Below are 57671 nucleotides of genomic sequence, written 5' to 3' on the forward strand. Positions count from 1 at the left end.
TGATGCGCCGACAAGGGATCCTAGAAACTGGAGAGTCGAGGGTTCGAACGATGGAGTAAATTGGAATGTACTGGATGAGCAAAGCAATCAAACGTTCAGCGCACGATTTCAAACGAAAGAGTACAAGATTGCGGACGATAAAGTGAAGGAATACGCATACTACCGCCTATTCATTCTAAATAACAACGGAGAGTCGACCAATACGCAATTAGCCGATTGGAAATTGTTCGATGTAGAACTGGATGATAATGATTCCTTAGCGTTAGCAGTTACAGCTCTTGAACTTGGTGATACAAGTGCATTAACGAAAGGGGTAGTACTTCCAACAACATTTATTAAAGGAACGACAGTTACATGGGCAAGCTCAAACCCATCTGTGATCAGTCATAAGGGGAAATTGGTGAAACGCCCGGAATTAGGTCAGCCTAATGCAAGTCTCACGATCACAGCAACTGTGCAGAAAGGGTCCTTGACGCAAACCAAACCATTTATCGTAAAAGTTTTGGCAATCAGTGAGGTCGACTCTCAATACGAGTCGGGGATCGATTTTGATTCCGGCTTTGAATCGGGCGATCCCGCACCGACCGACACGAACGGTCCGGACGATACGTACCGACTGTTATCTATGACGCAACATATCGGAGAATTTTGCTGTGCGATCGGAGGGATGGAATCCAAAAAGGGAACAGGCGCGCATAATGGAGCGGGTGCCTTACAGTTTTCCGGAAACGCCTTAAACGCTGATCAGTCTTACGCATACAACCAAATCTTCGATGCAGAGATTGCGGTTAAACCATCCACAACCCTCTCCTATTGGGTATTCCCGGAAAAGGAGTCCGATGTGATACCGTCGCTGGTGCGAACAACGAGCAAATATGTGGCGCTTGATGTTTTGTTTACCGACGGAACCTACCTGCACGATTTGGGTGCCAAGGATCAATATGGCGTTACGATCCATCCCAATGCCCAAGGCAAAGGCGGATTTGTTGTCGAAGATCAATGGAATTTGATTACAGCCAATATCGGTCAAGCAGCCAACGGAAAAATCATCGATAAAATTCTATTCGGATTTGACTCCAGCGGAACGGTTGCTGGATATTTCCGTGGCACCGTCGACGATATAACGATCAATCATGATTCCTCAATCGGGGAAAACAACACACAGGCTGTGAACACTGCGAAAGCTGCTTTAAGTTTAGGTGATACATCTGCTGTGCGTACTGATTTAAGCTTGCCTACTGCGGGCGAACAGCAAACTACCATCATTTGGGAGAGCTTGAATCCGCTCGTGTTGAGCGATGCAGGTCAACTTGCAGCAAGGCCGCTGCGAGGTGACCCAAGTGCAGAGGTGAAACTGACAGCGACTATCCGAAAAGGTGACTCGATTGCAATGAAGGAGTTTCTCGTTTATGTGCTTCCGATGAGCGATGCAGAATCGGTTGCCTGGGACCAAACGGCACTTCAACTGGGAGAAACAAGTGCAGTCGCGGATGATCTTGGTTTGATCGCGACGGGCAAATACAAATCGTCAATCACATGGGCAAGCTCGAAACCTACAGTGATTGACGAAACAGGTGATGTGACTCGCCCTAACGCTGGTATAGCGGATGCGGTGGTGACATTAACAGCTACGATCACCAGCGGGTCGGCCGTTGCGACCAAATCGTTTACGGTAACGGTAGTTGCACAAGGAGACAAGGGAGATGTGACTGCGGATCTAGTAGAGCTTGAGCTCCACAACATCACCACGGTGACAAAGAGTGTGTACTTGCCGGATAGCTCCCGATTTGGCTCGAAGATCACTTGGGAGAGTTCGAATCCCGCAGTATTTAGTGAAACAGGACTTGTCCATCGTCCTGGAGTTGGGCAGCCGGATGCAGAAGTCATGCTGACCGCTACTTTGACGAAAGGGATCGAATCCGCTGCACGGACCTTCACGATCATCGTGAAAGCGATGAGTGCAGATGAGGAGAAGGCGATTTTAGCTGCGGAAGCGCTTGTTCTAGGAAACACTAATGCCGTTGTAAGCAATTTAAATTTGCCTATCAGCGTGACAGGACTTCCGGACGTTGTCATCACGTGGGCGAGTTCAGACCCGGAAGTGATTGATTTCCATGGTAGGGTCGTGCAGCCATGCTTTGATCAACCCCATGTAACTGTAGCATTGACGGCGACGATCAGCAGCGGCGCTACAAGCATGACCAAGACCTTTATAGTGACGGTTCTTGCGCTTGGTGAAAGCGAAGAACCTGTAAGCGATAATGCGAATCTGAGTGGAATTAGGGTTAATGGGAATCCGATAGCTGGATTCGACAAAGATGTCGTTTCTTATACAGTTGTACTTCCGGAAGGTACGACTCAAGCTCCCGTTACTGCTGCGACGGTTGCGGATTCATCTGCAGATGTGAAGATTACACAGGCGGCAAACCTGCCGGGCAGCGCTGTGATTGTGGTAACCGCGGAGGATGGAGTCACGAAGAAGACATATAGCCTCGATTTCGCGGTAAACGGAGCACCAATATCGTACAAAGTGACTCTACAAGGCGCTGACCATGTCATGCGAGGTATACTGTTCGATCTTACGTACGATTTGAGAAGTGCGAACCCGAACATTTTTGCACAGGATTTGACCATTACGTATGACCCGGCAGCAGTGGAATTTATTTCGGCGAAGTCCCTCGTAGATGGATTCCAGGTTGTAGATAAGAAGGAGACATCCGGGCAAGTTCGGATTCTTGCAGCCAATATTGGAACAAACAGAGTGACCACCGCGAGCGGATTGCTGACTCTGCAATGGAAAGTCAAGCCCGTTACGGCAGCGGCGACTACTGCCATTACGCTGTCCAAAGTGGTCATCTCTGACGGTGATGGAGTGGAAACTGATGTGGAAGGCGCTTCACACCGTATACAAATAACCGTTGTTGACAAAGCTGCGCTCATTGCACTAATTGCCACGGCACAATCAACGCATGATGCAGCATTGGAAGGAAGCGGAAATGGCCAGTACCCGGTTGGTTCCAAGCTTACGTTCCAATCGGCGATCCATACAGCTAAAGGGGTAGCTGATCAGGTACAATCCACCCAAGTGCAAGTGGATCAGGCGGCAGCTGAATTGCTGGTAGCATTACAAACTTTCCGGACATCCATGATTACTCAGCTCCCGGGTGATTCTAACGGAGACAACAGATTCAGTATCGGCGATCTGGCTATCATGGCATCATACTATGGAAAAACATCCGAAGATCCAAACTGGCAATTGTACAAGAAAGCTGACCTGACTAACGATGGCATCATTGATATTGCCGATCTGGCGTTCTCAGCAAGATTGATTCTCAGTTTGTAGAATTGGAAAAGTGAATGAATCCTCTTTTGTCCCACTCATGAGGGGCTGTCCCATAAGGTATAAACCTGAGGGACTACCCTCTTCACTTAGTTTTCGATTACCCGGAAATTGTTCTGCAGAGGTATCTTTTGTATGCCATTTTTGTCTTAAATCCCACTTCTTTATCAACCAATTTTTTTCGATTTTTGATTGCAATACAGTCAAATTGGATATATAGTAGGGTAAAAATAAAACGCTTTCATTTCTGGGTAATACTCTTAAAGCGATTTAATAAAGGGTTTCTTTCTATATTAAAATATGCATGAAAAGTGTTCTATCTGAGACATTGAAAGTTCAAGTATAACTGCGGAGGGATATTCTTAAAAACAGTCCGTTTTTTTAATGATGATAATGATTTTTGCAGCTTGTGAGGATGATAGTGATTCAAAAGCAAAGACAACAATTAGTAATGCAACAACTACTTCTACTCCTGCATCCTCATGTGGGTGGATGCACAAGATCATTATAAAAAGGTGTATTTTCATGAGATTTTGAATCTTAACGACATTTTCTTCCTCAGGCTGTAATTTTTATTATTCAAAATTTATGTTTCATAATCAACCTGTTCATACAAAATAGGATGAACTCGTTATGGCTCCTACTCCGTCATGTCTGAAATACCCTATAGCCCTTCTCTTTAAAATGGAAGTACGTGAGTTCCATTTTGAAGAGATGGGTTCGTTTACTTTTACTAACAAGCAATACACTTCAACAATGTAATAAAAATATTATGAGTCAAATTATTTTCTCTGTCGTCCACTAAATCATGATTATTGTCATTTGCATCGTTGTTAGAGTGGCCAAGTTCATGTGCTTGTTTTTGCATATAGAGTGACCAATAATGAACAAGTTGAAGCCCATCAATCAATTCCACACCGACTTCTTTTGCATACTTTTGTGCGTTTGAAGTAAATCCACTTGTCGTAAGTACAATGCCACTTCTAGCATTCTGTTTGACAATTTGAGAATGGATAATAGCAATTGGATCAAAAGAGACATCCTCTTTATAGCATTTTACTTGAACAAGAAAGAGACCGTTACTCCGTTGATGTTCGATGTCTACCCATAATCGCCCGAACTTTGTGTAACATATGTTTTCCCTCCGTATATTCCCTGTAGAATATCGGCTACTAAATATTCGAATTCGTAAGGATTGTTCTTTATAAAGTTGCTAGTGAAGGTCTGTTTGTTTAATTCGTCTTCTTTTTTAAATCGATAATACAAACCCATTGCAATTGTTTTATACATTTGGTTATTCGTACTAAGTAATTTAGTGGAAAGTGGGCGGAGCTGCAAGCTATGCAAGGCATAAACTTGGATCGATTCAGATCATGAAAAAGCAGATTGGATACACCTCATCTGCTTTTTTAATAATATTCATTTCGGAATTGTTTTCGGCTTTCTAATACTTTTCTTCGGTATATGCCTGGGGTAACGCCAGTAAACTTCTTAAATAACTTATGAAAATAAGGTAAACTCTCATAACCGCAATTGTGGGCGATCGTATCAATACCTAAGTTGGTAGTTAAAAGCAGCTCCTTTGCAGTTGAAATTCGCTTGGCATTCACATAGTCAGTGATATTCATCCCGGTTAATTGTTTAAACGCTCTAGATAAATGAGCGGCTGATACTGAAGAGTGCTTAGCCAAATACGAAAGTCCAGCGATTTGGTCAGTGTGAAACTGATCTAAGTGTTGAAGTATGTTTAGTAACCAGGAGGGACAGACATCGGACGCGGCCAGTTGATGATGGGATTCTTTTAATATCAAACGATTTATGATGATCAAAAGGCTATTTAAATTCAGTTGAACAGCGTATCTAAAACCAGCTTCGTGTTGTTCCAATTCTTCATGCATTTGTTTGAGTTTTTCTTCAAACAGAGGGCGTATGGTTGCTGGGACAACAAGCTTATAGCTCTTATTTTTTCGGGCTCGGTCAAAAACTTGCATATTCGTAAACGAATCAGCTGATGAATAATGTCCGATCAGTTGCGGATCGAAAAAGATAGCAGTGGCCGTAATAGGAGATTCAGAATCTGGCAATGCCTGATGGATGGTATTGCCAGGAATGATGAAGAGGTCTCCTTCATTCATCTCATAGAGCATTTGATTTAAGAAAAACGTACCTTTTCCACTATAAACATAAACTAATTCAAAGCGATCATGAAGATGCTCTGGTAGTTCACGGTTCGGTGTCTTTTTGTCCTTAAATACAATGTCAAATGGCAAGAGGGGGTCGTTAATAAAGTTTTTTATTAGCGGTTTTTGCATTTTCCGAACCTCCCTAGATCATCTCACTTCATTAATTTGTCTTATTTATAGAATATCAAAATAGAGTATGTTTTTGCAAAGGTAAAGAATTAACAAATGCCGTAGTCCTGGTACAATAATAGGTATGCACACCGAAATCAAGGAGGCTATGCATGCTAAAAAATTGATGCCATTAAATTTTTGGAGTATGCAGCGGAAAGATGATGGATGGATTACACCGAAGTTGACGGAGGTACTGAGACTTTTTGCCTGCAAGCTCATCAACTGGACGGAGATATTGTTATCTATACAGAGCACTAATTTTGGAAGAAACTCAAATTATTCTATTATAGGCTGACGTAGTATTTGTGTTGTTCGGAAAATCTCATCAAAGGAGCCAGTCATCGATGGACGTCGTATACCAATTTGAAGAAGTAGCGAGACTTCCCTTACCCGGGGATAACTGCGCCGTTGCGATTCAGCAATTGAACTCCGGTACCACCATTCAGTATGAAGGCCAAATCCTCACCTTGGATTACACGGTTATGGAAGGCCATCGATTTGCGGTGAAAGCGATTGCTCCTGGTGAAGATCTGCTTTCGTGGCATTTGCCATTCGGCGTGGCGATTCAGCCGATTCAGCCCGGCCACTATGTGATCAACGAAACAGTACGGGAAGCGCTCAGTGTGCGCCAACTGACATTCGCGGTGCCGGCGGAGCCCAATTTCGCGGATCAAGTTTCTCCTTTTATCTTTGACGAGGAAAACTTCCGGCCGGCTCAGGCATCGCCAGCTTATACGGATACCCGAACTTTCATGGGATATCGCCGCCATAAAGATCGCGGGGTTGGCACTCGGAACTACATCGTACTGCTCGGCACCACCTCGCATACGGGGAGCTACGTGAATGAGCTTGCCACTCGTCTGCAAGGCGAATGGAAGAAAGATTCGAATATAGACGGGATCGTTCCCGTCGCTCACACGGAGGGCGGCACAGAAAAGCCGAATAATGTGGAATTACTGCTGCGGACGCTCGCAGGTTTCATGGTCAACCCGAACGTCGGAGCGGTATTGGTTGTCGATTATGGCAATGAATCGGTCACGAACAAGATGGTGGAGGCTTATGCACGTGAGCATAGCTATCCGATCGATGAAGTCCTGCATAAGTTCGTGTCGCTCACAGGCAGCTTCGAAGAGGAGCTGGTTAATGGTGAAGCTTTAGTACGCGAATGGCTGTGGGCGGTCAACACGATGCAGCGAACGCCTGAATCCATCCGCCACTTGCGAATCGGCTTGCAGTGCGGCGGTTCGGACGCATTTTCCGGGGTATCCGCGAATCCGCTGCTCGGTTGGGTTTCGGAACAATTGGTGCGTTACGGCGGTGCTGCTAGTCTAGCTGAAACGGATGAGTTGATTGGCGCGGAGCCCTATGTCCTCTCGAAAGTACGCAACGTTGAAACCGCGCGCAAATTTCTGGAACTTGTGAACCGATTTAAGGAGCGCACGTCTTGGCACGGTACCAGTGCGGAAGGTAACCCGTCAGGTGGCAACATGTATCGCGGCTTGTACAACATCTATCTCAAATCTATAGGCGCCGCTATGAAGAAAGACCCGACAACGCGGATCGATTATGCAACTGAGTACGGGGAGCTCATGAAGGATGGCGGTTACTATTTCATGGATAGCCCTGGCAATGACCTGGAGAGCATCGCCGGACAGGTAGCCGCAGGCTGCAACATGATTTTCTTTACAACGGGAAATGGTTCGATCACTAACTTTCCATATGTGCCTACGGTCAAAGTGGTCACGACAACTCGCCGCTTCCAATTGCTTTCGAACGATATGGATGTGAACGCGGGGCAGTATCTGGAAGGCAAGTCGATGGATGAGCTGGGCCAAGAGGTATTCGAGTTGGCGCTCCAAATTGCCTCTGGTCAGCGAAGCGTCGGCGAGAAGGCGGGCCATGCCCAAGTACAAATTTGGCGCAACTGGCAGCAGAACGATGCGAGTCAGCTGGAGATGCTGCTTCACACTCCTGTACCGACAGGAGCTCCGATAGACATTCAAGATGATGCGATAACGATGGCTAACCCGATCCAGTTTTCCTTTACTCGACATCGCAATCGGCAGTCTAGTGACAATATTGGCTTGATCGTGCCGACCAGTCTTTGTGCTGGACAGGTAGCGAGCATGATCACAAAGCGCCTGAACGAGCAAGGAGCGGGGCAGCCTGAGCTCTCGCGCTTCGTAACATTGGCGCACACGGAAGGCTGCGGCACCTCAGGGGGGCCAGCTGAATCGCTGTTTGCCCGCACGATGATCGGCTATATTACGCATCCGATGGTGGAGCATTGTTTGCTGCTGGAGCATGGCTGCGAGAAAACGCATAATGACTACATGCGCCATCAGATGGATGTGATGGGCGTCGATGCGAGCCGTCTTGGATATGCCAGCATTCAGCTCGACGGCGGAATTGCCAAGGTCAGCGAGAAGGTAGAGGCCTGGTTCGCCGATCGATTGATTGAGGCCGATACTGCGGAGAAGGTGACGGTCGGTTTGGAAGGGCTGCGCATCGGGATCGTAAGCGTTGGTGCCATTAACAAAGATGCCGGCGAGCAGCTGGGACTACTAACCAAGCTGATTGTCGGATCCGGAGGCTTGGTCGTCGTTCCCGATAACAGCGGATTGCTAACCGAGGATGCATTCAGTCAGCATCTATTTAGCGCGTATCAAGTGGGCCCGTCTATCGCCTATGGGGAACATGTCCGCCGAAACGGTTTCCACATTATGGATACTCCAACAAAGCATGGGGTGGAGACGATCACAGGACTCGCCGCCACAGGTGTGGAATTAATAATCGCGCTGATCGGTGATCGTCCAATGCAGACGCATCCTTTCGTCCCAATGCTGCAAGTGACGTCGGAACAGGCCGTGCTGCATAACCATAAGCAAGATATTGATTTGGAACTCGAGGGCAACCCGAGCTTATGGATGAATCATATTCTCGAGCGCAGCAAAGAAATCTTAGAACATACTTATGTACCGCGTCTCTATCAGCAAGGTAGTATCGATTTTCAAATGACACGGGGTTTTTTAGGCGTGTCGTTATAAGGCAGACAGTAACAGAAAGGGAGGAACACTCCATGACGAACGCATTATTATCCAAACGACCGTTTGGTCGTACCGGCCTCTTCATATCGCCGCTATGTATTGGAGCCGCTCCGCTCGGGGATATGCCGGAAACCTTTCAATATAGCACGTCGGAGGAACAAGCTTTGGTAACGCTGCGTACCGCTTTCGAAAGCCCGATCAACTTTATAGATACGGCTGCAGCATACGGCGAAGGTGAGAGTGAACGGCGGATTGGCAAGGCTATTCGAGCGAATGGTGGCCTTCCGGCTGGGTACGTGTTGGCTACCAAAGCCGACCGCGACTTCAAGACCGGCGACTTCAGCGGTGAACAGATCAAACGTTCCATCGAAGGAAGTCTCGAACGATTAGGACTTGATCGTCTGCAATACGTTTACATCCACGATCCTGAACATACCACTTTCGAAAATGTGATGGGAACCGGCGGACCTTTAGAAGTACTTCATAAGTTTCAAGAGCAAGGTATCATCGAACACATCGGCATATCCGGCGGACCGATCGATATGCTCATTCGTTATGTCGAAACGGGAGCTTTCAGCGCAGTAGAAACCCACAATCGATATACGCTGCTCAATCGAGCTGCCGAACCATTGCTTGATGTCGCGAGTCGCTTGGGCGTCGCCGTCATTAACGCTGCTCCTTATGGCAGCGGCATATTAGCTAAAGGTCCGGAAGCATACGCTCGGTATGCCTATAGCGATGCTTCGCCAATCGTAGTGGAACGTGCGCGTATGTTCGCCAAAGTTTGCCAGGAACACAATGTGCCACTAGCCGCCGCAGCACTTCAATTTTCGCTTCGCGACCCGCGGATCGCCAGCACGGTCGTCGGGATGAGTAAACCGGAACGGGTAGCCCAGACATTGGAGCTCGCGAATTACCCGATTGCCGCTGAACTATGGCCGGCGCTTGATGAATTTGGCTATGATACGGAAGATCCCGAAGGGAATTGATTTGCTTAGTGGGTAGGGGAAATCATGGTCATCTAGATCGATTCGTGACCGAGCTGCTCGGGTGATTCATTGAATTGGAACAATAATCTCGTCCCTAAGAGAATGTCTTTGGGGCGGGATTTATTAATTACTTCAAAAAGATGATTTATACTGGAATTCACTTAACTGGGATGCAGCGATAACCGGACTGTCCACAAAAAAAATGATGTAATTCGCACCATATGCCCCTTCTCAAGACAAGGGGGTTTGTGTTAAACTCAACATGTCTGACAACCTGATAAGTTAACGAAAGAAAGTGGGGCTTCTCATGAAGGTTTCCTTATTTATTACGTGTCTAAGTGATGCATTATATCCCAAGGTCGGCGAAGCGATTGCAAGACTACTCGGGCATTATGGAGTTCTGCTAGAATTACCGACTGTACAAACCTGCTGCGGTCAGCCTGCATACAACAGCGGCTACTGGGATGAGGCGCGAACAACAGCGAAGACGCTACTTACCGCATTTGAAGATAGCGATTTTGTGATTTCGCCTTCGGGCTCTTGCACGTTTATGATTCATCACTACGCGAATCTATTTAAGGATGAGCCGGAGTGGCTGGAGAAGGCCATACAGCTTCAGAGTAAGACCTATGAATTCACACAGTTCCTTGTAAGTGTTCTTAATATCACGGACTTGGGTGCTGTTTTCCCACATAAAGTGACGTACCACCCTTCCTGTCACGGAAGTAGACTGCTCGGCGTCAAATCAGAGCCGCTCGCCCTCTTGCAAAACGTCAAAGAAATGGAGCTAGTGCCGCTTCCTTTTGCTGAGGATTGCTGTGGATTTGGCGGAACCTTCGCAGTAAAGATGGCCGATATTTCCGGTGCGATGGTACAGGAGAAAGTAGATCATGTGAAGGAAACTGAGGCAGAGGTGCTGGTTGGGCTGGATTTGGCTTGCTTGATGAATATTGCGGGCAATTTGCGTTATCGGAATGAGCCGGTGAGGGTGATGCATCTAGCTGAGCTGCTATATGAAGGGGTGAAGCGAGCATGAGTCACACGACGGGGAAATCATCAACGGTTAAGGAACGGGCGGATATCGCGCTGAATGATGAGTTTCTGCGCAAAGCGGTTAAGTTTACGACGGAGCGCCTGCGCGACGGCAAGTTGAAGGCAGCTGCCGATCATGGGAACTGGGACGATTGGCGGGAACGCGGCAGACAGATTCGTTTGCATACGATCGCTCATTTGGATTATTACTTAACGACGTTTGCGAACAATGCGAGAGCGAATGGGGTTCATGTGCATTTTGCGGATACGGATGTTGAGGCGGTCAAAATTTCCTTGGAAATAGCAGCAGCCAAACAAGCCAAATCGGTCGTCAAATCCAAGTCGATGGTGACGGAGGAGCTGCATTTGAACAAAGCGCTGGCTTCCATCGGCGTCGAAGCAATAGAAACAGATCTAGGCGAGTACATCATTCAGTTAGCGGACGAAACACCATCCCATATTATCATTCCAGCTATACATAAAAATAGATATCAAATCGCTGAGCTATTATCGAAGGATGCTGGGGAGACGTTGGCCCCGGATACGACGATTCTGGCTGGCTATGTTCGCAAGAAATTAAGAGAGAAATTCCTGGAAGCGGATATTGGGATGACGGGCTGCAATTTTGCCATTGCGGAGAGCGGATCGATGGTCTTGTTCGAAAATGAAGGCAACGCCCGCATGGTCACAACGGTGCCCAAGACACAAATCACGCTCATGGGGATGGAGCGCATTATCCCTACGTGGGCTGACCTCGAGGTCATGGCGACACTACTTCCGCGCTCAGCAACGGGACAAAAACTGACCGTCTACATGTCAGGCATCACAGGTCCGAGAAGAGATTTGGACGCTGATGGGCCGGATGAGATGCACATCATCATCGTAGACAACGGGCGCTCGCAGCAGCTCGGAGACCCGGAGTTCCAAGAGTTGCTCAACTGTATCCGTTGCGGCGCATGTTTGAACGCGTGTCCGGTGTACCGCCATATCGGCGGTCATGCCTACGGCGGCACATACAGTGGCCCTATCGGAGCGGTGCTCACACCAGCACTTAAGAAAAACGTGGCGGAATGGGATGACATCGCCAATGCTTCAAGTCTTTGCGGAGCCTGCTATGAAGCATGCCCGGTGAAGATTCCACTGCATGACATGCTGGTGTCACTGCGCAGGCGCAAGGTGGAAGCGGGCCATGTTGACAAGATCGAGGCAGTGGGTATGAAGGGCTTTGCTGCGGTGATGGGCAATGCCAAGCGTCTCAACGCCGTACTCAAGCTGGGCAGAATCGGCCAAAAGCTGGTCGTCCGTGAAGGGGGCATTCGTCTGAAGGTCGGTCCGCTCAAAGGGTGGAACTCCTATCGCGTAACGCCGAGCCTTCCGAAGGCATCCTTCCGCGACGGCTGGAAAACACTCGAGCAAGAGATTCGTCATGGGCTTACGGAGGCTGATCCTGCTATCCAAGCAAGAATGGCGGACGCACTAGCCGCTCGGGGCAAAAAGGGAGGAAACCATCATGGCTAGACGAGACATTACGCCAGACTGGCAGGCGAAGTTAAATAAGCTGGATCAGCAATCCCTGGCTGAGCAAGAACGATTCATCCAAGGCATCGCCCAGAAACTGGGGCGTGCACGGGTAACAGAGAAGCCTACACATCCTTTCCAAGGGGCATCGGATAGCTGGAAAGCTTTTGACTGGTCACCCGAGGAGCGCATCGAGAACTTCACGGCCAACTTCCATGCCGCAGGCGGGCATGTTGTCAGAGTCCCTTCGATGGAGGCGGCGAAAGCAACCATCCAAGAACTCGTGGGCACGCTAAGTGTCAGACGTGTGATCCACCAGAATCAAGCGGAGTTACATGCGCTGGAACTAGCCGATGCTCTCCCAGAAGTCGACCTAGCGGTGTGGAATACCGATGAAGAAACCAACTGGAAGGCCAGCGCAGCGAATGCCGATCTGGGTATCGTCCTTGCTGACTATGCGGCGGCTTACACGGGATCGCTAACTGTGTTATCATCGAAAGAAAAAGGCCGTTCGGTCAGCCTGCTGCCAACGGCATTGATCGTCCTGCTGCCGATTGAACGCTTGAAAACGAGACTAGGCGAAATTCTCACCCCATTCGATCAGATAGCAAGGAAAGACCTGCCTGCCGGCATCCACTTCATCTCAGGGCCCAGCCGTTCGGCGGACATTGAGAATGATTTGACGATCGGTGTGCATGGTCCAGGGATTGTTCACGTGCTGCTTATCGGATAGAACCTGATAGAAGAGGTACCCCTATGGAAGTTACGAAGCTGCACAAACAGAATCACTATGATGAGATTGCCCAGCAGATCAAAGATATGATTGTACATGGCCAGTTGAAAATGGGCGATAAGCTGCCTTCCACGAAAGAGCTGTCCGAGCGTTTCGGCGTCGGTCGTTCCACGATGAGGGAGGCTCTCAGCGCCTTAAAGGCGATGGGTCTTATCGAGATTCGCCAAGGCGGCGCGTGTCGCGTGATTCGGCAAGCGCCTGCCGAGGTGTCACTGCCCGAGTGGACGTCACTTCGCATGAATCGGACGACGCTCCTCGAGCTCATGGAAGTGAGACAATCGTTGGAGATCTCGATCGCAGCCATTGCTGCGCGGAAGAGAACGCCCGAGGATCTCGCACAACTCCAGCTCATCATGCAGGATATGGAGAACTCGATTAACGATGATGCAGAGGGTGAACGAACCGATCTTGTCTTCCACGAGCTGCTTGTGCAAGCGACGCATAACGCAATCATGATGCAGACGTGCGATTCGATCCGCAACGCGATGGAAATGATGATTCGCGACATTCGTCGTGCGGAGCTGTATGCGAATCAGGAAGTGGCTGTTCAGCTTTTGAAGGAACATAAAGTTATCTATGAAGCGATTCACAGCGGAGATCCTGAGCTAGCCTCTCAAGCGATGCGAGTGCATTTGGAGCATGTGGAAAGTATTTTAATCAAATATATATAAAATGTGAAAAAAAAACGGCCATTCCCAAAGGAGATCGGTCGTTTTCGCATTTCCCAATTTGGCTAGCTTCCAGCAGCACGCAATCGGAGCACATAATTGCGTTCAAACTGATCGGCTGATAAAGGCCCAGCCAATAAGTAACCTTGTACCTGGTCACAGCCGTGACTTTTTAGAAAATCAAATTGTGCCTTTGTTTCAACGCCCTCCGCAATAATATCCAGCTTTAAGCTGCGTGCTATTTCAATTTTTTATTCTAATGAATTCTGCAACAAACCATCAATTTCGCAGCGCTGTTCACTTAATTCTAACAAATTCTGAAACAACAAAAACGGAGCGCTGCGGGTTTGCGGGCTCCGTTTTCTAATTAATTCTGGAATATCACTTTTTTTTTTTATAAATTATAAGTTCCTACTGAGAAGGTATCGCAGTGGCTCCGGCGGTTCTTTTTTAATATCCGTCGCTTGTTATATTTACAGTATTCGGTAAAAAGACGTTTGATGGTCTGGTAAAAATTGTATTTCATCACTTTGGAAAAAAATGAGCCGGATTATGAAGGTTAACCTCAATGACATATATTGCCCTTCTTGTCTACCGCCAGATCGATCCCGCTTTGGTATAAAATTTTCCAAATTGAACATCATAAACTAAAATGTACCAAAAGGAGTCGTTCCACATGGTTTCTTTGACGTTTATATTTGTATTCTTAAGCCTCATTACGGTTTTGGCTCTCTTCGACGCAATCATCTACCAGCAATCTTTGTTTCAATCTTACCTGGAATTGGCAAGCATTCACACGAGCTTCGGGGGGCCCATCCTGCTCCTGCAATTAGTTATGGCATTGGTCGTAAGTCTATTTATGGACATCAAAAAATTTCGATCGGTATACCGCAATGAATCCAAGTCGTGAGCAAATATCTCTATCACAACTATTTTTGCTGATGGTTACATTTGAAACAGGCAGCGCCATCATTTTCGGCATCGGCAGCGATGCTAAACAGGACGCATGGATTTCGATCTTACTGTCATCTGCAGTGGGAGTCGCTCTGCTGCTGATCTACTTCGGGTTTATGCTTCGGCTGCCAGAACGGAATTTCTTTCAAATCATGGAATTTGCCATGGGTAAGCCAATTGCGGCCGTATTTATTTACCTTTATGTTATATATTTCTTCTACATTTGCATACGGGTAGATCGTGACTTAATAGAGATCATGAAAACCACACTCTTGACCCAGACGCCAGTTGAGATCTTGCATCTTTTCTTTTATATCCTTTGTATGTACCTTACAAGCTCGGGGATTCAAATCATGGGTCGGATCGGAGAGTTATTTGCTCCGCTCTTGATGGGTTTTTTATTTCTGATCGGCATTCTTTTAATTGCCGACGGGGACGTCTCGTATAAAAGACTGTTGCCCGTTATGGGCGAAGGTATCGGACCGATTATTAAAGCTGCATTCCCGAGCGTGATTACTTTTCCGTTTGGTGAGTTGATCGCATTCACAATGTTCATTCCGTTCACCTCGCAGTTCTCGAAAGCTCGGCGCGTCGGTATGTTTGCTATCTTAGCTAGTTCTTTTGTTATCGTCTTCTCTTGTATTATCCAAATCGGCACGATTGGCATAGATGCAAGAACAAGGGCAACCTTCCCATTGCTTAGCGCCGCACGCATTTTAACCATAGGATATTTTATTGAACGTATTGATGCGCTAGCGACATTCATCGTGATGCTGGGCATCGTGATCAAAGTGTCCGTCTTCTTTTACGGCGGACTAAAGGGATTGGAACATTTGACGAACGTACGATATCAATTGTTTGTCATTCCAATTGGGTTGATCCTTTCGGTCTTGTCTGTTGTAGTTTCCCATAATTTTGCCGAACACGTTTTTGAAGGCATTAAACTCGTTCCCTATATCCTTCATATTCCGTTTCAAATCGCTTTTCCATGCGTATTATGCGGAATCGTAATATGGAGAACTAGAAAACGGGCAGCTGCAGGCAATAAATAGTAAGGTGGGACTTTCCGATGAATAATACAGATCAAGCAACGACGAGAAACTCGCTGCTTCCCGAAGGAATGAACAATGCTCCCTTATCGCCCATTTTGGAAACGAATCTGGATAATCTCAAAGCGGCGTTCGGCAATACCCTTGACATTCGCTTCGACCGGATGCTTGTGGATAGGCAAAGCGCCTTATTATGCTTTCTCGATAGTATGACAAACACGCAGGAAATCGACACCATCAGACAGCCTTTACTGTCTCCTGCCCATGCATCCCAAGATTTCAATGACTTGGAGCATTTCCGGATGCAGCTGTTTCCGGGATTTTCTTATCTCATCGTAACCGAACTTGAGAAAGCTTTATCAAGCCTATTGGACGGATATGCTTTATTATTCTTCGATCAAATTGATAAAGCTCTTGCTCTTTCAATTGTTAATCTCAAGTCCCGAAGCATCGAAGAGCCTACCACGCAAACCATCATCCGTGGTCCGAAAGATTCGTTCACGGAAAATATGCAAACAAATATTTCCCTTGTCCGGCGCCGGATCAAACATACCGCTCTTCGATTTGAATCCCTACAGCTAGGCAAAGATACGAATACCTCGGTTGTCATGGCATACATGCAAAATATTGCAAACGAGCACATCGTGGCGGAATTGCGCCTCCGTCTGCAGCGGCTGCAAATTGGCGCGTTGATGGATTCTTCTGTTCTCGAAGAATCGCTAAGCGACAATATGTATTCGCCTTTCCCCATGTTTCTTAACACAGAAAGACCTGATACTGCAGCCGGTAGCCTAATCCAAGGGAAGATAGTTGTCATCGTGGATGGAAGCCCGTTTGCGATTATAGCTCCAGCTGTGTTCAACGATTTCTTCCGAAGCCAGGAAGATTATTATCAATCCTACCTAATGTCAATGTTCATCCGTTTGATTCGTTTCATTTCGCTTTTTCTTGTTACGATATTGCCAGCGTTTTATTTGGCAGTCACGACCTATCATCAAGAACTGATACCGTCCTTGTTGTTAATCACGATTGTTTCACAACGGGAATTGGTTCCTTTCCCTACCGTCATCGAAGTACTGCTTATGGAAACCACCTTCGAAATTCTCAGGGAGGCTGGAATACGTATGCCGAGAGCTGTCGGCAATGCGGTGTCCATTGTCGGTACTTTGGTAATCGGACAGGCTGCAGTCGAAGCTGGTATCGTGTCGAGTGTTATGGTCATTATCGTTTCACTTACAGGAATTGCCAGTTTTGTCGTGCCTGTTTACTCCATGGCACTTACTCTTCGTTTGCTTCGTTTCATGTTAATCCTATTAAGTGCTGCATTGGGTTTATACGGTATCGGGTTCGGTTTAATTCTCATCATGATTCATTTAGTAAAGCTAAATTCGCTGGGAATTCCTTACTTAACACCATTAGCGCCTTCCTCTCGACGGGATATTATCGGGGTATGGATTCGTCTGCCTTATCCAAAAATGTTCCAAAGAAGCTTCTTCTTAAAAACAAAATCGCCGCTTTACAAAATGAACAAAAAAACAAAAGATTGAGGGGCCTCCAGCAATGAATACGATCAAACGATCTCTATTATCGGGAATAGCACTGCTAATCCTATTGTCAGGATGTGCCACAGTTGAAATGAACAATTTATTTGTTGTATTTGGGATGGCATTGGATAAAGGCGAGAACATGAAATGGAAGCTTTCCGTACAAATTATTAATCCGACGGAAATGGGCAAAAAAACAGGGGGAGGTTCTATTCCAGCTATCGTTTATAGTCAGGAAGGGAATTCGGTAGAGGAAATACGCCGCAAAATGAATGCAGGGCTTCCTCGAAAATTGATTTATTCGCATGTTCGAGTATTTGCACTGAACGAGGAAGTGGCCCGTGAGGGCAATCTGGATTTTTTGGATTTTCTGGAAAGAGATTGGGAACTGCGGGACGATTTCAACATGGTCTTAGTTACTCGCGGCACCGCTTTGGAAGTCATCTCTACTCTTATACCGGCAGGTATTTCACCCTCGACCAAATTGTTTCGGCAAAGCGACAATTTTAATAATGATTGGGGAGGAGCTTCGCAAGTCAAGATGAAAGACATGATCGAAGCGTTCACATCTGAAGGAAGGGACCCTGTCATCGACACGGTTACCGTCCAAGGGAATGCGAAAACAGGCTCGAAAGATGAGAATTTAAAATCCGTTATCATTCGTAATAATGTGATCTTGTCGGGACTAGGCGTGTTTAACAAACAGAAACTTGTCGGACTCCTCAATTTAGATGATACGCGCAACTACTTATGGACACAGAACATGATTAAAAACACTGTAGTGACGGTACCCTGTAAAGACAACGGGCATTTTGATGTCAGTGTTTATGATTCAGGAACAAAAATAAAGGCGTTTTACAGTGCCGGCACCCCTATCGTAACCGTTAAAGTATTCATCAACGGCATCGTTGAGGGGATTTCATGCAAAGCCGATTTATCCAAGCCTCAAACATTCAAAAAACTGGAACAATTGGCTGAGCTTAAATTAAAAGCATCCATAGAGAGTACCATGAAGAAGGTGCAGGTCGAATACGGATCTGATATTTTTGGATTCGGTGAAGATATGTACAGACAGGATACGGCCGCTTTCAAAAAAGTTCGTCAAAACTGGAACGAAGAGTTCAAGCGCGCAGTGCTTAAGGCCGACGTCTCCATCTATATAAGAAGAACCGGACTAAAGATGAAAAGCTACACGGATGAGATTAAGTAAAACTGAGTTCTCTCCGAAGTCAATAGGGATAGACCTCTACAGCTTTGTATTATACCCATTTAAAAAAGCCGCGAAAGCTTGATATTACGTGTTTTTTTTCGTTTATGCCCAAATTTTCCATTATTCTTTTATTTGGCTTTAGTAAACTGATAAAAGTGATGACTTGAAAGTTGCTAAAGTTAAGTGGAGTAAAACGCCGATGCCGTTTACTAAAATCGTGATGGGGGTAAGATGTAAATGAATCGAAAAGTCATGCGGATTTATCGTAACTTATTAAGTTTCATGCTGGGATGCTGATTTTTTTGTCAGGCATATCCTATATGGGCGCACCAATGGTTGCCCAAGCAGCGTCCAAACAATGGGTCGGTGTAGGCTTCGGCGATTTTTCGAGAGGTGTTGATTTTTTATACAAGTATAGCCATCGACAGCAGCGACACGCCCTATGTTATGGCGTACCTCTTATCTTAAGAGGACGCTTTTTTCATGCGCTGGGAAGAATCATGACGGTGAATTTGGAGATGGATCGAAGTTATTAATGAAATAAAATATTTAATACTAAAATTCGTTAGAAATGAATGTATATTTATGCAAGTGCAGTTAAAAGTCTAGAATATTTTTCTAACTAATTCTGCAACAAACCGCCAATTTTGCCGCGGTTTACTTCAAATTTTAATGAATTCTGGAACAACAAAAACGGAGCGCCACGGGTTTGCGGGCTCCGTTTTCTAATTAATTATGGAATATCACATTTTTTGTTTTTTTTGTTTTTTTATTATTTTCATAATTAACTTAACTGTAAATGTTTCGAAATTTATTGTAGTTTTTGTTTCAAAAAAACTGTGAACCAGATTCTAAGATTTTATATCGCCGCGCGGGTTTTCAACAATACAATTAATTTAATAATGTGCTAATACCTGAAGAAGAGCTTGATTTACAAAAGTTGAGTGTTTTATTGAGAGTAAGTAAAAGGAAACTTTAATCCATATAGACAAAGGTTATTATTTTGTAAATGTGGATTTGACTTTAGAGATTCAAAAGTAGAAATAACACTATCATCATTTTTAAATTATTTAAATGATAGGTTTAATAATACTAATTATTATCAACCGGGAACGAAAGGCTTGGCGCAATGGTATTCTGTAAGGCTAAGGCGATTCGCGAGTCATCGAAAATGACTGGGGGAAACCTCTTCTTTTTTCAGAATGAAGTTACGGAAGGGGATGCGAGACCTGTCCTTGGGGGAATTCTCTCAGGAAAAGAGTCAGTGGTTGGGGATTCCAGCTTAGAGGGGAAATTGACTTCCTTCTGAAGCTGTCTTACAGAGAATTGAGCGTGGGATTGGGCGTTTAGAGGGTTGAATATATGTAAATATCAAAAAACAGTATATCAATGCTAGATTACGATATAGGATGAATAAAATATAATGTTAAAATAAAGATTGCATGGAGGGGTCAGAAGATAATGGCTCTTTGAGGCTTTTTTTCTTAACATATTAACGGAGGTGCCCCGCGATATCTTGCTCGAACACTATGAGGAAGTACGGTGGAGAATAAATTGAAGTATGTACCGCTACAGGCTCTGTATGGAAGGAGTTAGCGGCAACTTTTTTGTGAAGAGGAGCGAATCATTTGAAGCTGAATTACACGAAACCTGCATCCTATTGGACAGAGGCGCTTCCGTTAGGAAACGGCCGTATCGGAGCGATGGTATTCGGAGGGATTGAGACCGAACGCTTGCAGCTGAATGAGGATACTCTATGGTCGGGGGAACCGAAGGACGGGACGAACCCGAACGCCCAGAAGGCGCTTCCTGAAATTCGCCGTCTAATTAACGAAGGGAATTATGAGGAAGCGGACGCTCTTTGCCAAAAAGCGATGGGTCCTTATACGCAATCATATATGCCTTTGGGGGATTTGACCGTACACTTTTATCACGGCGATAATGCCACACAGTACGAACGTTTGCTGGATCTGGAGACGGCGTCCGCATCGGTTCGGTATAGGATCGGCGAAGTCACATACACCCGAACCTGCTTCATTTCCTTCCCGGATCAAACTCTTGTTATGCGGATCGAGGCTGACCGTCCTGGCATGCTGAACTTTACGGCCAAGCTATGGAGTCCGCTCCGGCATCAAACCGGTCCCGAGGGCGAACGCATCGTGATGAGAGGTAGGGCTCCGATCCATGTCGACCCGAATTACTATCAGACCAGCAATCCGATTCGCTATGGCGAATCCGGCACACGTTTCGATGGAAGGCTCGCTATTCGGACCGAAGATGGCCGCACCTATGCCGATCATGACGGACTGCATGTCGAATCAGCTACGACCGCGACCATCATTTTCAGTACAGCAACGAGCTTTCATGGTTTTGACCGTAATCCGGCAACGGAGGGTGTCGACCCTTCCCCAATCGCAGAGAGACACTTGAACGCGGCTCTTAATAAGACCTATTCAAAGCTTTATGCCTCTCACATTGCCGATTATCGCGTTTTATACGATCGAGTTATCCTTGATTTGGGGCCATCCGACATTCCGGGCGACGTACCGACAGACATACGCGTTGCCGAATACGGAGTGAAGGACAAGAAACTGGTGGAACTCCTGTTTCAATTCGGCAGGTACCTGCTGATCGCGAGTTCCCGGCCCGGCACGCAGGCGGCGAATTTACAGGGAATTTGGAATAAGGAAATACGGCCGCCCTGGAGCAGCAATTATACGTTAAATATAAACGCGGAAATGAATTATTGGCTCGCGGAGACGTGCAACTTGGCCGAATGCCATGGGCCGTTGCTTGATTTCATCGGCAATTTGGCCAAGTCGGGGGCGGAAACCGCGCGCATCAATTATGGCGCCCGAGGATGGGTCGCGCATCACAACAGCGATATCTGGTGCCATTCCGCGCCGGTAGGAGACTTCGGCAACGGGGACCCCGTTTGGGCGAGTTGGTTCATGGCCAGTCCTTGGCTAAGCCAGCATCTGTGGGAGCATTATGCATTCGGTGGAGATACGTCGTTCCTTCGTGACAACGCTTATCCGATTATGAAGGAAGCGGCTCTTTTCTGCCTGGATTGGCTTCAGGAGGAACCGGACGGTCGGCTGGCCACATCGCCATCCACCTCCCCCGAGCATAAGTTTGTATTGCCGAACGGCCAAATGGCTGCCGTCAGCAAAGGGGCGACGATGGATCATGCACTGATCTGGGACTTGTTCACGAACTGCATCAAGGCGGCGAATATACTTGGAATGGACGATAGCTTCCGGGAGGAGCTGGCGGAGGCTAGGTCTAGGCTGCTTCCGTATCAGATCGGCAAATACGGTCAGCTTCAGGAATGGTTTCTTGATTTCGAGGATCAGGATGTGCAGCATCGCCATGTGTCGCATCTGTTCGGCGTTTATCCCGGCTGTCAGTTGACCGCGGAGGCTACGCCGGAGCTATTCGAAGCGGCCCAGCGCTCGCTCGAACGGCGCAGCGATATCGGCACTGGCTGGAGCCTCGCGTGGAAAATCAGCCTGTGGGCACGATTCGGCGACGGAAACCGCACCTTGCAGCTAATCGGGAACGTGCTGAATCTCGTTCACACCGATGTGGGCAGCGTCACAGGCGGCGGCGTTTATCCGAACCTATTCGGCGCGCATCCGCCGTTTCAGATCGACGGAAATTTCGGCTTAACGGCCGGTGTAGCCGAAATGCTGATGCAGTCTCATACCGGTGCCATCCGTCTGCTGCCTGCTCTTCCAAATGCATGGGAAACCGGCTCAGTCAAAGGACTTCGAGCAAGAGGGGGCTTTGAGATCGGCCTTGCCTGGGAGAACAACGCGCTCGTAAAGGCAGAGATTCGTTCGCTTCTCGGCGGTCCTTGCTGTGTTACGGCATCGGTTCCGCTGAAGGTGGAAGCGGACGGCAGAACCGCCCAGTTCGAAAGCAACGCATGCGGGACGATTGCTTTCGATACGGAGCCCGGGTTTATTTATAAGGTTAAGCCTTCATAGCAAACCCGCGGCATTTCTAAAACAACAATTTCCGAAGAGGTCTAAAGACCGGAGCTAAATCCGACAGCATAATGGAATTAGTGAACGTTTTCAATTTCTGGCGGGGCTGAAATGTACAGATTTCATAACTTCGTTTTCGACCTCTCCCGAACAGAAATTCTTGATTGGGGATAAGTGCCACGCTGTTAGCGCAGCGATGATTAGCTTCAAACACAGAAATGGCCCATTTGCAATTTCTTCGGAATTGCAAATGGGCCATTTCTGTGTCTAAAAGAAAGCGTCTAACAATTAATGTATGCGCTTTAAAAAGTACAAGGAATCATGGAAAAGTGATATATGCGTTGAACATTACCTTTGTTAAGATGAATTCAGAAGGAGAGGAGATCTTATGTCAGAAGCTATCATAACAGTGCAAACGCAAACAAAGCAAAGAACCAAGAAAAAACTATTCTCGGATTTTAGAGAACATAAAACGTACTATTTCATGTTAACGCCTATGATCGTATTCTTTATTCTATTTGCATACCTACCGATGTTTGGTGTCTATTATGCCTTTGTGGACTATGATTTTAGCAAGGGAATTGCAAGTAAGTTTGTTTGGTTCAAAAACTTTGAGTTTTTGTTCCAAGGTGGTTTTAGTTCCATTATTTGGAAACTAACGAAAAACACAATTCTTTACAATATTGCTTTTATTGGATTGAACACTTTTTTTCAAATGTCTGTCGCTATTCTTCTCCGAGAGCTTACCTATAAGAAGTTTGTTAAGACTTCACAGACACTGATGTTTATGCCATATTTCGTTTCCATGGTTATTATTAGCTCCATTGTCTATAACCTCTTCAACTACGATTTTGGTGTAATTAACAGCGCTTTCAAGGCAATGGGTTTTGAAAAGTTTGACTTTTATGCTACACCAGCGGTATGGCCGTTCATTATCGTTGCCGTCGAGATTTGGAAGGGCTTAGGTTATGGGAGCGTTATTTACTTGGCATCCATCATGGGGATCGATGAAAGCATTTACGAGGCCGCTTATGTGGACGGTGCTTCCAAGTGGCAACGAATCATTCATATTACATTGCCACTGCTCAAACCAACCGTTATCGTACTGCTACTCTTCTCATTAGGGGGCATCATGCGTGGGCAATTTGACTTATTCTGGAATATTATTGGGCAAAATGGGTTCTTGTTGAATGCAACGGATATTATTGATACTTACGTATACCGCTCACTTACCGTCAACTTTAGTATGGGCTTAGGTACAGCTGCTGGATTGTTTCAATCCGTATTTGGCTTATTTGTAATCTTGACTGTTAATTATATTGTGAAAAAAGCAGATAACGAAAATGCGCTTTTCTAACTAGTTATTTTTTCAGATGAAAGGAGCTTATTATGGCTGAATTATCCATGAAAAAGCAAAAAAATACGATACAGCAGGATACAGGTACCAAAATTTTTAATGTGATCGCTGTCACGATAATTTCGTTCTTTGCCATCGTTTGTTTACTGCCATTTGTTCTCGTACTATCGGATTCTCTCAGCGATGAAAGTCAGGTCGCGATTAAGGAATCTTGTGAAATTAGGATAGTCCATCCACAACCGCGTTGATAAAATATGTTATAAACCATAATGAAAGCGGTTAAGATACATTTTTGTGGAAGCGCTTGCTGTCAGTCATTGCGCAAATTAAAGATTAATGGATATCTTGAGGCTATATGAACGATTTGATCATTTATGAAGCACCAAAAGGAGCGGTGGGTCGCGACGACTTTCAAGTACGCGTCCGTATTCCAGGCGAAGAGTGGCATGATTTGTTTGAGTATGAAGTGAAGGTTGATATGCATCAAGTACGCAAGGCATCTATGGTTTATTTCGATATGGAAGGTAGCGTTGAGGTGGAGGTTGAATGCAGAAAACAAACCGTAAAGCAGGTAGTCATTCGTCCGCTTTCAATTGCCATTCCTTTTGTGTGTGAAGGGAATCGTATTGCTATTACTCTGGACCGCCCGCACAAGCTGTAAATCGAGGTAAACGGCGAGCGTTTCCATAATCTACATCTGTTTGCTAGCCCGCTCGAAGAACAGGCGCCGAAACCAAATGACCCCGACGTACTCTTGCTTAATCCTGCTATTCACCGGATGGAAGATATTTACCGGCTTGTGGCGACGCCGATTAACACAACCGGCCAGTTACCGAAGGTGATCTATTTTGCCCCTGGTATGCACTATTTGGAGGAAACGATCATGCGTATTCCATCCGGTACAACGGTTTATATTGCTGGGGGAGCGATTGTTGTCGGATCACTTGTATGTGACACGGTTGAAAATATCGTAATACGCGGAAGAGGTATCTTGTATTTGGCCGACTTTCATCGATTTTCCGCTTTTCGAGGCGTTCGAATTATCTTCTCGAAGAATGTCACGGTTGAAGGTATCATTCTGCTGGATCCCCCGCATTACAGCATTTATATCGAGCGATCAAAAGCTGTACGGATCGATAATTTTAAATCGTTCAGCACGCGAGGCTGGTCTGACGGCATCGATATCATGGCGAGTACCCAAATCGAGATCAATGACGTATTCCTTCGTACCTCCGATGACTGTATTGCGATTTACGGGACAAGATGGGACTACCATGGAGATACACGTCATATCCGCGTGCGCAACTCAGTGCTTTGGGCGGATGTCGCGCATCCGCTCAATATTGGGACGCATGGAGATCATTATCGGGATGGTGATGTTATTGAAGACATTCTTTTCGAAAATATCGATATCTTGGAGCATCATGAACCGCAGACTAATTATTGGGGGGCCTTGTCGATCAACGCTGGTGACAAGAATACGGTACGGAACGTGATCTATGATGACATCCGTGTAGAGGATTTTGAGTTGCGACAACTGGTTGACATTCGTGTTGTTTGGAACAAAGATTACAACCCTGTGCCTGGTCAAAGAATCGAAAATATTACGTTCCGGAACATTAGCTATAAAGGAGCGAACACCAATCCGAACCGGATTTATGGTTTTGATTCCGAACGGTTAGTAGATGGGATCAGCTTCATCAATCTGAGGATAAATGAGCAACTGATCCTTGAGCCGTCTCAGGGGAATTTCGATATCAATGGTTTTGCAAAGCGTATATCTTTCTCCGACGGGAGGAACGTATGAAGATGATTCAAAATCCAATATTACGAGGCTTTGACAGTATTGAAACATAAGCACCTTGTTGAAGGGTTATCCACGATCTTATAATTGAGCAGATTAATTCATTTTGGCTTGCCATCCGGGGGGATTTATTTGAGGATGAGTGGTTTCAGCTTCGCTGGTACTTCTCCAAGACGAACAGAACCAAAAAGAAGCAGACCGGCAGCTGTCGGGCTGCTTCTTTTTGATTTCCTGAACGACCTGCGTAGAGGGTTTATGAACTAAGCTTTATGGATCTAAGAATGCCATAAATACCATTCAAACCTCCAATGGGTACAAACTTGACCACAACCGATTCTTGATCTGATGCAATCATACCCGCAGGGATTTCAATTATTTTCTCATAAAATCCCCGAATTCTCTCATTCGGTGAGGTTTCGGTTATCAACAGTTTCCCGTCAATCCAGATTTCCAAGCTGCTGTCCTTGAGCCAATAGAAGAAGGTGACCGACAGACCATTCTTTTGTCCGGACGATACCTTCAATTCATAACTGAACCACCCGTCAGGCTCCGCTCTTCTGCCATTCAGCCCCTCAAAGCTACCGGCATGCGTAAGCTTGCCTTTGACCTGATGCTCCAGCTCATATTGGTCATTGCCCACCTGCACACTGTCGATCGTAGTCTCTCTGATGAGCTGCTCCTTACGGTTCTTATCCAGATGCTCCCGTAAATCATCCGAACCGACCTCAACCAATTTCCAATAAATCCCGTATCTTTCATTATGCTGCTTATAGTGAGGCGTAAAGACCAGATGATCGTCCTCATCCGTATTTTGGAGCACAAAGGCTAATTCGCCGTTCTTGCGAACGAAATGCTGATCGAATCCGCCTAACCACTCCTGGACACTCATACCTTGAGGGGTGATAAAGTCTTTCACGAGCATTCGCTTGGTCGGAATACTTACGATAACGCCTGTCCTGGACTCGACCATATCGTCTTTGCCCAATGCGGCGCTTAGTACTACTGGACCGTACTTAAATCCGACCACATGCGGCGCATCCGGCAAGGAGGAGTAAGTAGCTTTCATCGGGATTTGGACATGAACGGTGTCGCCGTTCTTCCAAACCCGTTCGATTAAAGCATAACCATTGCTTACCTGCGGTTGAACAGCTTTGCCATTCACAGCAACCGCCATTTCGCCTGCAGTCCAATAAGGCACACGCAGATAAATGGACAAATACTGCTCCTGCTGATCGGTCGTTTCAACGGACAGATGAACCGTATCGGTGAACGGAAGGTCGGTGGTTTGTATAATCTTCACCTTCTGTTCCAACCAATCCAACTGGCTGCTGACATATTGATTCACGTACAACCGCTGGTCCAGTTGGAAATAGATGCTATCGTTCAATTTCGTGAAGCTTTCCATGCCCGTGCCGGTACAGCACCAAAAATGCTCGAACGGCGAGCTGTAAACCTTGAAATAACCTGTTGCCATCGGCTGGAAATACATCGTCATCCCGGTGTCAGGATTCTGGGATGACAGAATGGCGTTCACATAGGTAGTCTCGTAAAAATCAGCGTATCTGACATCCTGAGTTAGCTTGAAAAGCTCCCTCGTCAGCTTCAGCATATTGTAGCTGTTGCAGGTTTCGCAAGTGATATCGCTGCGTTTGGCATCCAGAAGATCAGGCTCGCCAAAATGCTCGGATTCACTGTTTCCGCCTGTGATATAGCTGTGGTGATATACCACCATATCCCAGAATCTTGCGGCAGCCTCCCGGTAAAACACTTCGCTTTCTCCCAATGTCAGATAGCGATTCAAGGCTCCTATGAACTTGGGAATCATTGTGTTGGCATGTTTGCCTTTTAATATGTCTTTGCCTTCCCAGATTGCCTCAAATAAGCTAAGCTCATCAAACTGATGGGCCGCTTCCAAGTGGCGTTTATTCCCCGTCAATTTGAACAGGTCGTAGAGGCAATCGTTCATGCCGCCATATTCCACAGCCAGTACGGTAGCCTGCAATTCCTTGGACCATTTGGAGGTGCGGTACGCTACCCAATCCCCCAGTTTATTGACAACGTCATAGGCCGTTTGGATTCGTGTCCATTCGTAGACATCGATCAGACCTGCGATGATCTTGTGCATCGTATACCATGGAACCCAGGCTGGCTTCCTATTCTCTACATTCTCGAATAGCATCTCTGGAAACGCCGACATGTATCCGCTTTCCAGCTGACAGACGGCCAATTCAGCCACGATATACTCCAGCTTAGCAAGCAGTTCTGCGCTTTGATTCTGCGAATAAGCCTGTGCACAAGCGGTAAGATAGTGGCCTAAAGTGTGGCCTCTGATCTCCGTATTTTCCCATCCGGGATAGATCCGGGCCTTGGCCGGCAGACCTGCCACTTCACGGAAACCAACTAGCAGACGATCCGCATCATAGCTCGCCAAATAAGCCATTTCCTTCTCGAATGCATTCACATGATAGGCTCCGGTCAACTCTACCCGGTTCATGCCAATATCCTTCAGAACCACCATACTCGGCGCAGCTTCCTTCATATCCAATCCCTCCGTTAAATAGTAACGTTCTCCGATGGAGACTATATCAAGCTTAGCGTCTTCTACCGATAGGGTAAATAACATAAGGTTGGATTATGTGTCAAAAAGGAAGGGTTTCATCGCTTCGGCTTTACTGTCATCAATTTCTGAAACCTCATAGGACATGGAAATAACCCTATATTTCTGCTACTCTGTTCTTAAGCCAATTGTGAAAAAGTCTGAAAGGGCAGGGATCAGTAATATGGTATTGTATCAATTCCGTGTGGATGTACCGGTGGTCATGGATATGACAGGAAAATTTGTATCGCCGAATCCCGAGTGGAAGCACATGAACCGAGTATTGATGAATTACGAGTTATTCATTCAAACCCGCGGAACGATGTACATCTCATGCGGCATAGACCGCTTCGCCCTTAGGGAAGGGGAGTTCTTGATCATGCCTCCCCGCACCCAACAATATGGCTACCAAGAGTCCGATTGCAGCTTTTACTGGTTACATTTTTCAACATACGGGCATGAAACGTTCCATGAGGCCGCTCACGAGCATGTCTACGAACCGGGAATTATCGTCCTTCCCCAAACAGGTACGCTGCGCAGTCCCGAAAAGCTAATTGTGATGCTGAAGCAATTGCAGGATTCCATTCGCAGCTACAGGGAACAGACCTTAAACAATTACTTGACCACCAGTATTTTGTGCGAGATATACAACCAGATGTTTGTGGTCCCAAACCAATCTAAGAAACTGATAAAACAGCAGCTTTACAATGATATTGTGGACTACATCAAATGGAACCGGCAAGAGAATATAAGAGTTACACAACTTGCTAAACATTTTGGATATAACGCCAAACATCTCTCCAGCATATTTTCTTCTATGGCGGGTGTTTCATTAAAACAATTCATCATGCAAGAAAAAATGGAGGCGGCTAAATTTCTGCTGACGGATACCAATCAAAAGATTAATGAGATTTCTATGCAGCTAGGTTTTCCAGATAGTCATTCATTTACCAAATCTTTCAAGAAAATAACAAGCTTGACTCCTACGGATTACCGGAATGCTTACGTAAACCGATTACTTTATTATAAATAATGAATGACATCGCCAAAGGCCTGCAACGATTTGTTCTCTGAAATCTTCAAATGAAGAATGAATATCTCCCGGCCACACTAATGCGCCATATCGCTGGCTGACTGCCCAAGCGCAGCGCGAACCAGGTTTACGATATTGTCCTGTCCTTGCGCCTGCATTCCGTCATAAAAGGTATTGGAAGAGGGTCGAACTACCACTACGGTGAAAATTCTGGTATCTATTTACTTGAGGATTATTATCGTTTACTATTCAACATATAGGTGCTCCTCTCAAGGTTTATGGGTTTCTTCGCGGATACCATTATCCTTGGTTTGGCGCACTTTTTCAATTTTTTCCAAATACAGAATGAAAAAAAGGATATATCACATGAAACGATCCTATTTGAAAAAACTTCCCATCACGGTTCAGTTATCTTTACTGGGTTTATTAATTGTTATGGTTATGATTTCGATCATGGCTGTGAATTATTACCAAGCCGTCAATGTCGTAAAGAAGAATAACAGCGATTACATCAAAGGTGTTATATCGCAACTGAACCAGTCCATTTCTTCGAATAGTAATGATGTTAAAAGAATTATGGAAACGATTGCCTATAACGGACAAACCGTACAAAGTTTTTTGTCTGAAAAAAATCCAGTCCAAAAGTTAGAAATGTTCAACCAGTTAAAAGCTTATTTGTCAGATATGAGGAAAATGAAAAAGGCTATTTTGGATATTGCACTGGTTGAAAATAACGGCGCCGTATTCAACTTCCTGGCCAATTCGGCTCAAATTGAAGCAATTTCCAGGGAAATTCCGAGAGATAACTTGTCCTATTTTTTGGGGCTTAAAATGATCGATTTACCTTATACTACAACGCCGGTGTTGGTTGCGGGAGTGCCAATCTATTCAACAACTGATTTTGAGGCCGTCAATAGTGAACTTGGAACTCTGCTTTTAATAATCGACAATCGACTGCTCTTTGGCGACGGCAACCCTGTCAATTTACCCGAGGGTGCCTTAATCTACATGGCTGATCGTAACGGAAGGCTCTTCTATACGAATGATGATTCAAGTAATCTTGGGGAGCCGATTCCAAAAGATAGATTGTTGAATCATAACAGTCAATACATGATTCAGAGGGAAGCTATTCCGGATATGGACGGTGAAATTGTTATTGCCATGCCGAATCGTGTGCTCCTTCAAGGTCTTAATGTGATCCGTCAACAGCAGCTTATCATGGTTGCAATTGCACTCGTATTGATGATTATACCTCTTCTGTTCGTGAGCAATAACATTCTGCTGCCTTTGAAGAAGTTTATGAGGTTGATGGGAGAAGTGAGTCTCGGGGAAAAAAACCATCTCAGCAAACGAATCGATGTAGATGGTTATGCGGAAATGATTATTATGGCTTCACGTTTCAATGAAATGTTGGCGGAAATTGAGAAATTGACGGATCATTTGCTGGAAAGCAAGCGTGTCCTCTACGAGTCGGAGTTGATTAAACGGAGAGCGGAACTCAGCTTTTTGCAAAGCCAAATCAATCCGCATTTTTTATACAATACGCTGGAATCGATCAAAGGTCTTGCCGCTAGAGAGGGTTCTTCGAAAATATTCGAACTGACTAAGGCGCTAGCTATGTTTTTCCGTTACAGTATCAAGGGACCTGATATGATTTCCTTGGAAAGAGAATGGATCATCATAAAAAACTATATCTTCATTCATCAAATCCGATTTGGCGAACGCTTGCATGTGGAATACGATATTCCTACGGAATGCCTCGCATGTCTTGTCCCTAAAATGATCTTGCAGCCCATCGTGGAAAACGCCATCAAACATGGCATTGAGCCGCTCAGACAAACTGGTGTGTTGGTGATAAAAGGCTATAGGGACGGGGAGAACCTGTGTCTCTCCGTTAATGATAACGGTACAGGAATAAGTTTGGAACAGTTAGAGGAAATTAATAATACAATGGAATGCTTATCGCCAACAGATGGCCTTGATGGCGATTCCGTATCCGGCATCGGACTGGCAAATGTCCATAAAAGAATCCGCATGATTTTCGGAGAACCATACGGCATCAGGATGACGAGCGAGCTTGAAGGCGGAACAACGGTCTCGCTTACAATACCGGTTAGGGGTGAAGGTCATGTATAAAGTCTTTATTGTGGATGACGAGGAACTGGTTATAGAAAGCTTGATAGCGACGGTGGATTGGAAGGGCTGCGGCTATGAAGTTATCGGATATGCGCTCAGCGGGGAGGAGGCAGTGGAAGCTGTCAAACATATTCAACCGGACGTGATTTTTTCCGATATCCGGATGCCCGGAATGAACGGGCTGGAACTGAAAAAACGATTGGACGATGCGGGTATATCCGCCAAATTTATAATCGTGAGCGGACTGGCGGAATTTGCTCTTGTGCAGAAAGCAATCCAGAATAACATATCCGGTTATTGCCTTAAACCTTTCGACGAGATGGAAATCATGGGGTATCTTAAAAAGATCAGGCGTGAATTAGACACCCTTCGTCTGTTGCCTGAAGGCGAAATACTTGATTTGATCGAGAACGGTACGCCAGAAGCAACCAGCAGATTGCAGCGTGAGTTAGCTTTGGCCGGCATGACAAGTTCCGGAAAAGAAGATTTGCGTATCATGCTTACAGTGAGAAGGGACAAGTTTCCGATCAATGAAAAAACACCTTGCATTACGTTGCGTATCGGTTATCGCAAGTTTATATACGTGATGGCTGACAGTGATGCGACCCAATTAATGACCCAATTTGCTTCTGAAAGTCGTGATTTCTTAAAAGGAATCGGGTTCAGCAAACGGGGGGGCGATACGGAAGGATTTACACAGGCTATCCAAGATGCAGAGCTTCAAGCCTATCAATATTTCACTTTAGCCGAAATCTTCACATGGGAAGAATCATGGAAAACCAATGACACGAAGTCGGCATTTGCAGTGCCGACAGACGGAAATAACCAAACGTTCATTGCACATATGGATTCCTTGTTATCCATGTTCCAGAGCGGCCTTCTGAATATCCGGCATGCCCTGTTGTTGTATAACGATTGCATTACGCAGTTAAGTCGAAAAGGTATGGATTCGGACGATTTATACCTCTATTCTTTCGAACACTTGGCAGATCAGTTTGAGGATGTCCGGGATATGATCGATTATTTAAAGGGATTGTTCCGAGGGGAGCAGACCGATCAACAGCATGTTTCCATGCAGTCTGGACGCATTCATACATTCTCTGCCATACTGGAATACATCAACGAGCACTTCGGCGAGGACATTACAATTCAGGGCTTAAGTAAACAATTCAACTTAAACTCGAATTACATCTCGCAATTATTTAGAAAAGAACTGGATAAAACCTTTACCGAGCACTTAACCGGTCTTAGAATGAACCGCGCTTCGGTGTTGCTCAGAACTACGTCCATTCCGATCAACGATATAGCGGATCAGGTAGGATACCAGGATTATTTTTATTTCAGTAAAATGTTCAAAAAAATGATGGGCAGTCCGCCAAGAAGCTATCGTTACGACCAAAGTCAGAACGGCTATATTTCCGGCTCCTAATTAACGGAGGCCGTTTTTTTTTTTTTTTTTCTTTTTTTGTATTCCTTATCGAAAACTTGTACTTGAATTAGGTGCAAGACAATTCCTCCTCCAATTCGACATAAAGTTACATGAAAAATACAAGAATAACACTAATTTAACGACATACCCCTATGGAAGCGTTTCCTTTACAATAGATTTATAGACGAGATAGGAGGCGAGAGGGGTATGCAAAATACAGTAAGTCACGCGAAATACAAGGGGCGTTTGAAGGGGAAAACCAATCGCAAATGGCAGGAAATCGTCCGTCATAAGTACTTCTACTTGATGGTATTTCCAACCGTGCTGTTCTTTCTGATCTTCGCGTATGTGCCTATGTACGGCGTGATCTTGGCTTTTAAGGACTTCAATTATTCTCTGGGCATCATGAACAGTCCCTGGAATAACTTTCAAAACTTTCGGGATGTGCTGGGCGATCCGAAATTCCTGCATGCGTTCAACAACACCTTGTTGATTAGCTTCGGGCGTTTGCTTATCGAATTTCCGATCCCGATCCTGCTGGCGATCCTGCTGAATGAAATGCGACACAGAAAATTAAAGCGGATCTATCAAACCGTATTTACGTTTCCGCATTTCATCAGCTGGGTCGTGTTGAGTGGAATCATAACGAGTATCCTGAGCGATCAGGGCGTACTCAATCAGATCCTGCAGCTATTCGGATGGGGAAAAAACACGATCCTGGTCCACGACGGAAGTTTTCTGGCGCTGCTGTTCACGTCGAACATATGGAAAGAAGCAGGCTGGTCCTCCATTATTTATCTGGCAGCCATCGCGGGTATCAATCCCGAGCTTTATGAGGCGGCGGCCATCGACGGCGCAACCCGTTATCAGCAAATGAAGGCCATTACATGGCCGGTGATTCGTACCACGGCAGCTATTCTGCTTATTCTGGCAGTCGGCGGTATTATGAATGGCGGGTTCGACCAGATCTTCAATTTGTATAACCCGGCCGTTTATGAACGCGCAGATATTCTCGATACCTACGTGTATCGCAGCGCTTTTGTAGACTCAACGGGGTTCGGCTACTCCACAACGGTCGGTTTGCTGAAATCCGTCATCAATTGCTTGCTACTGTTTGGAGCTAACTATTTTGTGAAGCATGTTCTGAAGGAGGAGGGTCTCTAATGAAGCGTTTATCGGTTTCCAATGCGCTGATCACGCTCTTCCTGGGGCTGTGCGCGATTGCGGCTATATTCCCATTTTATCAAACGCTCGTTCAGTCCTTGTCTTCCATAGCAGACAGGAATGCGGGACGCGTCATGTTATTTCCGAGTTCCATTGATTTCTCTTCATATCAATACATTTTTTCACAAGGGAAAGTAGTCGATGGCTTGCTTGTATCGGTCTTCGTGACTGTGTTTGGCACCTTGGTAAATCTGGTGATGACGTCAACAGGCGCTTACGCGTTATCTAAGAAGTCGATGCCGGGGCGAAACTTGATCATGACTTGCATCATCTTTACATTATTTTTTTCAGGCGGTCTCATTCCTTTTTATTTGACGATTCAGAATCTTCACTTGCAGAATAATATTCTTGTTATGATATTGCCGGCGGCTGTAAACGCATTCAACTTAATCCTGATGATTAATTTCTTCGGAAAAGTCAATCCTGCGCTTGAGGAGTCGGCAAAAATCGACGGGGCTAATGATCTGAGTATCCTCATTCGCATAGTCATACCTGTTTCGTTGCCGATCATGGCGACCATGTCATTGTTTTATGCGGTTGAACGTTGGAATGAATGGTGGCTTCCCTATTTGTTTATCAACGATATCAAATTACACCCGCTACAGCTTGTGTTAAGAGACGCGATCACAGATCTGAGTCAGTCGCTCAATGGGTTGGGCAGTCAGTATGCCTCAGCAGCTCAAACCGTTTATGTGGATTCGGTAAAGTCTGCGTTGATCATCATATCCGCCATACCGATCTTGATGATGTATCCATTCGTGCAGAAACACTTCAATGCGGGAATCACGCTCGGTTCCGTAAAAGAATGATAATAGTGGCTTCGGCCGTTATTATATATATCCTAGCTTCAAATAAACAAGGAGGGTTTACGAAATGAAGGTCAAACAAAAAGCACTGGTATGCTCGGCTTTGCTTATGCTCGCAGGGACGGCGCTGTCCGCCTGCGGTAAAGCGGAGAACAAGCCAAACACATCCCCGAGCGCAACGGCGGGGGCGTCACAGAAGTCAGATGAATCAGCATTGAGCAAGCCATTGGAGCTTAGTGTTGCAGTATGGGACATCCAGACGGGCTTTGATGCTCCGAAAGCAAAGGATGATACGGTTTACAACGATTTGACCAAGAAATTCAACATCACGATCAAACCCGTTCAGATTACCTGGAACGACTGGCAGGAGAAGGCAAAGGTATGGGCCGCATCCAAGCAGCTTCCCGACATGTTCGCCAACGAGGTTGATTTGGGGTTGTACCAAACTTGGGCCAAGCAAGGCGTCATCAAGCCGCTTCCCGACGATCTGAGCCCGTATCCGAATTTGAAAAAGCTCTTTTCCAGTCCGGCTGTGGAACCGGCCTTGCGGCCGTTAAAAGTGGATGGGAAATATTATGCGGTTCCGCGTTTTGGCGGTGATGATATCGGCGATGCCAGGCTGACCAGGCCCATCCGTTATCGGAAGGATTGGGCGGAGGAAGCCGGATTTACTAAGGATCCGGCAAGCTTTGACGAATTCTTGGCCATGACCAAAGCAGTCATACAGAAACACCCCGGTGTCACCGGTTTGACGATTAATAATAAAGGCTATCTGTTAACGCAATTCTTGGGAAGCTTCCCCGAAATGATGAATAACTGGACCCAGGAAAACGGCAAGTGGATTCCCTCTTTCACGTCCGAGAAAGCCTATCCGGGTATCAAGCAGCTTCGTACGCTCTATTCGGAAGGTATTCTTGACAAGGACTTTGCCATCCAGAAAGACGCCGACGGCACCAACAAGTTTTTGTCCGGCCAAAGCTTTGCGCTTTATGGCATGGAAGGCGTGAGTGATGAACAAGTATCCGCATTCAAAAAAGCGAATCCTGGCGTCAGCCCTTCGAAAGCAATGGGTTATTTGAACATCTGGCCTGCGGCCGACGGAAAACGCTATACGCCTGCGGGCGCGCCTTTCTGGTCCAATACGTTTTTCGCCAGTACCATTAGCGATGATAAATTCAAACGTTCTCTCCAAGTGTTGGATTACATGATGTCTGATGAGTATAGAGTCCTGGGCATTAATGGAATCGAAAATGTCGATTTTAAAGTGGACAATGGACAATACGTTTCCCTGCTGAAAGCCGGTGAAACGCTTGCCGACAAATACCCGATCACGTCAAAACTGGTTTTTCTTGCCGCATGGGATCCCCTCCTGTATAAGGGCAAAAAAGTGGTAAGCTCCGATCCTGAAGGAGCCGCACTGCTGAAGCTGCAAATTGAAACGTGGAATCGCTATAAACAAGAAAATACGCTGATCCCTGTCAACTTTGATTTAGATGCGATCTCGACCCCAGCTAAAAATAAGCTTGCGGCTCAGGGCCAAGATATCCTGAATGACATCTTTAAAGTGATTTTGGGCAAAGGTGACCCGATTGCCCAGTGGAAAGAAATTGTTAAGAGTTACGACTCCAAAGGTGTGCCTGAAGCCATCAAAGAAGTTAACGATGAGGTAGCCAAGAGAGGTATCAAGTAACAACCAAGGTTCCATTGCAGTGCAACGACGCGAGGAAGCTTCCGAACGATATCTACTATGTTCGTGAGCTTCCTTCGCGTGAACTAAACATGAAGTACTTTGTGCTTTTCACTAGTGTAAGGGGGGATTAACAAACAGTAGCTTATCAATGCTTACGATTTAAAAATTTCAAAAAAAGAAGGAGCTGCAAGAATGAGTAAAAATCCGTTATTTAACAGAAGTAAAACAAGGTCTAAAGTGTTATCTTTTCTACTTGCGTTTGTAATCGCTTTCGTTCCGATGGTGTTTAACTTTCCGGCATCCGTTCAAGCGGCTACGACATTAAAGACTTATCCAGCCCCGGCGGGTATTCCCATGAACACCACCTATACCGTGCAAGTACGGGTTCCAGGCGGAACCTGGCAGAACGTGGACGTGTATAATACGACAGTTGGAGTTACTCCCGCCTCTAATGCTTCCATTGCTTATTTCGATACGGACGGTCCGGTCGATCTTTCGATAACCTACAATTCCGGAACGGTTACATCGGCTGCCATCCATCCTACGAGCGCCGGGCTTACGCCTGCCGTCACCGGCAATACGATGACATTCTCCATATCCGGCCCTACGAAGCTCTCGGTGGAGGTGAATGGGAATGTCAACACTAATCTTCACCTTTTTGTAAATCCGTTGGAGGTCAATCCTCCCAGCCCTACGGACCCGAATGTCATTTATCTTGGCCCCGGTGTGCATAACCAAAGCTACACCGTACCCAGCGGCAAAACGCTTTACCTTGCCGGCGGTGGGGTCATCAACGGGAATGTAAGTTTCCTAAGTGCGGATAATGCCAAGTTCATAGGCCGTGGAATGCTGAGTCGTCCCAATTATGGAGGCCTGGTGATCAACTTTTCGAATAATATCACCGTCGATGGCATCATAGTGAACGATTACGGCAACGCTGGCAGCGGCGGCACTGGCGCCAATGTCGGAAATTCCAGCAATGTTTTGTTAAACAACGTCAAATGGTTCAGCTACAAGAAATGGACCGACGGTCTTAATGTATACGGTTCCCACGATGTAACGCTCAATGACGTTTTTTTCCGCACCGGCGATGACGCCATTGCGATCTACGGCACGCGCCAAGGTGGAGGAGAAAGCTACTGGGGAAATACCCAGAATATCACAGTCTCCAACAGTATTCTGATGCCGGACGTTGCCCATGCCGTCAACATCGGCACTCACGGTGATCCGACGGCTCCCGGCGGCGGCGTTGTGATCGATAATCTCAAGTTTGAGAATATTGACATTCTGACGCATAATACCCTAAGCTGCAGCCGTGCGATGAACATTGCAGTAATAGACGGCGACGGCAACCTGATCACCAATACGACTTTCGACAATATCCGGGTCGAAGATGGTTGTGCACACAAGCTTGTTGAAATAGGTATCGCCGATAATGGCTGGACGACCGGCCCGGGTCGTGGAATTAAAAATCTCTATTTCAAGGATGTATCCTATACCGGTACGAATACCGACAGTTCCAAAATTTACGGCTGGGATTGGTCCCGTCTGTCCCAGGATATCACGTTTGAGAATTTGAAAATTAACGGGAATGTAATTTCGAATGCCGCCGATGGAAATATTTCGGTCGGCAACTATACCAGCAACGTGAACTTTATCGCTTCCGGAGGTACACCTCCTGCGGTGACCCCTTTCCCTCCTGCCACGCCCATCAATCTGGCGTTCAACAAGAGCGCCAGCGCGGATAGTTCGCAGGCAGGAAATCCGGCTTCCAACGGGAATGACAGCAGCACTTCGACCCGCTGGAGCGCGAATGACTCCAATACCGGCCATTCATGGACAGTAGACCTTGGCGCAAGCATGAGAATTCCTGTCGGTACCCAAGTGAAGTGGGAACAGAGCGGCAAAGTGTATAAGTACAAGATTGAAACCTCCAATGATAATACCAACTGGACCATGAAAGTCGACAAGACCGCCAATACGAGCACGGACCAGACGCAAGCCGATAACTTCCAGGCAAACGCCCGGTATGTCAAAATTACTGTGACTGGTCTGGAAAGCGGTGTGTGGGCAAGCTTCTACGATTTCAAGGTACTCGGAGAACAATGGAATCTGGCCATGGGCAAGACTGCAAGTAGCGATAGTACGATGTCAGGCTTTCCGGCTTCCAATGCGGCAGACGGCAACCAAACGACCCGCTGGAGCGCGAATGACGGAAACACTGGACACTATGTGAAGGTTGACCTTGGCTATGTCAAGAAGATCACCCATGGCACTCAGGTGTTGTGGCCGACTAGCGGCTCCGTATATCAGTATAAGGTCGAAACATCAATAGATAACACCAACTGGACCCAAGTCGTTGACAAGACGACGAATACGAGTACGGATCAGGTTCAGAACGATTACTTTACAGCGAACGCCCGGTATGTCCGAATGACGGTTACCGGACTGCCAAGCGGCGCTAACGCTGCTATAAGCGATCTCAAGGTATTCGGAGACCCGACCGATCTGGCGATCGGCAAGACCGCAACGGCGGATAGCTCTGCGGCAGGAAATCCGGCCTCCAATGGGAACGACGGGGACACGACGACGGCATGGAGTGCAGCTGATGCGTTAACCGGCCATACGTGGACGGTAGACCTTGGCAAAAGCTTGACGATCAATAACGGTACTCAGGTAATGTGGGCACAGGACGGTCAAGCATATAAGTATACCCTTGATGTGTCCAATGATAATGTTAACTGGACCACAAAAATCAACAAGGGCGGCAATAGCAACACGAGCCAGGTTCAGACCGATTACTTTGTTGCAAATGCCCGATATGTCCGTGTTAGCGTGACCGGACTGCCAAGCGGCGCTACGGCCAGCATCCGTGATTTCAAGGTATTCGGAGACACTGGCGATACCATGACTATGGCGAACCTGCCGTTTGACGAGACCAGCGGAACGATCGCATTTGATGCGACGAGCAACGGCTGGAATGGCACATTGGTTGGCGGCGCGAGTCGTGTAGCCGGCAAAAACGGCAACGCTGTAGACCTGAGCGGAACGACTCAATATGTCGCTCTTCCGTCAGGCGTCGTATCCGGCAACGACACGATCACCTTGGCTGCTTGGGTGAATCTGGATACGGTGAGCAACTGGGCGCGGATCTTCGATTTCGGTTCCGGTTCGGCTACCAATATGTTCCTCACACCGAGAAGTGACAAAGGCAAAATACGTTTTGCAATCAAGAACAACGGCTCAGCTGAACAAATCATTGACGGACAGGCGGCGCTGCCGACCGGGGGCTGGCACCATGTAGCGGTTACCTTGAACGGCTCGACGGGCATCCTCTACGTTGACGGTGTTCAAGTAGGCAGCAATACCGCAATGACCCTGAAGCCGTCCACTCTGGGAGTCACCACGCAAAACTGGATCGGCCGCTCGCAATACACCAACGACCCTTATCTCGATGGACGGGTGGATGACTTCCGGATCTATAATAGCGCTATGACCGCATCGCAAGTGATGCATCTCGTGAATGGGCAAACCTTGTTTCCGGTGGCGGAGCTTCCGTTTAACGAAACGACAGGAACGACGGCCTCCGATGTGACCGGCAACGGCTGGAACGGCACCTTGACAGGCGGCGCCAGCTTGGTAGCCGGCTATAAGGGCAACGCTGTAGACCTGAATGGCACTGATGGCTATGTCACCCTGCCGTCAGGCGTTGTTTCCGGCGATAACGCGGTTACCGTAACCGCTTGGGTATATTTGGACACCAGTACCAAATGGGCGCGGATCTTCGACTTCGGTTCCGATACGTCCCACTACATGTTCCTGACGCCGCAAAACGATTCAAACGGCTTCATCCGTTTTGGGATCAAAAACGGCGGGACGGAGCAAAAGTTCGACGGGACTGTGACGCTGCCTACAGGTGGCTGGCATCATGTTGCCGTATCCTTGAACGGTTCTACTGGAACACTTTATGTCGATGGCCAGCAAGTAGGCAGCGGCAACATCAACATCAAACCGTCACAACTCGGCATTACCACGCAGAATCGGATCGGCCGATCGCAATTCAACGATCCTTATCTCGACGGTCGGGTTGACGACTTCCGCATCTACAATAGTGCTTTAAACGCTCAGGAAGTATCGGCTGTGATGAACGAGTAGATTGCAGCGACAGTGAATGAACCAGCGGAAGTCCGGAACATGCACGTCGTGTTCCGGACTTTCCGTCATTTGTTCGGCGGTGGAGCTTTATTCTGATCCGTTGAATGATACTTATGACGAATGTGTCGGAAATTGTGTAGAGTTGCGTGAGAAGTTCCAGCACATCAAGAGTGAGGGGGGCTATGATGTGAGATTCTGTTTGTACGATGAACAAAAGGCATCTGTTCTTTCCGTCATGGACAAACTTGGGGATGCAATCAAGACAACGGTGCAAGAACGCGCGAAAACGAGCGTGAGAATTTACCCTCTACTTACTCGTGAGGAGTATGAAGCTTACCCACAGTCATTTCGCGGGGTTGTGAATGGACGTTATTATCTGCTGTACTCTCTGAACGAAGACATGGAGAGCACGTACGATCAGATAATTATTGACTGAAACATATAATGTTCTTTTAGAATGGAAAGGATGATTCTGTTATGGAAGATAACTACAATCTGTTATCGAAGAAGGGAGCTTGGGGAGATCAGGGGGACGGCACTTATGTCAATCCTGTCTTGCCGGGAGATTATAGCGATCCGGATGTGATTAGAGTCGGAGATGATTATTACGGTATCTCCTCTACTTTGCATTGCTCTCCGGGGATGGCGATACTGCATTCCAAAGATCTTGTTAATTGGAGAATGATCGGGCATGTTGTGGATGATTTGACGAGTATCGGCCCTGAATATAACTACAATCGAATGAACCGTTATGGCAGAGGAGTCTGGGCGGGCGCGATCCGATTCCACAAGGATAAATATTGGGTGTATTTTTTCACGCCCGATGAAGGATTGTTTATGAGCACGGCTGCCGATCCAGCGGGACCTTGGGAACCGCTTCATCAAGTTTGGGAGGTTAGCGGCTGGGACGACTGCTGTCCGTTTTGGGACGATGACGGACAAGGCTACTTTGTTGCCACTAATTTTGCCGATAACTATAATATCCATTTATTTAAATTAAGTGAAGACGGCAAAGAACTATTGCATGACAGCGATACGATTATTCATCAGCACAAAGGGAGCGAAGCCAATAAGCTCTATAAAATAAACGGAACCTACTATTTTTTCCACAGCGAGGTTCGCTGTGAGGAAGGCATTGAAGTCAGAGTCGTCATGATGTTAAGGGCGAAACATATTTATGGGCCCTACGAGGAGAAGGAGATTATCCATACGCATGGCAAGGATGTAGACCGGGAGCCGAATCAAGGTGGACTTGTCCAGACCGTTTCCGGTGATTGGTATTTTATTTCGCATCAAGGAACGGGCGAGTACGAGGGGAGACCGCTTCACTTGCTGCCCGTAACGTGGATTGACGGATGGCCGATCATCGGAAACGATACGGACGGTGACGGAATCGGGGAGATGGTATGGGGAGGCAGGAAGCCCATAAGCGGACATCCCGTAACGGTTCTTTCCACAAACGACGATTTTGACAGAGCGGTGCTTGAGCCGCATTGGGAATGGAACCATCAGCCGCGAGCCGACAAATGGTCGTTAACGGAAAGGACCGGTTATTTGCGTCTAAACGCATGCCAACCCATCGATAAGGACAATTTCTTTACCGTATGCAACATAATTTCGCAAAGAGCGTTTAGAACGGTTCACAATGAGGTAACCGTTAAAATAGAGATCAGCGGCATGGCAGACGGGCAAGAAGCGGGGCTTTGCCATTTTGCACAAACCTATTGCATGATTGGCGTACACCAACAGAATGGGACAAGGGTTCTGAAATTTAACCATTCGGGAACGATGGAATGGGGACCGGAATTATCAGGTTGCACCCTATGGTTAAGGTCTGTGTGGAACTTAGACGGAATCAGCCAGTTCGAATATAGCGTCGATGGGGATCATTTCACGAGCTTTGGAGGCGCCTATCAGCTGGGGTGGGGGAATTATAGGGGAGATCGGATCGGGTTATACAGCTATAACTGCGAGAGTGAACAGGGTTATATTGATGTAGACCAATTTTGTTATGAGATTGCAGGAGAAATGTAACCATGACGAACACACACTGGAGGCTATGATGAAAACGCCATTGTATCGAGACCCTATTTATGACGGAGCAGCGGATCCGGTCGTTATTTGGAACAGAGAAGCCAAGGAATGGTGGATGATTTACACAAACCGCAGGGCAACGGTGGAAGATCGTCGATTTGCCTGGGTGCACGGCACTGATCTCGGTGTTGCTTCATCCAAAGATGGGAACGATTGGGTTTACCGGGGAACACTCCCGGGGCTGGACATCGAGTGGGGAAGAAATACATTCTGGGCGCCTGAGATTTACTGGCATGAAGGCATTTACCATATGTATGTCACTTATATTCAAGGGGTACCTGAGGATTGGGTAGGTCGGGCGGACATGCTCCATTATACAAGTCCAGATCTCCTCAATTGGACGTTTCAGTCCAGGCTGGATATCAGCGAGACAAATATTATAGATGCTTGTATTTACCGTCTCCCTAACGGCCTGTTCAGAATGTGGTTCAAAGAAGACAACAACACCTACGCCGCCGACAGCAAGGATCTATACCATTGGGAACGTGTAGGGCTGATTATTGAGGGACGGGGACATGAAGGGCCTAATGTCTTTCAGTTCAAAGAATATTATTGGTTAATCGTGGACGAGTGGAGAGGGCAAGGTGTATACCGATCGGATGATTTGATCGACTGGGAACGGAACGGCCTCATTCTCGATCAGCCAGGCTCGAGGGAAGATGACGGCACAATTGGCTTGCATGCGGATGTAGTCTGCTCAGGGGACGAAGCCTATATCTTTTATTTCACCCATCCGGAAAGATTAACCGGGCAAGAGCCTCCTTCCTACACCTACGGAACACGGCGTTCCTCCATACAAGTAGCCCAATTGGACGTTGTTGACGGTAAGCTGGTATGCGACCGAGACCGGCCGTTTGAACTGAAGCTTATGCCTCCGACCTGCGAGTAAGCAAACCTGAGATCGTTTCGATTATTCGGTATGAACAACGAGTAAGATTCTGAATTAGAAGGAAAGGAAATCAACATGAAAATACAATTTCAGTCCCCCGCCGTTTATTGGACGGAAGCCCTTCCCGTTGGAAACGGAAGACTTGGCGCGATGATATTTGGCGGAGTTGAGAAAGAACGCATTGCATTGAATGAGGACACGCTTTGGTCCGGTTACCCTAAAGATTGGAATAATCCGGGGGCCAAAGACGTGTTGCCGAAGGTGAGAGAGCTTATTGCCCAAGAGAACTATGAGGAAGCGGATCGTCTCTGCAAGGAAATGATGGGTCCCTATACGCAATCCTATTTGCCTTTCGGAGACTTTCGTTTCGTGATGCATCATGGCGATGTGAACCACCAATACAGCCGGAAGCTTGATCTGTCAACCGGCATCGTGACGGTTACCTATAACGTTGGCGGCGTTCAGTATACCCGAGAAACATTCGCTTCTTATCCCGATCAATCCATTGTCGTGCATCTGACGTCGAGCAAGGAAGGGATGCTCGATTTTCGGGCCTGGCTGGACAGTCCCATTCATTATGCATCGTCCTTTGATGCCGATCAAAAACAATATATGATATCCGGTACAGCTCCTGAGCAAGTATGGCCCAGCTACTACAACTCGGAAAATCCCATTGTTTACGGCGCGCCTGAGTCATCAAAAGCTTTGAAGTTCCACGGCGGATTGGCTGTGGTGCATCAAGGCGGGACGTTGAAGGTTAATGCAGACGGTTTGTACGTTGTCGGAGCGACCAGCGCGACCTTGTTTTTCAGCGCAGCCACCTCCTTTGACGAAAGAATTGGCGCGAGCCATTCCGAACGGGATCCGCGGAAAATCACAACGGATGCCATCCAGGCTGTTAGCGGTATGACGTATGAGGAGATTCGAAACCGGCATCTTGACGATCATCGCAAGCTGTTTGACAGAGTTGCCTTGTCTTTGGGAGAGTCCAAAGCTCCCTCCGATATGCCGACCGATCGGCGAATTGCTGAATATGGCAGCAGCGATCCGGGGCTTGTGGAGCTTTTGTTCCATTATGGCCGGTACCTGATGATTGCAAGCTCCCGCCCGGGAACCCAGCCTGCCAATCTGCAAGGCATATGGAATGAGGAAACGAGAGCGCCATGGAGCAGCAACCACACGCTTAATATTAATGCCGAGATGAACTACTGGCCAGCAGAGTCTTGCAATATGGCGGAAATGCACGAGCCGTTGATTGATTTTATCCACAGATTGGCATTGAATGGAAAGAAGACTGCTGAAACGAATTATGACGCAAGAGGGTGGGTGGCGCACCATAATTCGGATCTTTGGGCCCAGACGGCACCGGTTGGCGATTATGGCGATGGAGACCCGGTATGGGCGTACTGGCCGATGGGAGGCGTATGGCTGACCCAGCATTTGTGGGAGCATTATGCTTTCAGCGGGGATGAAGCGTTTTTACGGGAAACCGCGTACCCCATCATGAAGGAAGCGGCATTATTCTGTCTGGATTGGCTCATGGAAGATCAAGACGGTTATTTGATTACTTCGCCTTCCACCTCTCCCGAGCTGAAATTCCGGGTTGGCGATAAGCGCCATGCCGTAAGCGCAGCGGCGACCATGGATCTGTCTCTGATTGGCGAATGTTTCTACAACTGCATCATGTCTGCGAATCTGCTTGGGATTGATGAAGATTTTGCAAAGACACTGGCAGAGAAGAAGCAAAAGCTGCTGCCGCTTCAAATCGGCAAGAACGGTCGATTGCAGGAATGGTTCCAAGATTTCGAGGAGGAAGATGTCCATCATCGTCACGTCTCTCATCTTGTAGGGGTTTATCCGGGGCGTCTGATTACGGAGCAGTCTGCTCCCGATCTGTTCCGAGCTGCGAAGACATCGCTTGAAATAAGGGGAGACGGGGGAACGGGCTGGAGTCTGGGTTGGAAAATCGGCCTATGGGCAAGATTCAAGGACGGCAACCGCGCTGAGCGGTTAATCTCGAATTTACTGTCGCTCGTTAAGGAAGAAGATTCGATTCATCGTGGCCGAGGCGGTGTTTACGCCAATCTGTTCGACGCACATCCTCCTTTCCAAATCGACGGAAACTTTGCCGCCACAGCGGGGATTGCAGAGATGCTGCTGCAATCGCATCAAGGCTGCTTGGAACTCCTGCCGGCGTTGCCCGATGCCTGGAAAGACGGATATGTCAAAGGCTTGCGGGGTAGAGGGGCGTATGAGGTCGAACTTGAGTGGGAGAATGGCGTATTGTCAAAGGCGGAAATCGCCGTTTCCATAACACAGACCTGCAAAGTCCTCACCAAGCAAAAAGTCAGGATTACGCAGGATGGCGAAGAAGTTGCTTATTCTGTTATGGGGAACGGATGTATCGGGTTCCATGCTGAAAGCGGTAAACGTTACGTGGTATCGACCGTTTGAAGACTTTTGTCTTTAAACCCACACAGACAGACATCATATCCATAAAGGGGAGGACTTTATTTTGACAGTACATAACAGCCAATATTCAGGTTACCTTTTGGTACATTTTATCGGGGAGCAGCTTGAGGGTGAACAGGTCTATTTCTCTTATAGTGAGGACGGCTTGCATTGGAAAGACCTGAACGCGAGCTTACCGGTTCTACGTTCGGAACTAGGGGAAAAGGGCGTGAGGGATCCGTTTATCGTGCGCTCGCCTAAGGAGGACAAGTTTTATCTAATTGCCACGGATCTCCGCATTGCAAACGGAAAAGGCTGGGACACTGCGGTGAATGCTGGAAGCCGGGACATTATCGTATGGGAATCCGCTGATCTGGTGCACTGGTCTTCATCGTGGGCAGTCACGCTTGGCGTACCGGGTGCCGGCTGCGTCTGGGCGCCGGAGGCCATTTATGACGAAGCCGCGGACGAATTCCTGGTGTTCTGGGCCTCCGCGACGCAGGAGCCGCAGGAAATAGAGCGGAAACAAAAGATCTATAGTGCCCGTACCAGGGATTTCCGCAGCTTCACAGCGCCTGAAAAGTATATTGAACGGGATAACCATATCATTGATACCACGATCATTGCCCATAATGGTACCTACTACCGTTATTCCAAGGATGAAACGACTAAGAATATCCGGGTCGAAAAAGGCACATCACTGGAAAAAGACTCTTTTACCAATCTGTCCGCTCCTGCTTTGGAGGAATTGTTAGGTGTGGAAGGGCCGCAAATTTTCAAGCTGAACGACCGCGAGGAGTGGTGCCTTATTGTGGATCGCTTTGCGGAAGGAAAGGGCTACCTCCCCTTGCTGACCTCCGACCTTGAAAGCGGTGAATTCCGGGTTCTGCCGGAAGGGTCGTTCAATTTGGGGAAAACCAAGAAGCGCCACGGCGGAGTCCTCCCTATTATCGCTGAGGAATGCAGCCGCCTTCTGGCAGTGTTTGGCGACGGCCATCAGGTGCTGCCCGGACAATTCGCTGACCCGGATCTTGTGAAGTTCGGCGACTGCTATTACCTTTATCCCACAACCGACGGCTTCACGGGCTGGTCGGGCACGCAATTTCATGCGTTTTCTTCGGCTGACATGCGCATTTGGAAAGACGAAGGCGTGATTTTGGATCTTGCGACGGAAGATGTACCCTGGGCTGTCGGCAGCGCATGGGCACCAGCCATCGCCATAAAAAATGGTAAATATTACTATTATTTCTGCGGCAAAATGGAAAGCGGAGAGTGCGCCATAGGTGTTGCGGTTGCCGAGACTCCGGCAGGCCCATTTCGCGCGCAGCCGCAGCCGCTTATTACCATGGAACAGATGAAGCGTCTTGGTATCGCCATGGGCCAGACCATTGATCCATCCGTCTTTATTGAGGATGACGGTACGGCTTACATGCTGTTTGGAAATGCACACCCTGCAATCGTACAGCTCGGCGAAGATATGGTAAGCGTCATTGAGGATACGATGAAGAATCTTGCCGGACTGCACGACTTCCGGGAGGCGGTCACCGTTCTGAGGCGCGGCGGGCAGTATCACTTCACTTGGTCCTGCGATGACACCGGCAGCGAGGATTACCACGTGAACTATGGCACGGCGGAGCATCTTTACGGTCCAGTAACTTACCGCTACCCGGTTCTTGTCAAAAATAAGGAAAAGGATATGCTCGGCACCGCTCATCATTCGATTCTCCAGGAGCCGGGCACCGATAAGTATTGGATTGCGTATCACCGGTTTGTAACGCCGCTGACCCGGTTTACACAAGGAAAAGGCTATCACCGCGAAGTCTGCATAGACCCCCTCACCTTCGGCGAAGATGGGCTGATGCAACAGGTGAAACTGTAGAGGATGCTATGTAGCCCTAACCCAAGTATTCAGGCGTAATAGGAAAGGTTCGCTTTCGTGCCGCTTCTCTCCTTTATCGGGAACGAGGCGGTTCTTTATATGTTACAGGTGCATCTACAGAAAAGTAGAAACGGGAGGTTGAAGCAAGAAATGTTATAGGGGCTTTGAAAATGATCTGGGGGAATCGTATGTACGCTTTTTGCAACAACCAACGTATTTATCTTCCGTTCAGACTGTACGCAACCCAGATGAGCCCTGTTGCCTTAGTGCACAGGTTTTTTTTGAAAATTACAAGGAATAAGGGAAAAGTGATATATACGCACAACCGCTGGCATTGTTAAAATTATATTAAAGTAAGCGCTTACCAGAATGAGACAACTGGATAACAGATCATGAAGAGATCAGTCCGGGAATGGCAATAATAATCAATCAGGAAATTACTAAGAAGAAACAAATACAAGAAACAATCACCATGCGAGGAGGTTAAGAAGATAAATTTTTAAACAATTTAGAAAGCAATTACTCTTATTCTAGCAACAGCATCACCAGTAAAACCCCACCCATATATGATCAATTAGATTGATATATTTGTTAATCTACGCGGTCCTTGGGTGGAAAATGTAAATGTATTATAGTAATCCCCAAGAATATGCAGAATAACGCCATCAATTTTAAAATGGGAATGGAGATCGCATATGAAAATTAAGGTAAAAAAATTGTTATCATGTATAACAACAATTGTAATGATAACACAGCTATGTTTAACCGTTTTGCCGGTTGCCGTTAAGGCAGAAACAACTTCGATTTTTACAGATTATCTGCCAACGATTACAGAGGTAACCGATGAAGCCGGGTTTACACATCCTGGTGTAGGACTCACCAAAGAGCTTCTTGAAAACGTTAGAACGAAGGTAAGGGCAGGAGCAGATCCTTGGAATTACTATTTTAGCGGAAAATTTTATAAATGAGAGGAATCTTCTCTAAATACATAGTAGCGCAGCGATGATAATCTAAACAAGAGAAACATTATGACATTAAGGGGATGATCTTACATGAAGTTCCAAGAAATGAGCGGAAGTTTAACAATTGAACAGCTGGATATCTATAAGCGGGAAGGATATATTATCTTACCCGATCTATTGACGGAAGCAGATATGGCACCTGTTAAACAGGCGATGACGGAGAAAGTGTCCAGGATTGCTAATGAATTGTACGATGAAGGTAGGATTGAGGACAAACTGGAAGATCGACCGTTCGAATTCAGATTAGCAGAATTGTTTCAAGGTCTGGCGGATCAAGATTTCTTGAAGTACGGGAGAGGATGGAGAGACAGAATCCCTGGGTATTATCATTTAATGAGCAGCCCAAAAATTCTTGATGCCGTCGAGTCACTGATCGGTGGAGAAATATTCAGCAGCCCAGTCTACAATGTCCGTCCGAAGGTGCCCGGCGTTGCCGCTGGAGCCGTTCCCTGGCATCAAGACAAATCCTATTGGCCTGATGCCAATGCCAACCCTGTAATCACCGTATGGATCTCGTTCGTTGATGCAACGTTGGAGAACGGGTGCCTCCATGTGAAGCCAGGAACACAAGGGTCCAAGCTGCTGGAGTGGCACAGGGAAAGCCATACCGGCACTGGATATACAGCGCTTCATGAAGACCAGCTAGGCAAACGGGAAACGGTAGCGCTGCCGGTAAAAGCAGGATCGGCTATTCTATTCAATGATCGTCTGCTTCACATGTCCACACCAAATAATTCGGATGGTGTTCGTTGGAGCGTTGATTTAAGGTATCAGCCGACGGATCAGGATCCCATGCTTTCCCACGGATTTGGGTTTCTGGCACGTAGTATCAAATTTCCAGATAAAGTTGCAACGTTGAAGGATTGGCTGATGGAGAAAATGGAGCATGGAGCATGATCGCTCGTACAATTTAACGCAAATTTGCAGATCGACGATCTTCCTCTTTATCTTTCATAATAAATCGTGTATGATTTATGATATAACAAGAAAATGACTTGCCGTTATGTACTAACCGATGAAATTTATTCATAGATCAAGGAACGAATCCGTAGTTAATACGGTGCCATTTAAAGGGATGTATGTGGCCGAAATGTCACTGCAAGAGCTGGATGAGATGTTCGAAATTCGGATCGAACTGGAAGGTTTGGCGATTAAGAAAGCAGCCCCCAAAATACCAAGTTCAGTTATAAAGGAACTCGAGCAGGCTATGCAAACATGGTCTAGTAGAAAACCGAATGAATACGAAGAGAAAATTCGATTCAAGCATATAAAAACAATCGCACATCCGGACTAGAAACTATTTTGTATAATTTTTTTGGAATAAATCATACATGATATATGATTTGGAATAGGAGGTATGTCAATGAATTTAGCAGGAAAAACGGCGATCGTAACAGGTGGCGGATCGGGTATTGGCGAAGCAATTGTCCGCTTGTTCGCTTCCCAAGGTGCAGCGGTCGTCATTGCCGACTGGAATGAGAAGGAAGCAGCGCGATTGGCGGATATATTAACCTCTTCCGGACTTCAAGCTGCAACGGTGAAAGTCGATGTTTCTAAAGATGCGGATGTCCAATCGCTTATTCAAGAAACCGTACAACGCTTTGGACAGGTGGATATCCTCGTCAATAATGCAGCTGTCATTTTGCCGAAATTCTTAGAAGATGTGGAGGAAGCGGAGTGGGATCGTCTCTTCAACATTAATTTGAAGAGTGTGTACCTTACGGTCAAACATGCGCTGCCATATTTAAGGAAAACGAGAGGATCGATTGTCAATATGGCCTCGCTGAACGGTCTGGTCGGACAAAAGATGAATCCCGTTTATGCCGCAACCAAAGGAGGAGTCGTCGCCATGACCAAGGCATTAGCCCTTGACTATGCGCCCGATGGCATCAGAGTGAATTGTATATGTCCAGCTGGCGTCTCGACGCCACTTCTGCAGCAATGGATTGGGGAGCAGGATGATCCGGCTGCCACGGTTCAGATTTTGAATGATATGCATCCAATCGGTAGACCCGCAACTTCAGAGGAAATTGCTCAAGCTGCGCTGTTTCTAGCAAGCGCTCAATCCGGTTTCGTTACAGGTGTTGCTCTTCCCGTCGATGGCGGAGCGTCACTTGGTTACTAATACATATTAATATCATACAATCAAGGAGATGGAACACATTAAAATTACAAAAGTGGAAAGTTTTGTTCTGCATGTGCCGATTACACCGCCAATTACAGATGCGATTAATATCGCAACACACTGGGGTTTAGCCGGTGTTCGTATCTTTACGGATGAAGGCTTTATCGGATATGGATACACAGGTACGTGTGCCCATGGCGATGATATGATCGTGGATACGATCGATAAATACTATGCACCACTGCTGGTCGGCAAAGATCCGTTTATGGTTAGAGAGCTATGGAATGACATGCGTTTTGGCAAAATGCATTGGATTGGCAGATCTGGCGTAACCCATATGGCACTTGCGGCTGTAGATATTGCGATCTGGGACATTATGGCAAAATCCGTGGATAAACCACTGTGGCAGTTCCTTGGGGGAGCTAAATCACAACCGATTAAAGCCTACAATACAAATGGCGGTTGGTTGAACTGGTCGAAAGAGCGTTTGGTTAAAGATTGTGCTGACATTGTAGAGTCAGGCTTTACGGGTGTTAAGATCAAAGTTGGTAAACCGGATTCGCGTGAGGATTATGATCGTTGTAAGGCAGTAAGAAAAGCGATCGGTGACGATGTCATTTTCATGGTTGACGTCAATCAGCAATGGAACATCAATACGGCTATGACTTGGGGAAAAAAGCTGGAAGAATTTGATTTGTTCTGGCTGGAGGAGCCACTGAATCCAGATGACATCTTGGGTCACAAAAAGCTCGCGGATGCGCTAAATGTTCCGATTGCTCTTGGGGAGCACGTGTATAACAAATATGCGTTCAGAGATTATATTCACCAAGGTGCCATCGAATATTGCCAAGTAGACGTAACGCGTGTTGGTGGTATCACAGAATGGCTGCAAGTGGCAGGCCTCGCTGCTTCCTATGATGTGCCAATCTGCCCGCATGTCGGCGATATGGGTCAAATTCACCTACATCTAGTTGCATCTACGCCAGGCGCTATCATGCTTGAATACATCCCGTGGATTCGTCATATTTTTGAAGAGCCAGCAACCGTAAAGGATGGGCATTATGTATTGCCTCAGATGCCAGGTGCTTCGACAACTATTCTTCCAAGATATTTCGAGGAATATCGGATTAGATAACCGTACGCTTTAAAATAGAGTACTATACAAGTTAATTATTGGACAGAGAGCAATCCTCTCTGACCGTACTTCTCTATTCGGGAATCCTACCGGAACAGCTCACCATTAGTCCTGTATAACATAAAAAATGCCCGACAATTGCTGTCGGGTATTTTTTCGTGTTAATATTCCGTTGTTTTCGACTTCAGTCGATACTCAGTAGGCGTTGTTGCGAACCTCTTTTTAAATAAGGTGAAAAAGTGCTTCTTGTTCTCCCAACCGATTTTCTCGAGGATTTCATCAATATTCAGGGACGTACCCTTCAGCAGCTCAGACGATTTGACAAGTCTGACCTCCGAAATGTAATCAGCGATAGAACGAGAGAGATGTTCCGGAAACATCTTCCCAAGATAAGCAGGAGTGATCTTGAATTGATCAGCAACGAGATTCGCGGTTAATGATCTATCCATGTAATGGGTATTGATAAATCGACACGCATTCGAGACAACAATTTCGGATTTCTCATCCCGATTTTGTACAATTTTAGCCACAATGGTTTCCATTAAATTCATGAATTCCAGATTGATTTGTTCAAGCGTTTCCAAAGATTTGATCTTGTTATCGAAAGAAACGAAGTCCAGTGCAAATGAAATGGTTCCATTCTTTTCCATGAGATTAATTGCATTGAATATACTCGATGACAAGTAGGATAAGGCAAACATGATGTTAGATGGTGTGCCAACTTAACCTGAGAGGTTACATTGGCAGGCTCATCTTTCATATGTGAATGTAGGTGAAGAGGTACTCTCCTTCCAAGGGCATTACAATGCAAGGGGGCTGCAGCTCTTAAATGATATGGATTTGTGTTCACCCGATGATGATCTGTATCCAACTTATTTGCGAGCTGTCGCGGATATACTGCCAAGGCCAGGTGTTGAAGGCGTTACTACGATTGCCGAAAATTATTTGATTGAAAAAACTGTAATTAAAGCCAATTAATAAGAATATTGAAGGGGTGATTAGGATCAAATAATGCTTTGTATAATTATGCATTCGTAGAATTATTTCTAAATATTTTTTCAAACGAATTCTGCAACAAACACTCATGTTCGCCGTGGGCTAGTTTAATTTCTAAACAATTCTGAAACAGAAGAAACGGAGGATCGCGGATTTGCGGGCTCCGTTTTCTAATTAATTCTGGAATATCACATTGAGAAAGTTTCCAGAGTTGTTGAGACTGGATTTTCGGAATTTATGAGAAATGAATAATTGTGTGTTGTCATAATTTTTGAGAAAATTTTCAGAATTAGTGAGGATAGATTCTCAAAATTGTTGAGAAATCTATAATAATGCATTAACATACAGGAAGTAGTTTATCCAAGTCTTCAAAAGTAGTTATTAAACCAATTACGAGACATGTGGAGTGCTATTCACTCTAAGTTTGGAACGGAAATAAAGGGAAGTAACGGTGGAAGCCCTTCTCATAAAGGGCTTTTGTTTTGATGTGAACACTCAGGGAGGCAAATCATCCGATACAAATTTCTAGTTCAATCGTTAGTACTAGTAAGGCCATTTTACTTCATAGGAGCGTCAGAAGGACCATGATAAAGAAAGAACTCGCACATATTCGCAAGCAGCTTAAGTTGGATCACGACATGCTTGAAATTTTCAACATTCTTAACGTGTATATCATGAAGGAAAGCAACGAGATCTATCATTACGAGCGTCAGCCGTTCGCCCTATTGGACAGGGAGAAACAGGAACTATATATGGCCAATTTCAAAAAACTGCTAACCGGCGAATTGGATCAGAAGATGTTCGAGTTAAAGTTTCAGGATGAAGCGGAGAGGCCTTCACAGGTGCTTCTCCATCAAGGTTTAGTGACCGGTAATCCGGAAGAATGGCAAGATCTGATGCTCCTGTTGGTGGAGAAAATGTTGGCGGATACCAAATATGAACGGGATACGGTCATTACTTTTGTCCAAGGACAATATTTTAAGCCGACCAAGATCAGGAATGAAGAGGCTGAGGAGAGCGAAAAGGACGAGATGTTCGCGAATCCGTTCATTCTGTGCAGTGTGAATTCCACTGAGCAACAGCGGAAAACTCTCATGTTTGATTACGTCGAGCGGGAATTCAAATATAATGTCTTCGTAGATCCGATCATTAAATTGAACTCGCCGGAGCAAGGTTTTTTCTATCCAAGTGTGACGGACAACTATTCCGACATGAATCGCATTCTGTATTGCACGGGTAAAGCCAACGAACCGAATTTGCATTTCATCGAGCAAGTTTTGAATGCCGAGAAGACCGTGACGGCGCAAGAAGAGAGAGCCATTTTTGAGGAAATCGTGAAAGAAGTGGCGGGAGATCAGCTCGACGCTTCAACGATCGCTCACGTGTACGAGGAAATTCATCGGGTCATTGAGACTAACGAGGAGGAGGAACCTCCGAAGTTGGACTATAAAGATGTGGAACGCATGCTAACAGTGAGCGGCGTGGAGAACGTGACGTTGGAAAAGGTGGAACGAGCGTTTCAAACGGTCGTCGACAACAAAAACTATGAACTCAAAGCAAGCAGCGTCATTCCGAAGTTCAATTCGAAATCGATTAAGATTGATACGAAGATCGCCACGATTTCAGTGAGTCCGCAAGATTTAAAGTACGTGAAGCAGGTGAATTATCAAGGAAAACGATGCATCTTGATCGAGGTCGACGAAGACGCCGTGATCGAAGGATTTACGCTCAGTACGGAGACGTTGTAGAGTAGAGAAACGTTCACGGGTATTTATTAATACGATTTTATCGTTCTCAGAAGCAAAGATAGTCGATATCGGCAGCTTGTTCAACTAACACAAACCGATTGCTCAATAAAATACCAAAACAGGCTACCGCAGATTTATTCTCGGTAGCCTGTTCCGCTAACGGGCAGGTTAGTTCCAATATGTGTTAATATAGTTTATGTAAGACCAATAAATTAACGGCTAACCCAGGTGATTTGTATTCGTTTAACCCACGAATTTTTCCTTCTAAGCAACGATTTTGATTTGAATGACAAATATGAGATTATACGGGGTGTAAAAAAACGCCGGTGACCTTAAGCAGGTGGCCGGCGTTTCCATATTAGCGTTTCGGCATTTTGCTCTCATCCATGTACAGCAGGTTCCAGCGGTGACCGTCCAGGTCGGCAAATCCTGCGCCATACATCCAGCCGTCAATTTCACTCGGTTTGCCAAAGATGCTTCCTCCGGCAAACTCTACTTTTTGAATAAAGGCATCTACTTCTTCTCTGCTTTCAGCACCAATGGAAAATATTACTTCTGCGCTATGGGAAGTATCTGCGGTTTTTGAACCTGTGAATTTCTCAAACGCCGCATCCGGGAACAGCAGAATCGTTGTTTGGCCTATGGCAAGCTTGGCTCTCTCGTTACCAAAGCTCACCGCATGGAATCCAATCTCATTGAAAAAGGCAGTTGAGCTCTCAACATCTTTGACTGGCAGGTTAATCCAAATCTCCTGTGACATGGCTGTAGCCTCCTGGAATATATTTCAACTAGTCCTACTATACTCTACTTCTGCCAGCAGAAGCGAATCTTATAAAAGAAAACCGCAAGGTATAACATTCCTGTCATGCATTCTGCGGTTTCTAAACTTATTTACTTGTCTGCTCCAGCATCGTCTCCGTCAAGGTATCTGTCCAAGAATGGATTCCGCATCAAAGAGAAGTACGTTTTGTAATCCAGCGGATTGACATTTCACTACAATGAACTTTAAATTATAAACTGAACGTCAGAGAATAAGCAGGGATAAAATGAAAAATGGAGGTATTATGAATAAAAGAGAACGGATTAAAACAATCTTTTTATATGGTGTTTTCATTTGTTACATAGTTTTTTTAATTAAATTATTGTTCTTATCAAGAATTTCACTTTTGGAGATGTTTAATAGTCAAAGGACTTTAAATAGGTCAATCAATCTTATTCCTTTTTATAGTATAAAGGAATATATACTTAGCGGTTCTGCGACTATAAAAAAATTCGCTTTTAGTAATGTGGTTGGTAATATAGTTATTCTTATTCCTCTTGGTACTTATTTGTCATTATTCAAAAAGGACAAAAGAGTAATAACCAATTTGTTGTTTATATTCTTTGTGAGTTTATCTGTTGAAATCACGCAGGGGCTCTTAGGCATTGGAACATCAGATATTGATGATATAATTTTAAATTGTTTGGGTGGATTGATTGGTATTTTAGGGTATAAGTTTTTAGCGTTTATATTACGAGATGAGAAAAAAGTACGTACCGTAATCACAATAATATCTGCTATAGGATTGCCTGTTATATTATATTTATTATTCATGATGAGATTGAGACTCTAGATTGCGCCGACGCAGAACGCTAGTGTAATTAACCAGGGAACAGTTCGCTGTGGCCGGCAGATTGTTCTCATTTTCTTGTAAAATAACTGACAGGATAGTTTAGTAATAATTAACACTTATCAACTACGACAGTAACACGACATGTTATAGTAGTCATGGATACAAATACCAGTTGATGGGGTGTAGACGTTGAGCGAACAAAATATCTTTACTATTGATTGTAAGGATGTCTACCTTAGAGAGTACATAATTGATGATCTGGATCAATTTCATTCTTTAACATGGCAACCTGAAATAAATGAATACTTGCCTGGTTGGAATGTATCTAAAGAACAGCGGAAAGATTGGTTAACGAATTATGAAATACCTGGAAACAAACAGTTTCTAAATACCGTATCCGAAGGTGGGGTCATAGGTGAGCTTCGCCTTCGGATGGGAATCATATTGAAAGCATCGGGAGATTTTATCGGTTGGTGCTGTACAGGAATTAAAGAGGAATTGCCGAGTCCAAACCGAGAAATTATGTTTGCAATCTCAAATGATCATAGAAGCAAAGGTTATACCACGCAAGCTACAGAAGGGTTAACCAAGTATTTATTTGAGAATACGAACGTTGAGATGCTCAATGCGCTTGCTCTTATACGAAACATACCGTCAAATAGAGTAATACAAAAATGCGGGTTCATTTTTCAAGGAGTTATCGAGTTAGATAACGAGAGATATAATTATTACAAGCTTGGTAAAAGTGAGTGGGGAGTTAAGGTGTAGTTCATTAAGCTAACGAAAAACGATACTTCAATAAATCAGCGGCTGAACAGGAGGAGGCTGCCGACAGTATTGGATCGGCAGCCTTCTCAACTAAACATTCCTGTTAGTCCTAAGAATTGGACTTTGAAAGAAAAGGAGCGCCTCGGTATGATGGGTTTGTCAAAGGGTATAACCCAACACCATCAAGGNCTAAACATTCCTGTTAGTCCTAAGAATTGGACTTTGAAAGAA

Annotated in this window: 47 protein-coding genes (1 of these 47 running past the window's edge); 39 read left to right on the plus strand and 8 right to left on the minus strand. The window is 46.1% G+C overall.

Going from position 1 to position 57671, the window contains the following annotated elements; all coding sequences use genetic code 11:
- Window positions 1–3343, plus strand: the 3' portion of a protein-coding gene (locus ASG85_RS14595) for an immunoglobulin-like domain-containing protein (RefSeq protein ID WP_060646635.1). 299 nt of this gene lie to the left of the window's left edge; the window shows 3343 of its 3642 coding nt (coding positions 300–3642); its start codon lies beyond the left edge, outside the window; it ends in the stop codon at window positions 3341–3343.
- Between the two features lie 730 nt (window positions 3344–4073).
- Here ASG85_RS14595 and ASG85_RS39870 read toward each other — a convergent pair.
- Window positions 4074–4526 carry a restriction endonuclease gene (locus ASG85_RS39870; RefSeq protein ID WP_082588086.1) on the minus strand — a complete coding sequence of 151 codons (453 nt, stop codon included), beginning with the start codon at window positions 4524–4526 and terminating at the stop codon, window positions 4074–4076.
- Window positions 4527–4749: 223 nt separating this feature from the next.
- A complete protein-coding gene (locus tag ASG85_RS14600) occupies window positions 4750–5652 on the minus strand; it encodes an AraC family transcriptional regulator (RefSeq protein ID WP_057306858.1) in 903 nt (300 codons plus the stop codon).
- A 386-nt stretch (window positions 5653–6038) separates the two neighbouring features.
- On the opposite strand from ASG85_RS14600, the gene ASG85_RS14610 reads away from it, so the two are divergent.
- From ASG85_RS14610 to ASG85_RS14635, 6 genes are all read left to right on the plus strand, one after another.
- On the plus strand, window positions 6039–8741 hold the full coding sequence (locus tag ASG85_RS14610; protein ID WP_060646637.1) for a UxaA family hydrolase: 2703 nt from the start codon (window positions 6039–6041) through the stop codon (window positions 8739–8741).
- A 32-nt stretch (window positions 8742–8773) separates the two neighbouring features.
- Window positions 8774–9730 (plus strand): aldo/keto reductase, encoded by a 957-nt coding sequence (locus tag ASG85_RS14615; RefSeq protein WP_060646638.1) that lies wholly within the window; start codon window positions 8774–8776, stop codon window positions 9728–9730.
- Window positions 9731–10037: 307 nt separating this feature from the next.
- Window positions 10038–10766 (plus strand): (Fe-S)-binding protein, encoded by a 729-nt coding sequence (locus tag ASG85_RS14620; RefSeq protein WP_057306855.1) that lies wholly within the window; start codon window positions 10038–10040, stop codon window positions 10764–10766.
- Window positions 10763–12280 (plus strand): LutB/LldF family L-lactate oxidation iron-sulfur protein, encoded by a 1518-nt coding sequence (locus tag ASG85_RS14625; RefSeq protein ID WP_057306854.1) that lies wholly within the window; start codon window positions 10763–10765, stop codon window positions 12278–12280. The genes ASG85_RS14620 and ASG85_RS14625 overlap by 4 nt, the downstream gene beginning before the upstream one ends.
- Window positions 12273–13013 (plus strand): LutC/YkgG family protein, encoded by a 741-nt coding sequence (locus tag ASG85_RS14630; RefSeq protein WP_060646639.1) that lies wholly within the window; start codon window positions 12273–12275, stop codon window positions 13011–13013. The genes ASG85_RS14625 and ASG85_RS14630 overlap by 8 nt, the downstream gene beginning before the upstream one ends.
- 23 nt (window positions 13014–13036) lie before the next feature.
- Window positions 13037–13744 carry a FadR/GntR family transcriptional regulator gene (locus ASG85_RS14635; RefSeq protein ID WP_057306852.1) on the plus strand — a complete coding sequence of 236 codons (708 nt, stop codon included), beginning with the start codon at window positions 13037–13039 and terminating at the stop codon, window positions 13742–13744.
- Window positions 13745–13806: 62 nt separating this feature from the next.
- Here the strand turns inward: ASG85_RS14635 and ASG85_RS39875 are convergent, their stop codons facing one another.
- Window positions 13807–13989, minus strand: a complete 183-nt coding sequence (locus tag ASG85_RS39875) for an EAL domain-containing protein (protein WP_082562574.1) — start codon at window positions 13987–13989, stop codon at window positions 13807–13809.
- A gap of 428 nt (window positions 13990–14417) precedes the next feature.
- Here ASG85_RS39875 and ASG85_RS14640 point away from each other — a divergent pair, with 428 nt between their 5' ends.
- The 11 genes from ASG85_RS14640 (at window position 14418) to ASG85_RS39580 (ending at window position 25915) form a co-directional block, all read left to right on the plus strand.
- Entirely contained in the window at window positions 14418–14651 is a 234-nt protein-coding gene (locus ASG85_RS14640; protein ID WP_057306851.1) for a hypothetical protein, read from the plus strand.
- Window positions 14635–15747 (plus strand): GerAB/ArcD/ProY family transporter, encoded by a 1113-nt coding sequence (locus ASG85_RS14645; protein WP_057306850.1) that lies wholly within the window; start codon window positions 14635–14637, stop codon window positions 15745–15747. The genes ASG85_RS14640 and ASG85_RS14645 overlap by 17 nt, the downstream gene beginning before the upstream one ends.
- Before the next feature lie 17 nt (window positions 15748–15764).
- Complete coding sequence (locus ASG85_RS14650) at window positions 15765–17291, plus strand: spore germination protein (RefSeq protein ID WP_057306849.1); 1527 nt, start codon at window positions 15765–15767, stop codon at window positions 17289–17291.
- A gap of 13 nt (window positions 17292–17304) precedes the next feature.
- Entirely contained in the window at window positions 17305–18498 is a 1194-nt protein-coding gene (locus ASG85_RS14655) for a Ger(x)C family spore germination protein (RefSeq protein ID WP_057306848.1), read from the plus strand.
- 302 nt (window positions 18499–18800) lie between these two features.
- Window positions 18801–19034, plus strand: a complete 234-nt coding sequence (locus ASG85_RS14660) for a hypothetical protein (protein ID WP_057306847.1) — start codon at window positions 18801–18803, stop codon at window positions 19032–19034.
- Window positions 19035–20126: 1092 nt separating this feature from the next.
- On the plus strand, window positions 20127–22490 hold the full coding sequence (locus ASG85_RS14670; protein ID WP_060646641.1) for a glycosyl hydrolase family 95 catalytic domain-containing protein: 2364 nt from the start codon (window positions 20127–20129) through the stop codon (window positions 22488–22490).
- Window positions 22491–22878: 388 nt separating this feature from the next.
- Entirely contained in the window at window positions 22879–23847 is a 969-nt protein-coding gene (locus tag ASG85_RS14675) for an ABC transporter permease (protein ID WP_082562554.1), read from the plus strand.
- 32 nt (window positions 23848–23879) lie between these two features.
- Window positions 23880–24095: a hypothetical protein gene (locus tag ASG85_RS14680; RefSeq protein WP_057306844.1), complete on the plus strand. Its 216-nt coding sequence runs from the start codon at window positions 23880–23882 to the stop codon at window positions 24093–24095.
- Between the two features lie 107 nt (window positions 24096–24202).
- A complete protein-coding gene (locus tag ASG85_RS39120) occupies window positions 24203–24508 on the plus strand; it encodes a hypothetical protein (RefSeq protein WP_235550127.1) in 306 nt (101 codons plus the stop codon).
- Between the two features lie 222 nt (window positions 24509–24730).
- Complete coding sequence (locus ASG85_RS39125; protein ID WP_235550128.1) at window positions 24731–25654, plus strand: glycosyl hydrolase family 28 protein; 924 nt, start codon at window positions 24731–24733, stop codon at window positions 25652–25654.
- 135 nt (window positions 25655–25789) lie between these two features.
- The gene (locus ASG85_RS39580) at window positions 25790–25915 is read left to right on the plus strand and encodes a hypothetical protein (protein ID WP_268796108.1); all 126 of its coding nucleotides are present in this window, start codon (window positions 25790–25792) and stop codon (window positions 25913–25915) included.
- Here ASG85_RS39580 and ASG85_RS14690 read toward each other — a convergent pair.
- Complete coding sequence (locus ASG85_RS14690) at window positions 25905–28190, minus strand: beta-L-arabinofuranosidase domain-containing protein (RefSeq protein WP_060646642.1); 2286 nt, start codon at window positions 28188–28190, stop codon at window positions 25905–25907. The genes ASG85_RS39580 and ASG85_RS14690 overlap by 11 nt on opposite strands.
- 241 nt (window positions 28191–28431) lie before the next feature.
- Between ASG85_RS14690 and ASG85_RS14695 the strand changes: the two genes are divergently transcribed.
- From ASG85_RS14695 to ASG85_RS14720, 6 genes are all read left to right on the plus strand, one after another.
- Entirely contained in the window at window positions 28432–29280 is an 849-nt protein-coding gene (locus tag ASG85_RS14695) for a helix-turn-helix transcriptional regulator (protein WP_060646643.1), read from the plus strand.
- Between the two features lie 366 nt (window positions 29281–29646).
- On the plus strand, window positions 29647–31416 hold the full coding sequence (locus tag ASG85_RS14700) for a sensor histidine kinase (RefSeq protein WP_060646644.1): 1770 nt from the start codon (window positions 29647–29649) through the stop codon (window positions 31414–31416).
- The gene (locus ASG85_RS14705; protein ID WP_060646645.1) at window positions 31409–32845 is read left to right on the plus strand and encodes a response regulator; all 1437 of its coding nucleotides are present in this window, start codon (window positions 31409–31411) and stop codon (window positions 32843–32845) included. The genes ASG85_RS14700 and ASG85_RS14705 overlap by 8 nt, the downstream gene beginning before the upstream one ends.
- 207 nt (window positions 32846–33052) lie before the next feature.
- Entirely contained in the window at window positions 33053–34009 is a 957-nt protein-coding gene (locus ASG85_RS14710) for an ABC transporter permease (RefSeq protein WP_060646646.1), read from the plus strand.
- Window positions 34009–34878 carry a carbohydrate ABC transporter permease gene (locus ASG85_RS14715; RefSeq protein ID WP_060646647.1) on the plus strand — a complete coding sequence of 290 codons (870 nt, stop codon included), beginning with the start codon at window positions 34009–34011 and terminating at the stop codon, window positions 34876–34878. The genes ASG85_RS14710 and ASG85_RS14715 overlap by 1 nt, the downstream gene beginning before the upstream one ends.
- Window positions 34879–34942: 64 nt before the next feature.
- Window positions 34943–36565: an extracellular solute-binding protein gene (locus ASG85_RS14720; RefSeq protein ID WP_060646648.1), complete on the plus strand. Its 1623-nt coding sequence runs from the start codon at window positions 34943–34945 to the stop codon at window positions 36563–36565.
- Window positions 36566–37068: 503 nt separating this feature from the next.
- Here the strand turns inward: ASG85_RS14720 and ASG85_RS39130 are convergent.
- Both ASG85_RS39130 and ASG85_RS39135 read right to left on the minus strand, forming a co-directional pair.
- On the minus strand, window positions 37069–37206 hold the full coding sequence (locus tag ASG85_RS39130; RefSeq protein WP_235549444.1) for a hypothetical protein: 138 nt from the start codon (window positions 37204–37206) through the stop codon (window positions 37069–37071).
- Window positions 37207–37552: 346 nt separating this feature from the next.
- On the minus strand, window positions 37553–37861 hold the full coding sequence (locus ASG85_RS39135) for a hypothetical protein (RefSeq protein WP_235550134.1): 309 nt from the start codon (window positions 37859–37861) through the stop codon (window positions 37553–37555).
- A gap of 24 nt (window positions 37862–37885) precedes the next feature.
- Between ASG85_RS39135 and ASG85_RS39145 the strand changes: the two genes are divergently transcribed.
- The 11 genes from ASG85_RS39145 to ASG85_RS14775 all read left to right on the plus strand — a co-directional run bounded on the left by ASG85_RS39145 (window position 37886) and on the right by ASG85_RS14775 (window position 52315).
- Entirely contained in the window at window positions 37886–40720 is a 2835-nt protein-coding gene (locus ASG85_RS39145) for a LamG-like jellyroll fold domain-containing protein (RefSeq protein WP_414858731.1), read from the plus strand.
- Between the two features lie 187 nt (window positions 40721–40907).
- Window positions 40908–41156 carry a hypothetical protein gene (locus ASG85_RS14730; protein WP_057306834.1) on the plus strand — a complete coding sequence of 83 codons (249 nt, stop codon included), beginning with the start codon at window positions 40908–40910 and terminating at the stop codon, window positions 41154–41156.
- A gap of 41 nt (window positions 41157–41197) precedes the next feature.
- On the plus strand, window positions 41198–42754 hold the full coding sequence (locus ASG85_RS14735) for a glycoside hydrolase 43 family protein (protein WP_156390240.1): 1557 nt from the start codon (window positions 41198–41200) through the stop codon (window positions 42752–42754).
- Between the two features lie 25 nt (window positions 42755–42779).
- Window positions 42780–43703, plus strand: coding sequence for a glycosyl hydrolase (locus ASG85_RS14740; protein WP_235550129.1), 924 nt, complete (start codon window positions 42780–42782; stop codon window positions 43701–43703).
- Between the two features lie 75 nt (window positions 43704–43778).
- Window positions 43779–46157, plus strand: a complete 2379-nt coding sequence (locus ASG85_RS14745; protein ID WP_060646651.1) for a glycosyl hydrolase family 95 catalytic domain-containing protein — start codon at window positions 43779–43781, stop codon at window positions 46155–46157.
- Between the two features lie 61 nt (window positions 46158–46218).
- Complete coding sequence (locus tag ASG85_RS14750; protein WP_060646652.1) at window positions 46219–48033, plus strand: family 43 glycosylhydrolase; 1815 nt, start codon at window positions 46219–46221, stop codon at window positions 48031–48033.
- Between the two features lie 695 nt (window positions 48034–48728).
- On the plus strand, window positions 48729–49001 hold the full coding sequence (locus ASG85_RS14755; RefSeq protein ID WP_057306830.1) for a hypothetical protein: 273 nt from the start codon (window positions 48729–48731) through the stop codon (window positions 48999–49001).
- An 84-nt stretch (window positions 49002–49085) separates the two neighbouring features.
- Complete coding sequence (locus ASG85_RS14760; RefSeq protein WP_057306829.1) at window positions 49086–49952, plus strand: phytanoyl-CoA dioxygenase family protein; 867 nt, start codon at window positions 49086–49088, stop codon at window positions 49950–49952.
- A gap of 118 nt (window positions 49953–50070) precedes the next feature.
- Window positions 50071–50349 carry a GntR family transcriptional regulator gene (locus tag ASG85_RS14765; protein ID WP_156390239.1) on the plus strand — a complete coding sequence of 93 codons (279 nt, stop codon included), beginning with the start codon at window positions 50071–50073 and terminating at the stop codon, window positions 50347–50349.
- Between the two features lie 69 nt (window positions 50350–50418).
- The gene (locus ASG85_RS14770; RefSeq protein ID WP_057306827.1) at window positions 50419–51180 is read left to right on the plus strand and encodes an SDR family NAD(P)-dependent oxidoreductase; all 762 of its coding nucleotides are present in this window, start codon (window positions 50419–50421) and stop codon (window positions 51178–51180) included.
- Between the two features lie 28 nt (window positions 51181–51208).
- Window positions 51209–52315, plus strand: coding sequence for a mandelate racemase/muconate lactonizing enzyme family protein (locus tag ASG85_RS14775; protein WP_235549440.1), 1107 nt, complete (start codon window positions 51209–51211; stop codon window positions 52313–52315).
- Between the two features lie 161 nt (window positions 52316–52476).
- Here the strand turns inward: ASG85_RS14775 and ASG85_RS14780 are convergent, their stop codons facing one another.
- Complete coding sequence (locus ASG85_RS14780) at window positions 52477–52965, minus strand: helix-turn-helix domain-containing protein (protein ID WP_162257260.1); 489 nt, start codon at window positions 52963–52965, stop codon at window positions 52477–52479.
- A 112-nt stretch (window positions 52966–53077) separates the two neighbouring features.
- Between ASG85_RS14780 and ASG85_RS37860 the strand changes: the two genes are divergently transcribed.
- Together ASG85_RS37860 and ASG85_RS14785 are read left to right on the plus strand one after the other, a co-directional pair.
- The gene (locus tag ASG85_RS37860) at window positions 53078–53293 is read left to right on the plus strand and encodes a hypothetical protein (RefSeq protein WP_156390238.1); all 216 of its coding nucleotides are present in this window, start codon (window positions 53078–53080) and stop codon (window positions 53291–53293) included.
- A gap of 602 nt (window positions 53294–53895) precedes the next feature.
- Window positions 53896–55059, plus strand: a complete 1164-nt coding sequence (locus ASG85_RS14785) for a DUF4317 domain-containing protein (protein WP_057306825.1) — start codon at window positions 53896–53898, stop codon at window positions 55057–55059.
- A gap of 358 nt (window positions 55060–55417) precedes the next feature.
- Here the strand turns inward: ASG85_RS14785 and ASG85_RS14790 are convergent, their stop codons facing one another.
- Entirely contained in the window at window positions 55418–55819 is a 402-nt protein-coding gene (locus tag ASG85_RS14790) for a VOC family protein (protein ID WP_060646655.1), read from the minus strand.
- 304 nt (window positions 55820–56123) lie between these two features.
- Between ASG85_RS14790 and ASG85_RS14795 the strand changes: the two genes are divergently transcribed.
- Together ASG85_RS14795 and ASG85_RS14800 are read left to right on the plus strand one after the other, a co-directional pair.
- A complete protein-coding gene (locus ASG85_RS14795) occupies window positions 56124–56672 on the plus strand; it encodes a VanZ family protein (RefSeq protein WP_060646665.1) in 549 nt (182 codons plus the stop codon).
- 189 nt (window positions 56673–56861) lie between these two features.
- On the plus strand, window positions 56862–57440 hold the full coding sequence (locus ASG85_RS14800; protein WP_060646656.1) for a GNAT family N-acetyltransferase: 579 nt from the start codon (window positions 56862–56864) through the stop codon (window positions 57438–57440).
- Window positions 57441–57671: the final 231 nt, after the last annotated feature.

It is taken from the genome of Paenibacillus sp. Soil724D2, from assembly GCF_001427935.1.
Classification (GTDB): Bacteria; Bacillota; Bacilli; order Paenibacillales; family NBRC-103111; genus Paenibacillus_E.

What these genes read in the sequence shown, in the direction of transcription:
- ASG85_RS14600 (WP_057306858.1), bottom strand. Translation starts at nt 5,652, where the DNA reads ATGCAAAAACCGCTAATAAAAAACTTTATTAACGACCCCCTCTTGCCA.
- ASG85_RS14610 (WP_060646637.1), top strand. Translation starts at nt 6,039, where the DNA reads ATGGACGTCGTATACCAATTTGAAGAAGTAGCGAGACTTCCCTTACCC.
- ASG85_RS14615 (WP_060646638.1), top strand. Translation starts at nt 8,774, where the DNA reads ATGACGAACGCATTATTATCCAAACGACCGTTTGGTCGTACCGGCCTC.
- ASG85_RS14620 (WP_057306855.1), top strand. Translation starts at nt 10,038, where the DNA reads ATGAAGGTTTCCTTATTTATTACGTGTCTAAGTGATGCATTATATCCC.
- ASG85_RS14625 (WP_057306854.1), top strand. Translation starts at nt 10,763, where the DNA reads ATGAGTCACACGACGGGGAAATCATCAACGGTTAAGGAACGGGCGGAT.
- ASG85_RS14630 (WP_060646639.1), top strand. Translation starts at nt 12,273, where the DNA reads ATGGCTAGACGAGACATTACGCCAGACTGGCAGGCGAAGTTAAATAAG.
- ASG85_RS14635 (WP_057306852.1), top strand. Translation starts at nt 13,037, where the DNA reads ATGGAAGTTACGAAGCTGCACAAACAGAATCACTATGATGAGATTGCC.
- ASG85_RS14640 (WP_057306851.1), top strand. Translation starts at nt 14,418, where the DNA reads ATGGTTTCTTTGACGTTTATATTTGTATTCTTAAGCCTCATTACGGTT.
- ASG85_RS14645 (WP_057306850.1), top strand. Translation starts at nt 14,635, where the DNA reads ATGAATCCAAGTCGTGAGCAAATATCTCTATCACAACTATTTTTGCTG.
- ASG85_RS14650 (WP_057306849.1), top strand. Translation starts at nt 15,765, where the DNA reads ATGAATAATACAGATCAAGCAACGACGAGAAACTCGCTGCTTCCCGAA.
- ASG85_RS14655 (WP_057306848.1), top strand. Translation starts at nt 17,305, where the DNA reads ATGAATACGATCAAACGATCTCTATTATCGGGAATAGCACTGCTAATC.
- ASG85_RS14675 (WP_082562554.1), top strand. Translation starts at nt 22,879, where the DNA reads ATGTCAGAAGCTATCATAACAGTGCAAACGCAAACAAAGCAAAGAACC.
- ASG85_RS14680 (WP_057306844.1), top strand. Translation starts at nt 23,880, where the DNA reads ATGGCTGAATTATCCATGAAAAAGCAAAAAAATACGATACAGCAGGAT.
- ASG85_RS39120 (WP_235550127.1), top strand. Translation starts at nt 24,203, where the DNA reads ATGAACGATTTGATCATTTATGAAGCACCAAAAGGAGCGGTGGGTCGC.
- ASG85_RS39125 (WP_235550128.1), top strand. Translation starts at nt 24,731, where the DNA reads ATGCGTATTCCATCCGGTACAACGGTTTATATTGCTGGGGGAGCGATT.
- ASG85_RS39580 (WP_268796108.1), top strand. Translation starts at nt 25,790, where the DNA reads ATGAGTGGTTTCAGCTTCGCTGGTACTTCTCCAAGACGAACAGAACCA.
- ASG85_RS14690 (WP_060646642.1), bottom strand. Translation starts at nt 28,190, where the DNA reads ATGAAGGAAGCTGCGCCGAGTATGGTGGTTCTGAAGGATATTGGCATG.
- ASG85_RS14695 (WP_060646643.1), top strand. Translation starts at nt 28,432, where the DNA reads ATGGTATTGTATCAATTCCGTGTGGATGTACCGGTGGTCATGGATATG.
- ASG85_RS14700 (WP_060646644.1), top strand. Translation starts at nt 29,647, where the DNA reads ATGAAACGATCCTATTTGAAAAAACTTCCCATCACGGTTCAGTTATCT.
- ASG85_RS14705 (WP_060646645.1), top strand. Translation starts at nt 31,409, where the DNA reads ATGTATAAAGTCTTTATTGTGGATGACGAGGAACTGGTTATAGAAAGC.
- ASG85_RS14710 (WP_060646646.1), top strand. Translation starts at nt 33,053, where the DNA reads ATGCAAAATACAGTAAGTCACGCGAAATACAAGGGGCGTTTGAAGGGG.
- ASG85_RS14715 (WP_060646647.1), top strand. Translation starts at nt 34,009, where the DNA reads ATGAAGCGTTTATCGGTTTCCAATGCGCTGATCACGCTCTTCCTGGGG.
- ASG85_RS14720 (WP_060646648.1), top strand. Translation starts at nt 34,943, where the DNA reads ATGAAGGTCAAACAAAAAGCACTGGTATGCTCGGCTTTGCTTATGCTC.
- ASG85_RS39135 (WP_235550134.1), bottom strand. Translation starts at nt 37,861, where the DNA reads ATGCGTCAGAATGTCAATATTCTCAAACTTGAGATTATCGATCACAAC.
- ASG85_RS39145 (WP_414858731.1), top strand. Translation starts at nt 37,886, where the DNA reads ATGAACATTGCAGTAATAGACGGCGACGGCAACCTGATCACCAATACG.
- ASG85_RS14735 (WP_156390240.1), top strand. Translation starts at nt 41,198, where the DNA reads ATGGAAGATAACTACAATCTGTTATCGAAGAAGGGAGCTTGGGGAGAT.
- ASG85_RS14740 (WP_235550129.1), top strand. Translation starts at nt 42,780, where the DNA reads ATGATGAAAACGCCATTGTATCGAGACCCTATTTATGACGGAGCAGCG.
- ASG85_RS14745 (WP_060646651.1), top strand. Translation starts at nt 43,779, where the DNA reads ATGAAAATACAATTTCAGTCCCCCGCCGTTTATTGGACGGAAGCCCTT.
- ASG85_RS14755 (WP_057306830.1), top strand. Translation starts at nt 48,729, where the DNA reads ATGAAAATTAAGGTAAAAAAATTGTTATCATGTATAACAACAATTGTA.
- ASG85_RS14760 (WP_057306829.1), top strand. Translation starts at nt 49,086, where the DNA reads ATGAAGTTCCAAGAAATGAGCGGAAGTTTAACAATTGAACAGCTGGAT.
- ASG85_RS14765 (WP_156390239.1), top strand. Translation starts at nt 50,071, where the DNA reads ATGAAATTTATTCATAGATCAAGGAACGAATCCGTAGTTAATACGGTG.
- ASG85_RS14770 (WP_057306827.1), top strand. Translation starts at nt 50,419, where the DNA reads ATGAATTTAGCAGGAAAAACGGCGATCGTAACAGGTGGCGGATCGGGT.
- ASG85_RS14775 (WP_235549440.1), top strand. Translation starts at nt 51,209, where the DNA reads ATGGAACACATTAAAATTACAAAAGTGGAAAGTTTTGTTCTGCATGTG.
- ASG85_RS14780 (WP_162257260.1), bottom strand. Translation starts at nt 52,965, where the DNA reads ATGGAAAAGAATGGAACCATTTCATTTGCACTGGACTTCGTTTCTTTC.
- ASG85_RS14785 (WP_057306825.1), top strand. Translation starts at nt 53,896, where the DNA reads ATGATAAAGAAAGAACTCGCACATATTCGCAAGCAGCTTAAGTTGGAT.
- ASG85_RS14790 (WP_060646655.1), bottom strand. Translation starts at nt 55,819, where the DNA reads ATGTCACAGGAGATTTGGATTAACCTGCCAGTCAAAGATGTTGAGAGC.
- ASG85_RS14795 (WP_060646665.1), top strand. Translation starts at nt 56,124, where the DNA reads ATGAATAAAAGAGAACGGATTAAAACAATCTTTTTATATGGTGTTTTC.